Origin of the sequence: Shewanella carassii, from assembly GCF_002777975.1 — a bacterium.
GTDB lineage: Bacteria > Pseudomonadota > Gammaproteobacteria > Enterobacterales > Shewanellaceae > Shewanella > Shewanella carassii.
In genome coordinates, this window is the sequence record NZ_NGVS01000028.1 from 57,087 (window position 1) to 114,757 (window position 57,671).

General features: G+C 53.1%; 49 protein-coding genes and 2 tRNA genes (2 of these 51 cut by a window edge). 44 read left to right on the top strand and 7 right to left on the bottom strand.

Annotation, left to right across the window (positions count from 1 at the left end; genetic code table 11):
• On the top strand, positions 1-642 hold the 3' end of the coding sequence (locus tag CBE72_RS13615; RefSeq protein WP_044733901.1) for an aldehyde dehydrogenase. It extends 855 nt beyond the left edge of the window; 642 of the gene's 1,497 nt are visible here — the last part of the coding sequence; the start codon falls outside the window, past its left edge; its stop codon occupies positions 640-642.
• 54 nt (positions 643-696) lie between these two features.
• On the opposite strand, the gene CBE72_RS13620 is transcribed toward CBE72_RS13615, so the two are convergent.
• Both CBE72_RS13620 and CBE72_RS13625 read right to left on the bottom strand, forming a co-directional pair.
• Complete coding sequence (locus CBE72_RS13620) at positions 697-909, bottom strand: hypothetical protein (protein ID WP_167387674.1); 213 nt, start codon at positions 907-909, stop codon at positions 697-699.
• A 97-nt stretch (positions 910-1,006) separates the two neighbouring features.
• Entirely contained in the window at positions 1,007-2,314 is a 1,308-nt protein-coding gene (locus CBE72_RS13625; protein WP_100144305.1) for an NAD(P)/FAD-dependent oxidoreductase, read from the bottom strand.
• 209 nt (positions 2,315-2,523) lie between these two features.
• Between CBE72_RS13625 and CBE72_RS13630 the strand changes: the two genes are divergently transcribed.
• From CBE72_RS13630 to CBE72_RS13685, 12 genes are all read left to right on the top strand, one after another.
• On the top strand, positions 2,524-3,072 hold the full coding sequence (locus CBE72_RS13630; protein WP_028780691.1) for a cupin domain-containing protein: 549 nt from the start codon (positions 2,524-2,526) through the stop codon (positions 3,070-3,072).
• Positions 3,073-3,441: 369 nt separating this feature from the next.
• Complete coding sequence (locus CBE72_RS13635) at positions 3,442-4,203, top strand: gamma-glutamyl-gamma-aminobutyrate hydrolase family protein (RefSeq protein WP_100144175.1); 762 nt, start codon at positions 3,442-3,444, stop codon at positions 4,201-4,203.
• Positions 4,204-4,207: 4 nt separating this feature from the next.
• Positions 4,208-5,557, top strand: coding sequence for a glutamine synthetase family protein (locus CBE72_RS13640; protein WP_028780689.1), 1,350 nt, complete (start codon positions 4,208-4,210; stop codon positions 5,555-5,557).
• 10 nt (positions 5,558-5,567) lie between these two features.
• Positions 5,568-6,941 (top strand): aspartate aminotransferase family protein, encoded by a 1,374-nt coding sequence (locus tag CBE72_RS13645; RefSeq protein ID WP_100144177.1) that lies wholly within the window; start codon positions 5,568-5,570, stop codon positions 6,939-6,941.
• A 155-nt stretch (positions 6,942-7,096) separates the two neighbouring features.
• Positions 7,097-8,194, top strand: coding sequence for a polyamine ABC transporter substrate-binding protein (locus CBE72_RS13650; protein ID WP_100144179.1), 1,098 nt, complete (start codon positions 7,097-7,099; stop codon positions 8,192-8,194).
• A gap of 118 nt (positions 8,195-8,312) precedes the next feature.
• On the top strand, positions 8,313-9,449 hold the full coding sequence (gene potA, locus CBE72_RS13655) for a polyamine ABC transporter ATP-binding protein (protein ID WP_025009894.1): 1,137 nt from the start codon (positions 8,313-8,315) through the stop codon (positions 9,447-9,449).
• Complete coding sequence (locus CBE72_RS13660; protein WP_037436682.1) at positions 9,446-10,345, top strand: ABC transporter permease subunit; 900 nt, start codon at positions 9,446-9,448, stop codon at positions 10,343-10,345. The genes potA and CBE72_RS13660 overlap by 4 nt, the downstream gene beginning before the upstream one ends.
• Positions 10,342-11,157, top strand: coding sequence for an ABC transporter permease subunit (locus tag CBE72_RS13665; protein ID WP_100144181.1), 816 nt, complete (start codon positions 10,342-10,344; stop codon positions 11,155-11,157). The genes CBE72_RS13660 and CBE72_RS13665 overlap by 4 nt, the downstream gene beginning before the upstream one ends.
• Positions 11,158-11,321: 164 nt before the next feature.
• Positions 11,322-12,608, top strand: a complete 1,287-nt coding sequence (locus CBE72_RS13670; RefSeq protein ID WP_100144183.1) for an NAD(P)/FAD-dependent oxidoreductase — start codon at positions 11,322-11,324, stop codon at positions 12,606-12,608.
• 46 nt (positions 12,609-12,654) lie between these two features.
• Positions 12,655-14,097 carry an NADP-dependent succinate-semialdehyde dehydrogenase gene (gene gabD, locus CBE72_RS13675; protein ID WP_100144185.1) on the top strand — a complete coding sequence of 481 codons (1,443 nt, stop codon included), beginning with the start codon at positions 12,655-12,657 and terminating at the stop codon, positions 14,095-14,097.
• A 47-nt stretch (positions 14,098-14,144) separates the two neighbouring features.
• Complete coding sequence (gene gabT / locus CBE72_RS13680) at positions 14,145-15,416, top strand: 4-aminobutyrate--2-oxoglutarate transaminase (protein ID WP_100144187.1); 1,272 nt, start codon at positions 14,145-14,147, stop codon at positions 15,414-15,416.
• A gap of 305 nt (positions 15,417-15,721) precedes the next feature.
• Positions 15,722-16,216 carry a Dps family protein gene (locus tag CBE72_RS13685; RefSeq protein WP_100144189.1) on the top strand — a complete coding sequence of 165 codons (495 nt, stop codon included), beginning with the start codon at positions 15,722-15,724 and terminating at the stop codon, positions 16,214-16,216.
• Between the two features lie 229 nt (positions 16,217-16,445).
• On the opposite strand, the gene CBE72_RS13690 is transcribed toward CBE72_RS13685, so the two are convergent.
• Entirely contained in the window at positions 16,446-17,906 is a 1,461-nt protein-coding gene (locus CBE72_RS13690) for an aminoacyl-histidine dipeptidase (RefSeq protein WP_100144191.1), read from the bottom strand.
• A gap of 211 nt (positions 17,907-18,117) precedes the next feature.
• Here CBE72_RS13690 and CBE72_RS13695 point away from each other — a divergent pair, with 211 nt between their 5' ends.
• From CBE72_RS13695 to CBE72_RS13715, 4 genes are all read left to right on the top strand, one after another.
• Positions 18,118-19,644 carry a M17 family metallopeptidase gene (locus CBE72_RS13695; RefSeq protein WP_100144193.1) on the top strand — a complete coding sequence of 509 codons (1,527 nt, stop codon included), beginning with the start codon at positions 18,118-18,120 and terminating at the stop codon, positions 19,642-19,644.
• 1,213 nt (positions 19,645-20,857) lie between these two features.
• On the top strand, positions 20,858-22,150 hold the full coding sequence (locus CBE72_RS13705; protein ID WP_100144197.1) for an NCS2 family permease: 1,293 nt from the start codon (positions 20,858-20,860) through the stop codon (positions 22,148-22,150).
• A gap of 188 nt (positions 22,151-22,338) precedes the next feature.
• Complete coding sequence (gene proB / locus CBE72_RS13710; protein WP_100144199.1) at positions 22,339-23,457, top strand: glutamate 5-kinase; 1,119 nt, start codon at positions 22,339-22,341, stop codon at positions 23,455-23,457.
• Complete coding sequence (locus CBE72_RS13715; RefSeq protein ID WP_100144201.1) at positions 23,454-24,713, top strand: glutamate-5-semialdehyde dehydrogenase; 1,260 nt, start codon at positions 23,454-23,456, stop codon at positions 24,711-24,713. The genes proB and CBE72_RS13715 overlap by 4 nt, the downstream gene beginning before the upstream one ends.
• 83 nt (positions 24,714-24,796) lie before the next feature.
• Here the strand turns inward: CBE72_RS13715 and ybaK are convergent, their stop codons facing one another.
• On the bottom strand, positions 24,797-25,270 hold the full coding sequence (ybaK, locus tag CBE72_RS13720; protein WP_100144203.1) for a Cys-tRNA(Pro) deacylase: 474 nt from the start codon (positions 25,268-25,270) through the stop codon (positions 24,797-24,799).
• A gap of 357 nt (positions 25,271-25,627) precedes the next feature.
• Positions 25,628-25,921: a DUF3144 domain-containing protein gene (locus tag CBE72_RS13725; protein ID WP_025009906.1), complete on the bottom strand. Its 294-nt coding sequence runs from the start codon at positions 25,919-25,921 to the stop codon at positions 25,628-25,630.
• A gap of 794 nt (positions 25,922-26,715) precedes the next feature.
• Between CBE72_RS13725 and CBE72_RS20140 the strand changes: the two genes are divergently transcribed.
• From CBE72_RS20140 to CBE72_RS13745, 5 genes are all read left to right on the top strand, one after another.
• Positions 26,716-26,880 carry a hypothetical protein gene (locus tag CBE72_RS20140; protein ID WP_157929091.1) on the top strand — a complete coding sequence of 55 codons (165 nt, stop codon included), beginning with the start codon at positions 26,716-26,718 and terminating at the stop codon, positions 26,878-26,880.
• 78 nt (positions 26,881-26,958) lie between these two features.
• The gene (locus CBE72_RS13730) at positions 26,959-27,357 is read left to right on the top strand and encodes an SMI1/KNR4 family protein (RefSeq protein WP_100144205.1); all 399 of its coding nucleotides are present in this window, start codon (positions 26,959-26,961) and stop codon (positions 27,355-27,357) included.
• 147 nt (positions 27,358-27,504) lie between these two features.
• Positions 27,505-27,879 (top strand): hypothetical protein, encoded by a 375-nt coding sequence (locus CBE72_RS13735; RefSeq protein ID WP_100144207.1) that lies wholly within the window; start codon positions 27,505-27,507, stop codon positions 27,877-27,879.
• Between the two features lie 919 nt (positions 27,880-28,798).
• Positions 28,799-29,209, top strand: a complete 411-nt coding sequence (locus CBE72_RS13740; RefSeq protein WP_100144209.1) for a hypothetical protein — start codon at positions 28,799-28,801, stop codon at positions 29,207-29,209.
• A gap of 27 nt (positions 29,210-29,236) precedes the next feature.
• Entirely contained in the window at positions 29,237-29,749 is a 513-nt protein-coding gene (locus CBE72_RS13745; RefSeq protein ID WP_045283671.1) for a lipocalin family protein, read from the top strand.
• A gap of 267 nt (positions 29,750-30,016) precedes the next feature.
• Here CBE72_RS13745 and CBE72_RS13750 read toward each other — a convergent pair whose 3' ends face one another.
• Positions 30,017-30,919, bottom strand: coding sequence for a DMT family transporter (locus tag CBE72_RS13750; RefSeq protein ID WP_100144211.1), 903 nt, complete (start codon positions 30,917-30,919; stop codon positions 30,017-30,019).
• A gap of 300 nt (positions 30,920-31,219) precedes the next feature.
• On the opposite strand from CBE72_RS13750, the gene dnaK reads away from it, so the two are divergent.
• The 12 genes from dnaK (at position 31,220) to secF (ending at position 49,098) form a co-directional block, all read left to right on the top strand.
• Complete coding sequence (gene dnaK / locus CBE72_RS13755; protein ID WP_100144213.1) at positions 31,220-33,133, top strand: molecular chaperone DnaK; 1,914 nt, start codon at positions 31,220-31,222, stop codon at positions 33,131-33,133.
• 90 nt (positions 33,134-33,223) lie between these two features.
• The gene (gene dnaJ, locus CBE72_RS13760; protein ID WP_100144215.1) at positions 33,224-34,354 is read left to right on the top strand and encodes a molecular chaperone DnaJ; all 1,131 of its coding nucleotides are present in this window, start codon (positions 33,224-33,226) and stop codon (positions 34,352-34,354) included.
• 249 nt (positions 34,355-34,603) lie between these two features.
• Positions 34,604-35,398 (top strand): M48 family metallopeptidase, encoded by a 795-nt coding sequence (locus CBE72_RS13765; RefSeq protein WP_100144218.1) that lies wholly within the window; start codon positions 34,604-34,606, stop codon positions 35,396-35,398.
• 158 nt (positions 35,399-35,556) lie between these two features.
• Positions 35,557-36,174, top strand: coding sequence for a BamJ family beta-barrel-assembly machinery protein (locus CBE72_RS13770; RefSeq protein ID WP_039033627.1), 618 nt, complete (start codon positions 35,557-35,559; stop codon positions 36,172-36,174).
• A gap of 59 nt (positions 36,175-36,233) precedes the next feature.
• Entirely contained in the window at positions 36,234-37,052 is an 819-nt protein-coding gene (gene dapB, locus CBE72_RS13775) for a 4-hydroxy-tetrahydrodipicolinate reductase (RefSeq protein ID WP_100144220.1), read from the top strand.
• A gap of 188 nt (positions 37,053-37,240) precedes the next feature.
• Positions 37,241-38,389 (top strand): glutamine-hydrolyzing carbamoyl-phosphate synthase small subunit, encoded by a 1,149-nt coding sequence (gene carA, locus CBE72_RS13780; protein WP_093982431.1) that lies wholly within the window; start codon positions 37,241-37,243, stop codon positions 38,387-38,389.
• 23 nt (positions 38,390-38,412) lie between these two features.
• The gene (carB, locus tag CBE72_RS13785; RefSeq protein WP_100144222.1) at positions 38,413-41,634 is read left to right on the top strand and encodes a carbamoyl-phosphate synthase large subunit; all 3,222 of its coding nucleotides are present in this window, start codon (positions 38,413-38,415) and stop codon (positions 41,632-41,634) included.
• Between the two features lie 267 nt (positions 41,635-41,901).
• Positions 41,902-44,847, top strand: a complete 2,946-nt coding sequence (locus CBE72_RS13790) for an alkaline phosphatase family protein (protein ID WP_229672018.1) — start codon at positions 41,902-41,904, stop codon at positions 44,845-44,847.
• A gap of 244 nt (positions 44,848-45,091) precedes the next feature.
• On the top strand, positions 45,092-45,568 hold the full coding sequence (gene greA, locus CBE72_RS13795) for a transcription elongation factor GreA (protein WP_039033631.1): 477 nt from the start codon (positions 45,092-45,094) through the stop codon (positions 45,566-45,568).
• A gap of 107 nt (positions 45,569-45,675) precedes the next feature.
• Positions 45,676-46,242: a hypothetical protein gene (locus tag CBE72_RS13800; protein ID WP_100144224.1), complete on the top strand. Its 567-nt coding sequence runs from the start codon at positions 45,676-45,678 to the stop codon at positions 46,240-46,242.
• A gap of 119 nt (positions 46,243-46,361) precedes the next feature.
• On the top strand, positions 46,362-48,197 hold the full coding sequence (gene secD, locus CBE72_RS13805; protein ID WP_100144226.1) for a protein translocase subunit SecD: 1,836 nt from the start codon (positions 46,362-46,364) through the stop codon (positions 48,195-48,197).
• 4 nt (positions 48,198-48,201) lie between these two features.
• Positions 48,202-49,098, top strand: coding sequence for a protein translocase subunit SecF (gene secF / locus CBE72_RS13810; RefSeq protein ID WP_373289276.1), 897 nt, complete (start codon positions 48,202-48,204; stop codon positions 49,096-49,098).
• A gap of 115 nt (positions 49,099-49,213) precedes the next feature.
• Here the strand turns inward: secF and yhbY are convergent, their stop codons facing one another.
• Positions 49,214-49,513 (bottom strand): ribosome assembly RNA-binding protein YhbY, encoded by a 300-nt coding sequence (yhbY, locus tag CBE72_RS13815; RefSeq protein ID WP_025009926.1) that lies wholly within the window; start codon positions 49,511-49,513, stop codon positions 49,214-49,216.
• Between the two features lie 90 nt (positions 49,514-49,603).
• On the opposite strand from yhbY, the gene rlmE reads away from it, so the two are divergent.
• From rlmE to nusA, 10 genes are all read left to right on the top strand, one after another.
• Complete coding sequence (gene rlmE, locus CBE72_RS13820) at positions 49,604-50,233, top strand: 23S rRNA (uridine(2552)-2'-O)-methyltransferase RlmE (RefSeq protein ID WP_100144228.1); 630 nt, start codon at positions 49,604-49,606, stop codon at positions 50,231-50,233.
• Positions 50,234-50,277: 44 nt separating this feature from the next.
• Entirely contained in the window at positions 50,278-52,242 is a 1,965-nt protein-coding gene (gene ftsH, locus CBE72_RS13825) for an ATP-dependent zinc metalloprotease FtsH (protein ID WP_100144230.1), read from the top strand.
• 113 nt (positions 52,243-52,355) lie between these two features.
• The gene (gene folP, locus CBE72_RS13830; RefSeq protein WP_100144232.1) at positions 52,356-53,192 is read left to right on the top strand and encodes a dihydropteroate synthase; all 837 of its coding nucleotides are present in this window, start codon (positions 52,356-52,358) and stop codon (positions 53,190-53,192) included.
• Between the two features lie 96 nt (positions 53,193-53,288).
• Positions 53,289-54,626, top strand: a complete 1,338-nt coding sequence (glmM, locus tag CBE72_RS13835; RefSeq protein WP_100144234.1) for a phosphoglucosamine mutase — start codon at positions 53,289-53,291, stop codon at positions 54,624-54,626.
• A gap of 182 nt (positions 54,627-54,808) precedes the next feature.
• Complete coding sequence (gene tpiA, locus CBE72_RS13840) at positions 54,809-55,591, top strand: triose-phosphate isomerase (protein WP_100144236.1); 783 nt, start codon at positions 54,809-54,811, stop codon at positions 55,589-55,591.
• A 1-nt stretch (position 55,592) separates the two neighbouring features.
• The gene (secG, locus tag CBE72_RS13845; RefSeq protein ID WP_100144238.1) at positions 55,593-55,898 is read left to right on the top strand and encodes a preprotein translocase subunit SecG; all 306 of its coding nucleotides are present in this window, start codon (positions 55,593-55,595) and stop codon (positions 55,896-55,898) included.
• 10 nt (positions 55,899-55,908) lie between these two features.
• A tRNA-Leu gene (locus CBE72_RS13850) sits at positions 55,909-55,995 on the top strand.
• An 82-nt stretch (positions 55,996-56,077) separates the two neighbouring features.
• Positions 56,078-56,154 (top strand) — tRNA-Met (locus tag CBE72_RS13855).
• Between the two features lie 174 nt (positions 56,155-56,328).
• Positions 56,329-56,784, top strand: coding sequence for a ribosome maturation factor RimP (gene rimP / locus CBE72_RS13860; RefSeq protein ID WP_100144240.1), 456 nt, complete (start codon positions 56,329-56,331; stop codon positions 56,782-56,784).
• Between the two features lie 27 nt (positions 56,785-56,811).
• Positions 56,812-57,671: the 5' portion of a transcription termination factor NusA gene (nusA, locus tag CBE72_RS13865; protein WP_100144242.1), read on the top strand. 640 nt of this gene lie beyond the right edge of the window; only the first 860 of its 1,500 coding nucleotides appear in the window; the start codon lies at positions 56,812-56,814; the stop codon falls past the right edge of the window.

Here is a 57,671-nt window from a genome sequence, read left to right on the forward strand (position 1 = left end):
GCGGCGGCGCAGGCGGCAGCTTCGGCCATCGCCTTCAACCAGGGCGAAGTTTGCACCGCAGGTTCGCGCCTGCTGGTGGAATCCGGGGTCAAGGAGCAGCTGATAGCGCTCATTATCGACGAGCTCAAATCCTGGCAGCCGGGGCATCCGCTGGATCCGGATACTGTCAGTGGCGCGGTGGTGGATCAGCAGCAGCTGCAGACTATTCTCGGTTATATCGAGGCGGGTAAGCAGCAAGGTGCTGTGCTGGCCTGTGGCGGCGAGCAACTCATGGCTGAAACCGGTGGCGTCTACGTGGCGCCGACTCTGTTCCGTGAAGTGAATAATCAGATGAGTATCGCCCGCGAGGAGATCTTCGGCCCTGTACTGAGTGTGATTGAATTTGAGGGAATGGAGCAGGCGATAGCCATTGGCAACGATAGCATCTATGGCTTGGCGGCCGGTGTGTGGACTGCGGATCTCAGCAAGGCCCACAGAACCGCCAAGGCGCTGAGAAGCGGTATGGTGTGGATCAATCATTATGACGGCGGCGATATGACGGCGCCTTTCGGTGGTTATAAGCAGTCGGGTAATGGCCGCGATAAGTCGCTGCATGCTTTTGATAAATACACAGAAATTAAGGCGACCTGGATAGCCATTTAATCGGTTTGCTGTCATAGACAATCCCCCTGCCTTGCGGGGGGAAAGAGGCTAAGTTCAGGGCTTGAGATGTTCACTCACAGGTTCAAACAGCGCATCGAGCAGCACTTGAGTGCGGTTATCTTCGACTTGCAGCTTCAGCCAACCGTCACTGCCGAGAATTTCAAGCTGCCTGCACACGAGTTTCGGCGGTGAGGCTTGCAGTTCCCCCTTGAGGCGAAAAATCCCCTGTGGCGTATGAATGCGGCTAATATCGAAGGGAGTATTCACGACGGCCACAACGCCTTTGCTGTACTTGTTTTCAAAATGGCTCCCTACTCAACATACACTCGTCTTCAAAACAGGGCTTTTTCAAGATAGGCCTTGTTCAGAATAGATCCTTGAATCTATGGTACAGCATGCCTGCCGCCAGAATGGGCGAGCGCAGCGCCGGGCCACCCGGGAAGGTCATATGCTCTATTGAGGCAAAGATATCGAAGCGCTCAGCCTGCTGACTGATAGCTTCTGCCAGCAGACGCCCCGCCATATGGGTGGCGTTGACGCCGTGCCCGGCATAGGCCTGGGCGAAATAGATGTTGGGGCTATCCGGCAACCTGCCTATCTGCGGCATACGGTTGGCGCCTATCCCTATCATGCCGCCCCACTGATAATCTATTTTCACGCCCTTGAGCGCCGGGAAGACTCTTTCCATATTGGGCCTGAGCGCGGCGCAAATGTCCTTGGGATCTCTGCCTGAGTAGTTGCACAGCCCGCCAAATAGCAGACGGTTGTCGGCCGACAGATGAAAATAGTCCAGTGCTATGCTCATATCGGCGAAGGCCATATTCTGCGGAATAATGTCAGCGCAAAGTGCTTGCGACAGGGGCTCGGTCGCCAGCAGATAACTGCCGGCCGGTAGCACCTTGCCGCCGATATGAGGTTCGAGTTTGGCACCTATATAGGCATTGCCGGCCAAAATCAGATAGCGGCAACGGACTTCGCCGCCCTCAGTCCTGACCCGTATCTGCTCGCCCTTAATGATTTCGGTGGCGGCGCTGTCTTCATAGATGTTAACCCCCAGGCTTCGGGCCGCACGGGCCTCGCCGAGGGCCAGATTCAAAGGGTGCAGATGGCCGCTGCCCATGTCGCTGAGCGCGCCGAGATAACGCTCAGAGCCTATGACTTCCGGCAACTGCTCCTTGGACAACAGCTTGAGCTTATGTGGGTAGCCAAGTTGCTCAAGCTCGGTAAGCTCCTGCTCAAGCTCCTGCATATGTCTTGGTTTCAGCGCCAGATCGCAGTAGCCCCAGCGCAGATCGCAATCGATTTGATATTGCGCGATCCGTTGCCGGACGATGTCGACGGCTTCAAAACCCATCCGCTTGATAGCCAGCACACCTTCTTTACCTATACTGGGCTCAAACTGTTCAATATTATGGCCAATACTACGGATCAACTCCCCGCCATTACGCCCAGAGGCGCCCCAGCCCACTTTTTTGGCTTCCAGTATGGTGACCCCAAAGCCTCGTTCAGCCAGTTCGATGGCACTGTTGAGGCCGCTGAAGCCTGCGCCTATTACGCAGACATCTGTCTCCAAGGACTCTTCCAGCCTGGGATGCTGAAACAGTTCTTTGGCGGTCGCATGGTAAAAAGAGGCGGGATAGTTGTCACTGTGAATGGGGGACTGGATTGGCATCATGGCTCCGTTCTTGTTATAAGTTTGGACTCGGCTGGTTACACCCGACGGTCGTCGCACTCTTGCCTTCAAAGTGTTCGTTTTATTTAACATGCTTTTGTCATATAATACAAAACAATTTCACCGGGACCCTGGTTGCCCTTGTGCAGAAGCCGCTGCCGACCGTGTCCTGTAACCGCCTGATAAGAGATTTTTGGGGGATTTGCGATTTGGATATAGGTGCCAGCCTCAAGGCTGTTAGAAAGATGAAAGGCCTGTCCCAGCGTGAGCTGGCTAAACGCGCCGGGGTGACCAACAGCACCATCTCTATGATAGAGAAAAACAGTGTCAGCCCTTCAGTCAGTTCACTCAAGAAAGTGCTTTCGGGGATCCCCATGTCGCTGGTGGAGTTTTTCTCCATAGGTGAAAATGGCACTACAGAGCAAAAAGTGGTGTATCGCTCCAATGAGCTTTTGGACATAGGCACTGGGCCACTGGAGTTCAAGCTTATTGGTCGGGATTACCCCAACCGTGCCATGTCTGTGATGTCAGAGACTTATCCCCCGGGAGCCGATACGGGTGAAGAGATGCTGCGCCACGAAGGGGAAGAAGCGGCGCTGGTGATCACCGGTCGCTTTGAACTGACGGTCGGTGAAGAGGTGTTTATTCTGGAGGCCGGTGACAGCTACTATTTCAATAGCGAACAACCACACAGGTTTCGCAACCCTTTTGATGAACCCTGTCATCTGGTCAGTGCCACCACTCCTGCCAACTTTTGATCTTCCATTTCCTCAGCTGACTGCGATTTGCTGCCCGTAAATTCACTTCGGGCAGCATATTTGCCTGTAAGTGTAAATAATATCGACCGTATAACCCCGTGTGCACCGAATTGGTGCCCGCTGAACCAGTGTGATGCAAAGCCAATTTTTTGCCTTGTTCAAGCTTGTTTACACCTATCTCAAACACAAGGGGTTTTTAAATATTCATTTAAAAATAAAAGCTTAAATAATTTTAGCTTGAGGCTGCGTTTAACAGGATATTAACCTCTTGCCTGTGCAAAAAAATCCGTGTAGTGTGTGAAAAAATGAACATTTGCTTTAGTGAATGTTCAAAACTGAGACCTGGATTTGAGTGTTTTGGGGTGAGATATGGCACAGGCAGCAATGGCGTTGGTGGGTGTAACCGCATGCAATGAGCAGTTGGGGCTGCATCCTTTCAATATTGTTGGCGAGAAATACCTCTTGGGCGTGGTCGAAGGTGCCGGAGCCTGGCCCCTGGTGATCCCGGCATTGGGGGCCGATACCCCGATAGCACAACTGCTCGAACGCCTGGACGGCATATTGTTTACCGGCTCCCCCTCCAATGTTGAACCTCATCACTACCAAGGCCCGGCCAGCGAACCGGGCACCCACCATGATCCCAAGCGGGATGACACTACCTTGCCTTTAATTCGCGCCGCCATAGAGGCCGGAGTGCCGGTACTCGGGATCTGCCGCGGCTTTCAGGAAATGAATGTGGCTTACGGCGGCAGTTTGCACCAGAAGCTCTATGAAGTGGGTGGTTTTATTGAACACAGAGAAGACAAGAGTGCGCCGCTGGAGGTGCAGTATGGCTTGTCCCACGAGGTCAGCATAGAACCTGGAGGGATGCTTTTCGACGCCTGGGGCCGTAGCCATGCGATGGTTAATTCCGTCCATACTCAGGGCGTGGAGCGCCTGGGTCAGGGGTTGCGGCCTGAAGCGCATGCTCCAGATGGTCTGATTGAAGCCTTCTCTGTCACCGATGCCAAGGCATTCGCCTTGGGAGTGCAGTGGCATCCCGAATGGCAGGTCAGAAATAACCCCTTCTACAGCGCAATTTTTAAGGCCTTTGGGGAGGCTTGCAGTCTTAGGGCGCAACAGCGGAATTAATAATATGAATAAGCTTGAAGCCTTCTTAAAAGAACAAAAAATAACCGAAGTTGAATGTGTTATCTGCGATATGACAGGTATCGCCCGCGGCAAAATTGCCCCGGTAGACAAGTTTATCGATGAAAAGGGCATGCGGCTGCCCGAGAGTGTGTTGCTGCAAACCGTGACCGGCGATTATGTCGATGATGAGGCCTACTATGGCCTGCTCAACAGCGCCGATATCGACTTTGTCTGCGTGCCAGATGAAAACGCGGTCTTTATGTTGCCCTGGACCCTGGAGGCCACGGCTCAGGTGATCCACGATACTTATGACAAGATGGGCAATCCGCTGGAGCTGTCGCCGCGCAACGTATTGAAAAAAGTGCTCAAGCTCTATGAAGACAAGGGCTGGGAGCCGGTGATTGCCCCCGAGATGGAGTTTTATCTCACCAGTCGCAGTGACGATCCTGATCTGCCACTCAAGCCCCCGGTTGGCCGTTCCGGCCGCGCCGAATCCGGACGTCAGTCCTTCTCCATCGATGCCGCCAATGAGTATGACCCCCTGTTTGAGGATATGTACGACTGGTGTGAGGCGCAGGAGCTGGATATCGACACCCTGATCCACGAGGAAGGCACGGCGCAGATGGAGATCAACTTCAGCCACGGTAATCCACTGGCGCTGGCGGATCAGGTGTTTGTGTTCAAACGCACCCTGAGGGAGGCCGCCCTCAAGCACGGCGTCTGTGCCACCTTTATGGCCAAGCCTGTGACCAATGAGCCAGGCAGCGCCATGCACCTGCATCAGAGCGTTATCGATAAGGAAACCGGCAAGAATATCTTCACCCGCGAAGATGGCACCATGAGCCAGAACTTCCTCAGTTATATCGGCGGGCTGCAGCGCTTTATGCCGGAATTTCTGCCGTTGATGGCGCCCAACGTCAATTCATTCCGCCGCTTCCTGCCGGGCACCTCGGCGCCGGTCAATCTGGAGTGGGGTGAGGAGAATCGCACCTGTGGCCTGAGGATCCCCGAGTCTTCACCGCAAAATCGCCGCATTGAAAACCGTATCCCGGGGGCCGATGCCAACGCCTATCTGGCCATTGCCGCCAGTTTGTTGTGCGGCTATTTGGGAATCGTTGAAGACGTGAAACCTTCGACGCCGGTGCAGGGCCGGGCCAACGAAGACCGCTCGGGTATCTCTTTGCCGCAGACGCTGGAAGAGGCGATGGCCATGATGGAAGAGAGCCAATATTGCCGTAAATATCTGGGGGAAGACTTCACCACAGGTTTTGTTGCGGTCAAACGCGCCGAGCTTGAGAATTTTCGCCGGGTGGTGAGTTCCTGGGAGCGGGAATTCCTGCTGCTGACTGTCTAAGGAGGGAGAGATGAAATCACAACAGACTCAAGGCTGGCAGGCCAAGGACCATGCCCACCACTTGCATCCCTTTACCGATCCCAAGGCGTTGAAACAGGCAGGTGGGCGGGTGATCACCCGCGCCGATGGCGTCTATATCTGGGATTCACAGGGCAATCAAATTCTCGATGGCATGGCCGGACTCTGGTGCGTCAACATGGGCTATGGCCTGCGCTCCATCGCCGATGTGGCGGCACATCAGTTGCTGGAACTGCCTTACTACAACAGCTTTTTTCAGTGCAGCCACCCGCCGGCGATTGAACTGGCCGCCGAGATAGCCACGCTGGCACCACCTCATATGAACAAGGTGTTCTTCACCGGCTCTGGCTCAGAGGCCAATGACACCAACTTGCGCCTGGTGCGTCATTACTGGGACATCCAGGGCAAGCCGGAGAAGAAAACCATTATCTCGCGCCACAATGCCTATCACGGTTCCACAGTTGCCGGTGCCAGTCTTGGTGGCATGAGTGGTATGCATGCCCAGGGCGATCTGCCCATTCCAGGCATAGTCCACATCGCCCAACCTTACTGGTATGGCGAAGGTCAGGGACTGTCTGCCGAAGAGTTTGGCATTCGCTGTGCCCGCGAGCTTGAAAGCAAGATCCTCGAGCTGGGTGAAGACAAGGTAGCGGCCTTTATTGCCGAGCCTATTCAGGGCGCCGGCGGCGTGATAGTCCCGCCGGACAGCTATTGGCCGGAGATCAAAAAGATCCTCGCCAAGTACGACATATTGTTTATCCTCGATGAAGTGATCACCGGCTTTGGCCGCACCGGCTGTTACTTTGCCGCCGAGTATTACGATCTCGAGCCGGATCTTATCACCATAGCTAAGGGGATGACTTCGGGCTATGCCCCCATGGGCGGGGTGATAGTGTCGGATAAAGTCGCCGATGCGTTGGATAAGGGCGGTGAATTTGCTCACGGCTACACTTATTCGGGCCATCCACTCAGTGCCGCGGTGGCACTGGAAAACTTACGCCTGATGAAGCAGGAAAACATAGTCGCCAAAGTGGCCGAGGAAACCGCGCCTTATCTGCAGCAGCGGCTGCGGCAAGTCTTGGCCCAGCATCCGCTGGTGGGCGAGGTGCGCGGCGTTGGCATGGTGGCCGCGCTGGAACTGGTCGCCGATAAGGCGAGTCATCAGCGCTTTGCTGCCGAGCTTGGGGTAGGTACTCAGTGCCGGGAGCATTCCATCGCCAGTGGCTTGGTGATGCGGGCGGTGGGAGACACTATGATCATCGCACCACCCTTGGTGATAACCCAGGCTCAAATCGATGAATTGGTAACAAAGGCGAAACAAGCGCTCGATATGACCTACGCAAGCGTACAAAAATCGAACGGTTAAGATTGCCTGCCATTGGCGGTAAGGGCATGATATACCTTGCTGCCAAGGCGCCGATGCGGGTTTTAGGGAGTAGCATTGGTGACACTAATAACAATGACAATAAGTTAACAATTGAAGGCGGGTTACAACCGCTGCTACCCGTAAAAGGAGAGAGCATGAAGCTATTGACCAAAGTAACGTCTGTGGCACTGTTGGGAGGCCTTGCGGCCGCTGCCACGGCCCAGGCCGAAGAAGTCGTCCGGGTGTATAACTGGAGTGACTATATCGCCGAAGATACCCTGGCCAACTTCCAGAAGGAAACCGGGATCCGGGTGATTTATGACGTGTTTGACAGCAACGAAGTGGTTGAAGCCAAACTGCTTTCCGGCCGCTCCGGTTATGACATTGTCGTGCCTTCGAACAACTTTCTTGCCAAGCAGATCAAGGCCGGGGCCTTTAAGCCTCTGGATAAAAGCAAGTTGAGCAACTATCAGAATCTGGATCCCCAGTTGATGAAACAGCTGGAGAAGGCCGATCCGGGCAACCAGTATGCCGTGCCTTACCTCTGGGGCACCAACGGCATAGGCTATAACGTCGCCAAGGTAAAAGAGCTGCTGGGAGACGATGCTCCCACAGATTCGCTCGAACTGATGTTCAACCCCAAGTATGCCCAGAAGCTGTCATCCTGCGGCATGTCCATGCTGGACTCGGCCGATGATATGGTGCCGCAGGCGCTGATCTATCTGGGATTGGATCCCAACAGTACCAAGGCGGCCGACTTTGAAAAGGCCGGTGAAGTGCTGGCCAAGATACGGCCTTATATCACCTATTTCCACTCATCGCGCTATATCTCGGATCTGGCCAATGGTGATATCTGTGTCGCCTTCGGTTTCTCCGGCGATATCCTCCAGGCGGCTACCCGCGCCGATGAGGCCGGTAACGGCAACAAGATTGCCTATACCATTCCCAAGGAAGGCGCCAACCTCTGGTTCGATATGTTGGCCATCCCTGCCGACGCCGGCAATGTCGACAATGCGCTGACCTTTATCAACTATCTGCTCAGGCCAGAAGTGATAGCCCCCATCTCCAACTATGTTTCCTACGCCAACCCCAATGTACCGGCGCAGAAACTGGTGGATGAGTCTATCCGCAACGATCCCGGCATCTATCCACCACAGGCAACTCTGGACAACCTGTATGTGGGGGAAATTCGTCCACTCAAGGCCCAGCGGGCCCTGACCCGGGTTTGGACCAAGGTTAAATCCGGCCAATAACAATAACTCAGGGGCTAGGTGCCCCTTCATTGTCTGATTGCGTAGTACAGGCAAACTTTACTCGTTCCACCAGCGGCGGCCGCTGAGCCGCCCATTTGGTATTTTGCGGAGAAGTATTATGGCAATCACCTCGGGCATTCCTGTCAAACCCAATAATAAAACTCAGGATGAAGTGCTGCTCAAAATCGAGCGGGTCAGCAAGCTCTTTGACGATGTTCGCGCCGTGGATGATGTGTCGCTGACCATCAACAAGGGCGAGATCTTTGCCTTGCTCGGCGGCTCAGGCTCAGGCAAGTCGACTCTTTTGAGAATGTTGGCCGGTTTTGAAAAGCCTACCGAAGGACGCATTTTTCTCGATGGTCAGGACATTACCCACCTGCCGCCCTATGAACGCCCCATCAATATGATGTTCCAATCCTACGCCCTGTTTCCCCATATGACGGTGGCGCAGAATATCGCCTTCGGTCTCAAGCAGGACAAGTTACCCAAGGCTGAAATCGAGCAGCGGGTGCAGGAGATGCTCAAGCTGGTGCATATGGAAAAATATGCCCGCCGCAAGCCGCATCAACTCTCCGGCGGTCAGCGCCAGCGGGTGGCGTTGGCCCGTTCTTTGGCCAAGCGGCCGAAACTCCTGTTGCTTGACGAACCTATGGGAGCGCTGGATAAAAAACTGCGGACCCAGATGCAGCTGGAGGTGGTGGAAATTCTCGAGCGGGTAGGGGTGACCTGCGTCATGGTTACCCATGATCAGGAAGAAGCCATGACCATGGCCGAGCGGATTGCCATCATGAGCGATGGCTGGATAGCCCAGACCGGCTCGCCTATGGATATCTATGAAAGCCCCAACAGCCGGATGATTGCCGAGTTTATCGGCACAGTGAATCTGTTTGAGGGGGAGATCACCGCCGATGAGGTGGACCATGTGATCATTCAGTCCGAGAGCCTGAACCAGGCGTTTTACGTGGGTTATGGGGTGTCTACCAGTGTCGAGGACAAGCATGTCTGGTTGGCGGTCAGGCCGGAAAAAACCCTGATAAGCCGCGAGCAGCCCGAAGAGCAATACAACTGGGCCAAGGGCATAGTCCACGATATCGCCTATCTCGGTGGTTTCTCCGTGTATTACATTCGCCTTGGCAATGGTCAGATAGTCCAGTGCAGCATGACCAACCGTGAACGCCGCGCCGATCACCCCACCTGGGATGATGAAGTCTATATCAGCTGGGAGGACACCAGTGGCGTGGTGTTAAGATCATGAAGAAGCTCAAGTTAGGATTCAAAGGCCGCCACCTGACCATAGGCTTTCCCTATCTGTGGTTGCTGCTGTTTTTCGCGCTGCCGTTTGCCATAGTATTGAAGATAAGCTTTTCCACCGCGGCGATTGCCATTCCGCCCTATGAGCCAAGTTTTCAGTATGCCGACGAAGTGCTGCAGGTATTTATCAACCTGAGTAACTATCTGTTGCTGCTCAGCGACTCCATGTACTACTCGGCCTATCTCAACTCGCTCAAGATGGCGTTGGTTTCCACCCTAGGTTGTCTGCTGCTGGGGTATCCCATGGCCTATGCCATCGCCCGGGCGCCGGCCAGGTTGCAGACAGTGCTGCTATTGTTGGTGATGTTGCCCTCCTGGACCTCATTTCTTATTCGGGTCTACGCCTGGATGGGGATTTTGAGTAATACAGGGCTTATCAATAACCTGCTGCTGGGGCTTGGGATTGTCGATGAGCCGCTGCAGATGCTCAATACCAATCTGGCGGTGTATATCGGCATCATCTATGCGTATCTGCCCTTTATGATATTGCCGCTGTACGCCACCTTGGTGAAGCTGGATGTCAGTCTCTTGGAAGCCGCGGCGGATCTCGGCTCCCGCAGTCTCAATACCTTCTGGAAGGTGACTTTGCCCCTGTCCAAGAGCGGCGTCATTGCCGGCTCCATGCTGGTGTTTATTCCGGCCGTGGGGGAGTTTGTGATCCCCGAGCTGCTCGGCGGGCCGGACTCGCTGATGATAGGTAAGGTGCTGTGGCAGGAGTTCTTCAACAACCGTGACTGGCCGGTGGCTTCATCGCTGGCGATAGTGATGCTGGTACTGCTGATTGTGCCCATCACCCTGTTCCATCGCTATCAGAGCCGCAGTCTGGAGAAAGAGATATGAAGAAGCTGAGTTTCTCGACCCTGATGTTATGGATTGGGCTGGTGTTTCTGTATGCCCCCATGTTTATTCTGATTTTCTACTCTTTCAACGCCTCCAAACTGGTAACTGTCTGGGGTGGCTTTTCCGCCAAGTGGTACGCCGAGCTGTTTGCCGATCAGCAGATACTGGATGCGGTCTGGACCAGTCTGCAAATCGCTTTTTACAGCTCGACCATGGCGGTGAACATAGGCACTATGGCGGCCTTTGTGATGACTCGTTTTCGTCGCTCCTGGGCCAAGCTGACGCTGTCGAACATGATTACGGCGCCCTTGGTTATGCCCGAGGTGATCACGGGCCTGTCGCTGATGTTGCTGTTTGTGCATATGTCGGATCTGCTCGGCTGGCCGGCTGAGCGGGGCAGGATGACAGTCTGGATTGCCCATTCCACCTTCTGCGCCGCCTATGTGGCCGTGGTGGTGTCATCGCGCCTCAGGGAGCTGGATCTCTCTATTGAAGAGGCGGCAATGGATCTGGGGGCGACACCGCTGAAGACCTTCTTTCTGATAACTGTGCCCATGATAGCCCCGGCGCTGATGGCGGGCTGGCTGTTGTCGTTCAGCCTGTCGCTGGACGATCTGGTGATTGCCAGCTTCGCCTCGGGACCTGGCGCCACTACACTGCCTATGGTGGTGTTCTCCTCGGTGCGGCTCGGGGTGTCCCCCAAGATCAACGCCCTGGCGACCCTGATCATTCTGGTGGTATCCCTGATCGCCTTCCTGTCCTGGTATCTGGCGCGCCGCGCCGAACGCCGCAGCAGACAAATAGAGGAATAACAATTCGGCGGTTGGCTGTGACAGCCACCGCCATTATTTCTCCTGTGCGTTTTAAATTTTGAACAAAGTGTATTTTATAATGCGTTTTCTACTGGTTTTAGTCGGTTTGACTGTGTAGGATGATGCAAGTGTTAAAAATAACAAACATAAAGGCTGGAATAACCATGACTGCCACTGCCCACACCTCCTCTTATTATGCCGATTCGGCCAATGACACCCGTGAACGCAACAGCTTAAGCGAGGTGCTGGAAACCGATGTCTGTGTGATTGGGGCCGGTTATACCGGGCTCAGCTCGGCGCTGCACCTGTTGGAGGCCGGTTTCAAGGTGGTGGTATTGGAAGCGGCCAGAGTGGGCTGGGGCGCCTCTGGCCGCAACGGTGGCCAGATAGTCAACAGCTACAGCCGCGATCTCGACGTGATAGAAAGCACTGTTGGTAAGACGCAGGCCAAGCTCTTTGGCGAAATGGCCTTCGAGGGCGGCCGCATCATCCGCGAACGCATCGAAAAATACCAGATCGATTGTGACCTCAAAAACGGCGGGGTATTTGCCGCCATCAACCGCAAACAGATGGGGCATCTGCAACAGCAAAAAGCCCTCTGGGAGCGATATGGCCACACAGAACAGCTACAGTTGTTGGATGATGCCGGCATTCGCCAGGTGGTCAATACAGACCGTTATATAGGCGGCTTGCTGGACAAGAGCGGCGGCCATATCCATCCGCTGAACCTGGCGCTGGGTGAGGCGAGGGCGGTGGAATCTCTCGGTGGAAAAATTTTTGAGGATTCGGCCGTAGTACGTATCGACGAAGGGGAGTACCCTATAGTACATACCGCCAATGGCCAGGTTAAGGCCAGGTTTGTGGTGGTGGCAGGAAATGCCTATCTTGGCAAACTGCTGCCCCAACTTGCTGCCAAATCCATGCCTTGCGGTACCCAGGTAATCACGACAGAACCCTTGGGTGAAGAGTTGGCCCACAGTCTGTTGCCGCAGGACTACTGCGTTGAGGACTGTAACTATCTGCTGGATTATTTCCGCCTGTCGGCCGACAAACGCCTGATCTATGGTGGCGGTGTAGTCTACGGCGCCAGAGATCCGGAGAATATCAAAGCGATTATCCTGCCCAAGCTGCTCAAGACTTTCCCCCAATTGAAAGGGGTCCGTATCGACTATACCTGGACAGGCAACTTTCTGCTGACACTCTCCCGTTTGCCTCAGGTCGGCAGGATTGGCAGCAACATCTATTACTCCCAGGGCTGTAGTGGTCATGGGGTGACTTATACCCACCTGGCGGGCAAGTTGATTGCCGAGGTGCTGACCGGACAGGCGGAGCGTTTCGATGCCTTTGCCAGCCTGCCCCATTATCCATTTCCCGGCGGACATGCCCTGCGAGTCCCCTTTTCTGCGCTCGGCGCCTGGTATTACAGCCTGAGGGACAAACTGGGTATTTGATGCCTATCCGTACAAGGGCGCCTGGCGCCCATTTAAAGGAGTCGCAATGAAACTTAATCAGAGTGAGCTGCTGCGTGAACAAGCCTATATCGAAGGCCAGTGGCTGGACGCAGACTCAGGCAAGAAGGTCAATATTTTCAACCCGGCCACCGGCGAGCGTATCGGCAGTGTGCCCGAGATGGGCGCATTTGAAACCCACAGAGCCATAGATGCCGCCGAGCGGGCACTGCCGGCCTGGCGGGCGTTGACCGCCAAAGAGCGCAGCAGCATTCTCAAACGCTGGTTCGAGCTTATCAATCAACACGCCGATGACTTGGCGTTGCTGATGACCACAGAGCAGGGTAAGCCTCTGGCAGAAGCTCGCGGTGAGGTCACCTATGCCGCTTCCTTTATCGAGTGGTTTGCCGAAGAGGGCAAGCGGGTATACGGCGATACGATCCCCGGCCATCAACAGGACAAGCGCCTGTTGGTGATCAAGCAGCCCGTGGGCGTGACTGCGGCCATTACGCCCTGGAACTTCCCGGCGGCGATGATCACCCGTAAGGCGGCACCGGCACTGGCGGCCGGTTGCACCATGATAGTCAAACCGGCGCCGCAGACCCCTTTTACTGCTTTGGCGCTGGCCTACCTGGCGATTGAAGCGGGCATTCCTCCCGGCGTCTTCAGCGTGATCACCGGCGATGCCAAGGCGATAGGCAATACCCTTTGCGACAGCGCCGTGGTGCGTAAGTTGTCTTTCACCGGCTCGACCGGCGTGGGCATCCATCTGATGCAGCAATGTGCCGCTACGCTGAAGAAACTGTCACTGGAGCTCGGCGGCAACGCGCCCTTTATCGTGTTTGACGATGCCGATCTGGACGCGGCGGTGGAAGGGGCAATGATCTCCAAATACCGCAATGCCGGCCAGACCTGCGTCTGCGCCAACCGCATCTATGTGCAGTCGTCCGTTTACGATGCCTTTAGCGAAAAGCTGGCCGCCAAAGTGGCCGAGCTCAAGGTAGGTGTCGGCACAGAGTCCGGTATTACCACAGGGCCGCTTATCGACAAGAATGCGGTGAAAAAGGTGCAGGCTCATCTCGAGGATGCCGTCTCCAAAGGCGCCAGAGTCAAGACAGGCGGCCGGGCGCTGGGCGGTAACTTCTTCGAGCCCACTATTTTGACCGAGGTGAACGGCAGCATGCGGGTTGCCAAAGAGGAAACCTTTGGCCCGCTGGCGCCGCTGTTCCGCTTCGACAGTGTCGATGAAGTGATCGCCATGGCCAACGATACCGAGTTTGGCTTGGCGGCCTATTTCTACGCCAGGGATATCTCCAGAGTCTGGAAAGTTGCCGAGGCGCTGGAATACGGCATGGTGGGGATCAATACCGGGCTTATCTCCAACGAAGTAGCGCCTTTTGGCGGCATCAAGGCCTCGGGGCTGGGACGGGAAGGCTCTAAATACGGCATAGAGGAATATCTGGAGATCAAGTATCTCTGCCTCTCGGTCTGATTAACCCATGTCCCGGCGATGCCGGGACAACAACAGAGGATAGCAGGATGATAAGCAATGACTCTCTGATGGTGCGGCGCCAGGCCGCAGTGGCACCGGGTGTGGGACAGATACACCCTGTGTTTGTGGAACGGGCGGAAAATGCCCGGGTATGGGACGTCGAGGGCCGCGAATATCTGGACTTTGCCGGAGGCATAGCCGTGCTCAATACCGGACACCTGCATCCCAGAGTCAAGCAGGCGGTTGCCCGCCAGTTGGAAGACTTCTCCCATACCTGTTTTATGGTGCTGGGCTATGAGAGTTATGTGGCCGTCTGCGAAAAACTCAACGCCCTGGTTCCCGGGGATTTCGCCAAGAAGTCGGCGCTGTTTACCAGTGGCTCGGAGGCGGTGGAAAATGCCCTCAAGGTCGCCAGGGCCTACACCAAACGCAGCGGTGTCATCGCCTTTACCTCAGGCTATCATGGCCGCACCATGGCAACGCTGGCGCTCACAGGTAAAGTGGCGCCCTACAGTAAGGGCATGGGGCTGATGCAGGCCAACGTGTTTCGCGCCCAGTATCCCTGCGCGCTGCATGGTGTGAGTGACGACGATGCGATGAAGTCTATCGAGCAGATTTTCAAGAATGATGCCGAGCCGGCGGATATTGCCGCCATTATTCTTGAGCCGGTGCAGGGCGAGGGCGGCTTCTATGCCGCATCCCCCGAGTTTATGGCGCGGCTGCGCAAGCTGTGTGACAAGGAAGGGATAGTGCTGATTGCCGATGAGGTGCAGACGGGCGCCGGCCGTACCGGCACCTTCTTTGCCATGGAGCAGATGGGCGTTGCCGCCGATATCACGACTTTTGCCAAGTCCATTGCCGGTGGTTTCCCGCTCTCCGGCATTACCGGCCGGGCCGAGATGATGGATGCCATAGGCCCCGGCGGTTTGGGAGGCACCTATGGCGGCAATCCGCTTGCCTGCGCTGCCGCCCTGGCGGTGATAGAAACCTTCGAGAAGGAACAGCTGCTGGCGCGGGCCAACCAGGTGGGTACTGTCATTAAAGAGGCGCTTGGCAAGCTGCAGCAGGAGCACGATTTTATTGCCGATGTTCGCGGCCTGGGCGCCATGGTGGCCATGGAGCTGGTTGAAGACGGTGTGCCCAAGCCCGAGTATTGCGCCCGAGTCCTTACCTTGGCGCGGGAGCGTGGTCTTATCCTGCTTTCCTGTGGCACTTATGGCAATGTGCTGCGTCTCTTGGTGCCTTTGACCGTCAGTGACAGGGATCTGCAGCAGGGGCTTGAGATTATCGCCGAGTGTTTCCGGCAACTGCGTAGTTGAGCGGATAAGGGTGATAGGGAAGCCCAGCGCTTCCCTTTTTATGCTCGCTGGATGTATCTGCCAAAGCGGGTGGTAAGCGTGACGCCTCTTCTTAAATCGGGTCGACAAGCCCCATGGGCCGGACCGCGACGTGAAGCCTATTTACCCCGTCTATGAGTCTTGAAAATGGCGTGACTCTTGGCCGCTCTCTATGGATTGTGCGCCAGTTCACAGTTTACTCTGGCACAAGCTCCCACTCTGTTATGGCTATTTTATCTTTAGTCGCCATCGAGCGCGGCTATCGCCAACAAGCAAAAGGAGTGTATATGGCAACCAAGAAAGTCAAGGCACCCACCATAGATATAGGTATCTCTGATGCGGATCGTAAAACAATCGTCGCGGGGCTTTCGGCGCTGCTGGCCGACAGTTATACCCTGTATCTGATGACCCATAATTTCCATTGGAACGTCAAAGGCCCGCAATTCAACAGCCTGCATCAGATGTTTATGGCGCAATACACAGAGCAGTGGAATGCGTTGGATGAAATCGCCGAGAGGATCCGCGCCCTGGGGTATCCGGCGCCGGGGACTTATAAAGAGTTTGTACGTCTGGCATCCATCAAGGAAGTGGAAGGCGTGCCCTCTGCCAATGAGATGATATTGCACCTGGTTGAAGCCCAGGAGGCCACGGCCCGCACCGCCAGAGCCCTGTTCCCCGTTATCGACAAGGCCAATGACCAGCCGAGTGCCGATCTGCTGACCCGCAGGCTGGAAGTCCACGAAAAGACTGCCTGGATGCTGCGTAGCTTGCTGGAGGAATAGCCTAAACGCTAGGCACTACGCATCAAAAAGCCGCCCCGGAGTGCTCCAGGGGCGGCTTTTTTTACTCTTGTTAACTTGAAGTGGCCGCTGCGTTGGCAATCTTCGTTCATCCCAATCACATAGTTTGCCCATGTTGATGGGGAGTCACTCTTGCAGCCTTTGCCGCCTTGCCGCAACGCCAAGTCGTTTGGCGCTATCAATTCAAGGCTTAAGTGCCTTTAACAAGGTATCAGGCCTTTTCGGGAATACGTTCCAGTACCGCCAACAGCAGCTGCCAATATTGGCCCACTGTAGTGATATTCACCATTTCATCCGGGCTGTGAGGGAAACGTATGGTGGGGCCGATAGACACCATATCCATGGCCGGATAGGGCTCCTTGAACAGGCCACATTCCAAACCTGCATGGATCACCATGATCACCGGCTCTTTATGGTAGATGTCCTGATAGGTGTCGCGCACAATCGCCATCACAGGAGACTGGCTGTCTGGCTTCCAGCCTGGGTAGGCGCCGGAAAGATCGATTTCGGCACCGGCCAGGTTGGCCAGGGCGATCAGCATGCCTTCAACTTGGCTGCGACCCGAGTCAATCAAGGAGCGGATCAGGCACAGGAGTTTGACATCCTGCTCGCTGGTATTGATCACCCCGAGGTTGAGTGAGGTCTCGGTCACGCCTTCAATCTCGTCACTCATCCGCATGACACCATTGGGGCAGGCATGCAGCAGATCGATAAGAGTGTTCTGACTCTGCTCGCTCATCACCTTGGCAGGCAGCGGCACTTCGGTGAGAGTCAGGCAAGCGGCCGGATCGGCAACCGCCAGCTCTTCTCTAAGCAGTGCCTGGAAAGCCGCGGCGGCTTCGCTCAACGCTGTGGCTTGTTCGGCCGGTACCAGAATAGTGGCACTGGCTTCGCGGGGAATGGCGTTACGCAGCGAGCCGCCGTTGAATTCGGCCAGTTCCAGCTGCAGGCTTTCGCTGTGTTCAAACAGAAAACGGGCCAGCAGCTTGTTAGCATTACCGCGTCCCAGGTGAATGTTCACCCCCGAGTGGCCACCCTTGAGTCCGGAGAGCGTCAGGTTGAATGCCTGGAAACCCTCGCCTGTGGCTTCCCAGACCATGGGCAGGGTGATCTCGGCATCCACGCCACCGGCGCAGCCCATATAGATTTCGCCTTCCTGCTCGGAATCTGTGTTGATCAGGATTTCACCGCGAAGCATACCGGCTTCCAGGCCAAAGGCTCCTGTCATACCCGCTTCTTCATCTATGGTCAGCAGCACTTCCAGCGGCCCGTGGGGAATATCGTCACTGCCGAGAATGGCCAGCGCCGATGCCATGCCTATGCCGTTATCGGCACCCAGAGTCGTGCCCTGGGCCTTGACCCAGTCGCCATCAATCCAGGGCTGGATCGGATCTTTGACGAAGTCATGCTCTTTATCGGCATTTTTCTGCGGCACCATATCGATATGGGCCTGGATCACCACGGGTTTGCGGTTTTCCATCCCGGGAGTGGCATCTTTGCGAATAATCAGGTTACCGACTTTATCTTCGATAACCTCAAGCTGACGGTCTTTGGCCCAGCTCTGAATATACTGGCTGAGCGCGGCTTCATGCTTGGATGGGTGAGGAATGGCACAGATTTGTTCAAACCACTGCCATAGAGGCTGAGGTTGCAATTGGCTGAGACTGGACACAGCAAACTCCTGATCTTTTCGTCTGGTTGGCGGGCTTGGACCGGGCCAAGCGCGAGTTGTCATCAGTCTACCACAGAGCGGCGTAAGGGCGCAGAACCCAGTTGGAACAATTGTTTATTTGTGACAGCGAAACTTGCCGGGTACAGATTGGTAATCCGGCGCCGGAAAGGGAATAATGCTGGACGCCAATAAAAAATAATTAGGATGGGTCATGGTTGAATTTATTGATGTTACTGACCAGGATGCAATTTTCAGTGAGGCAGACTGGGATGCATTGCTGGTGGTCAGCGCCGATGTGACGGCGTGTCCAATCGAGGAGGTGGCGATATTGGCCTCCCATGGGGCTCAAGTCGACAAAAGGGTGGGCAAGAGCCCGACGCTGTTGTTTGCTCCCGGGCTTGCCGGTGGCCGCTTGATCATCGCCCCGGTTGCGCCGCTCGGCGATTATGACGATGTGCGCGCCTTTGCCAATGCTGCCCGGGCCGGTATCGCCATCGCCCGAGACGCTGGAGCCAAAAGGCCGCTGTTGTGGGTCGATAAGCCTGCATCTTTAGGCGATGAATACGCCAAGGCCGATATGGTTGCGGCGCTGGCAACGGCGCAGGAGCTATGGCAGCCATTGGAAGCCCGTGAGGCGGGCGCCGCCCTTGACAGCATAGAAGCCATCGGGGTGATGAACGGCGCCGATGCCAACATGCTCAATGCCATTGAAGCCGGCCGCACCCTTGCCAGAGATCTCTGTGGCACCGAGCCTGAGCGCATGGGCGCCCCTGCCTTTGCCGATTACTGCCTCAACGCCTTCAAAGATTCAGGGCTGTCGCTGCAGGTCGTGGAAGACAGAGACATTCTCGAGCGGGACTATCCCTTGCTGAGCGCCGTGGCGCGGGCCTCTTTTGCCGTGGCCAGACATCAGCCCAGGGTTGTTAAATTGGAGTACCGCGGCGAAGGTGACATCCAGCACAACTATTTCTTTGCCGGTAAGGGCGTGGTGTATGACACAGGCGGCGCCGATCTGAAAGTGGGCGGTGCTATGGCCGGTATGAGCCGTGACAAGGGCGGCGCGGCTGCCGTGGCCGGTTTGATGAAGACCTTGTCATTACTCAAGCCCAAAGGCATTCGCGTGGTGGCTGAATTGGGGCTGGTACGCAACAGTATAGGCAGCGAAGCCTTTGTCACGGACGAAATCATCACAGCCCATTCGGGTGTCAGGGTCAGGATTGGCAATACCGATGCCGAAGGACGTTTGGTGCTGGCCGACTTGCTGTCCCATCTGCGTTTAAAGGCGCAGGGCAGTGCGGCGCCCGAGCTATTCTCTGTAGCAACCCTGACCGGCCATGTGGTGCGAGCCTATGGCTCTTACAGTGCGGTAGTGGCCAACGCCGTTGCCGAGCAACAGGCATTACCCAAGCGGTTGCAAGCCAGCGCCGAGCGTTACGGTGAAGGGCTGGAGCTGTCCCGTTTGCGTAAGGAAGATTTTGCCAAGGTGCGTGATGTTTCCGGTGCCTCTGAGCTACTTTCTTCCAATAATGCGCCCTCATCGGTTACCGCCAGAGGACACCAGTATCCGGCGGCCTTCCTGCTAAAGGCTTCCGGATTGGCGCAACACGGGGTAAAAGACGCTCAGCCCATGGCCTATAGTCATCTGGATATCGCCGGCAGTGCCACAGAAGGTGATCCCCTCTATGGCAAACCTACGGCGACGCCGCTGCTTGGGTTGTTTGCCTATATGACTGAGTAAGTCCTCAACGCCTCCCGGCCGATGTTGTCGGCCGGGTTATCCCTGCACTCTGTCAGTTTGCTTTTGTTCACTTGGCGACCGCTATGTTGGCATTACCTAGCCACGAGATTTGCTGGAAGTCATCTCACCTAAGTTCTCCATTGCAAACCGTTGGGTCAGCTCTGATTCGAAGGCGTTTGAATCGTCATCCTCTACGAGCACTGAAAACAACAGAAAACTTTCAGACGGATTTTTAGCCAATCCTGTAACCGGGTGATCTAATTCACCTTAACTGGTCTTACCTCTTTGAGATCACGCTTTTACCCCCGAGGGGAGACTAACATTTGGGCACTGACTGACAGTGAATTACAGTGTTAGATTTTACTTAATCTTGGTGAGTTACTTATGAAGCCTTGTTGGTAAAATCATTATTATTCAATTGGTAAGAATGCATCTCTCCCACACTTTCAATATGTTTCATCAGGTTCCAGCGGTAAAATATGTGTAACTCGCATGTAATTGCATTACAGTTTCAAGTGTTTTTTAAAATTTTTAGGCGGAGTATTGTAATAAAATTACAGATGGCTATAATAGCTCTCGTTGGTTAGGCAAGCGCCTTCCACCTCTAGTCAATCCAGGATGGATAATTATCTCCAGGGAAATGAGTGACAAGTTGTCTCCACGGATATGAGAACCTCTAGTTCCAGGGAACCGAGCCAAGCTTCACTAGAGTATTTTTTTTTACAACTTTGTTAGGAGTATCGGCTATGTCTTATTCAGGCAAAAACAACCTAGTTTATTGGAGCAACACCTGGTTTGATTGTCAGGTTTTGCGCGGCGGCATGTTCGCCATGAGTTTCAAGGGCTGACTACCCCTTTAAGTAGTTCCATCATCCATCAACCTTTGTTCATCACTCTGTGATGTATTTAGACTCAAGTTGCAATAGAGGCTTTGCTTCTGTTGCCAGGTGTTACCCGCTAGCGCGGTAAACTCTTTCCCTTTTGGGTACTTGATACATGTCTTTGCCTGCTCTTTGAGCAGGCTTTTTTTTTGTCCGCAGCAAAATGTGAACAAATTGTGAGCTGACGGGCATTTAATGGATACCACTGCCCGGCTAAGTACTATGATGCTGGTCTGATCAGCGCAAACTCCTTATAATCGGCCGCCGATGACCTCGTTAAAGAAGTGTCACATCCAAACCTCCCTACACTCTAATTCAAGGAACCTGGTTCCATGTTGGAAAAACTGTTCAAGTTAAAGCAAAACAAAACCTCTCTGAAGCAGGAAGCCGTGGCGGGTCTGACCACCTTTCTGACCATGGCATACATTATCTTCGTTAACCCCGCTATGCTGGCCGATGCCGGTATGGATCAGGGCGCTGTCTTTGTGGCGACCTGTGTCGCGGCGGCGATAGGCTGTCTGGTCATGGGACTGTTGGCCAACTATCCCATCGCCCTGGCCCCTGGAATGGGCCTCAACGCCTTTTTTACCTACACAGTTGTGGGTGAAATGGGTTACAGCTGGGAAACTGCGCTCGGCGCCGTATTTCTCTCCGGGATCTGCTTTATGATCCTCTCCCTGGTACGAATTCGGGAATGGGTGGTCAACTCTATTCCCATGTCGCTACGCCTCGGCATAGCCGCAGGTATCGGCCTGTTTTTAGCGCTCATCGGCCTCAAGAGTGCCGGTATCGTGGTTGCCAATCCGGCGACTCTGGTAAGTATGGGGGATATCACCGCATTTCCGGCACTGATGTCGGTATTAGGGTTCTTCCTGATCATCGCTTTTGTTCAGCGTGGATATAAGGCGGCGGTGATCCTCAGCATTCTGGCCATCACTCTGCTAGGGCTGGCCTTTGGAGATGTGCAATATACCGGCCTGGTATCCATGCCGCCCTCCATTGCGCCTACCTTTATGAAGATGGATCTCTCCGGCATGCTGGAGATCAGCATGATTTCCGTAGTGTTCGCCTTTTTATTTGTGGACTTGTTCGATACCTCTGGCACCTTGGTGGCCGTGGCGCAGCGTGGTGGTTTCCTGGATGACAAGGGGCGCCTGCCAAGACTCAACCGCGCCCTGACCGCCGACAGCGCCGCCACTATTGCCGGGGCCATGCTGGGTACCTCGACCACCACAAGTTATGTCGAGAGTACCTCTGGCGTCAGCGCCGGTGGCCGTACCGGCTTGACCGCCGTCGTGGTCGGACTGCTATTTTTGGCCTCACTCTTTATCTCACCGCTGGCCGGTATGGTGCCTGCCTATGCGACCGCGGGCACCCTCTTCTATGTGGCGATTCTGATGATGTCTGGCCTGGTGCATGTAGAGTGGGAAGATTTGACCGAGGCCGCCCCTGTGGTGGTGGTCTGTCTGCTGATGCCATTGACCTTCTCAATAGCCACGGGTATCGCCTTTGGCTTTATCGCCTATGCGGCGATTAAACTCCTCTGCGGCCGTTTTCGCGATCTCAATGCCGGGGTTGTGGCACTGGCGCTGCTGTTTATTCTCAAGTTTGCCTACGGTGGTTAAAAAAGCTAAAGCGCAAGCATCTGCTTTATAAACTGCATTTATTGAGGGTCATACTTTGTATGGCCCTTTTTGTATGAGATATCGCAATAAATAACGATTTTGTCCGCTTGAAAGCCGACTGCCGCTAGGAATCCGGCGGCGGATTGGGTATAAGATTTATCCCCGACTTTTTTAAGCAAATACAAGTGATGAACTTGAGTGACACACGCTACCGCCGGGTAGTGGTAAAACTGGGTACCAGTGTGCTTACCTCCGGCAGCAAGCGCCTGGACAAGGCCCATATGGTCGAGCTGGCCAGGCAGATGGCGACCCTGATGCGCGCCGGTATCGAAGTGGTTTTGTGTACTTCCGGCGCCATTGCCGCCGGGCGCGAGCATCTGATGTATCCGGAGTTGCCGGATACCATGGCCAACAAACAGTTGCTGGCGGCCGTGGGCCAGAGCCAGTTGATCCTGGCCTGGGCTCAGTTGTTCAGTATTTATGGTCTGCACGTGGGGCAGTTGCTGCTGACCCGGGCGGATCTGCACGATCGCGAGCGCTATCTCAACGCCAGAGATACCCTGAATGCGCTGCTGAAACAGAATATTATCCCCATCATCAATGAAAACGATGCCGTTGCCACCAATGAGATAAAAGTAGGGGACAACGACAACCTGTCCGCCCGGGCAGCGCTTTTGTGTGATGCCGACTTGCTGATCCTGCTGACAGACCAAAAAGGCTTGTTCGATGCCGATCCGCGCCATAATCCCAATGCTCATCTGATCAGCGAAGTGGCCAATATTGACGACAGCCTGCGGCAACTGGCCGGCGGCTCAGTTTCCGGATTGGGTACCGGCGGCATGGCAACCAAGCTGGAGGCGGCCGACATAGCTCGCCGCGCCGGTATCGAAGTGGTTATCGCCTCGGGTCATCATCCGGACGCCATCGAAAAAATCGCTGCCGGCGAGTCAGTGGGGACTCACTTCTGTGCCATCGAAACCCCGCTGGAGAGCCGTAAGCAGTGGATCCTTGCCGGACCCAAGGCCAAGGGGAAACTGACCTTGGATGAAGGCGCGGTGCGGGCGGTAACCGAAAAGGGACGCAGTCTGTTGTCCAAGGGGATTATCGCCGTCGAGGGCGAGTTTGAACGCGGCGCCACGGTGCAACTGTTGGATCCCAAGGGCCGTAAACTGGCGCGGGGGATCTGCCGCTACAGCGCCGTGGCCCTCAAACGTATCGCGGGCCAGCATTCAGATAACATTGAATCCTTGCTGGGCTATGACTATGGTGATGCAATAGTGCACCGCAACGACATGGTGGTTTTATGACAGCTGAATATCTGCAACAACTGGGGCAAAGGGCCAAGGAAGCCAGCTTTGCCCTGGCCAATCTTTCCGGCACCGCCAAGCAGCAATTGCTGCACAATATCGTTGCCGCTCTCAAGGCCGATGAAGCGGCTATTCTCGCGGCCAATGAGCAGGATGTGGCCGCGGCCAAAGAGGCTGGCCTCAACGCGGCCATGATAGACAGGCTGCTGCTGGATAAGTCGCGCCTGGCTGGAGTGATAGCCGATATTGACAATGTGATTGCCCTTGCCGACCCCATTGGCCGCGAGTATGACAGCCGGGTGTTGGATAACGGCTTGCGCCTGTGTCGCCGCGCCGTGCCACTGGGGGTGATAGGCGTTATCTATGAGGCCAGGCCCAATGTGACTGTGGATATCGCCGTGCTGGCCCTTAAAACCGGTAATGCGGTGATCCTCCGTGGCGGCAAGGAAACCCTGAAATCCAACCTGGCACTGGCCAAGGCGATTCGTCAGGGCGTTAAAGCCAGTGGCTTGCCGGAAGATGCGGTGCAGCTTATCGACAACCCGGATCGTACCCTGGTTACCGGCCTGCTCAAGCTGGATCAATATGTGGACATGATAGTGCCCCGCGGCGGCGACAAGCTGCAGCGGCTCTGCGCCGAACAGGCAACTATCCCGGTTATTCTCGGCGGTATCGGTATCTGCCATCTCTATCTGGATAAGGCGGCCGATCTGGAGAAGGCTATTCCTGTCATTCTCAACGCCAAGGTGCAGCGCCCAACCGTATGTAACGCCCTGGATACTCTGTTGGTGCACAGGCAGATAGCCAAGGAGGCATTGCCCAAGGTGGCCAAGGCCTTAGTCGATGCCGGAGTTAAGCTGGTAGGTTGCCCCGAGACCGTGGCTATTCTTGGGGCCGAGCAAGTGGCCGCCGCCAGCGAGGATAGCTTTGCTACCGAGTGGTTATCCCTCAATCTGGGGATCCGGGTAGTCGATGATATCCAGCAGGCCATAGGTCATATTCGCCGCTATTCCAGCGGTCACTCCGAGGCTATCCTAACGGATGATATCAACGCCGCCACCGAGTTTATGAACCAGGTGAATTCGGCGGCGGTTTACCTCAATGCCAGCACCCGTTTCACCGATGGTGGCCAGTTCGGCCTGGGCGCTGAGGTGGCTGTCAGTACTCAGAAACTGCATGCCAGAGGCCCCATGGGGCTGGAAGCGCTGACCACCTACAAGTGGTTGGGTGTCGGTGATTACACCGCCAGAAGTTAGTGTTTACTTCTTGTGAAAGGTATTCAGAGCAACATATAACAAAGCCCCGCAGTTGCGGGGCTTTTGCTTTGGCCGCTTACGATTCAGCTCTTAATCGCCGCAAAACTGCCGCGGCAGAGCTTGGCCAAGTTCTCTGCGGCAAGACAGATCTCCAGCCCACGGCGACCGGCGCTGACATAGATGCTGTCAAACTCCTGGGCGCTGGCGTCTATCACTGTGGGTAACTGCTTTTTCTGCCCCAGAGGGCTGATGCCGCCCACCAGATAGCCGGATGAACGCTGCGCCAACTGCGGATTGGCCATCACCAACTTCTTGGCCTTAATCGCCTTGGCAACGCATTTTAAGCTGAGCTGATGATTCACCGGCACCAGGGCCACCGCCAGTGGCGGTGACTTTTCATCGCTGCTGACTAGCAGAGTCTTGAATACCCGGTTGGGATCCAGTCCAAGTGCACTGGCGGCCTCTTCGCCGTAGGAAGGGGCATTCTTGTCGTGGTGATATTCGTGAACGGTAAAAGAGATCCCCGCCTTGGTGGCGAGATCGATTGCGGGTGTCACAAGTGTCTCCTTAGGTGATGGCGTGAGTAGTGTTTAGTATCGCGTTTTAATCCGGATATCTGTTGCGCCAAAACCTGTCTAACTATCAAAACAGGTGTCATAGCATAAGCCTCAAGCCTTTCAGGGTCGAGATAGCGGGTCACTCTTTTAAGACTTAGTTTAAGAGCAAGACCACAAAGCGGCACAAAAGCTTAAGTATTAACTCAGGCAATAGCCTAGATATCGGTGGCGATTCAATCTGATTCGAGGCTAATCTAGGCTGGCAAAATCGATAGGCTTGGGAAGGCTTTAAACATGAGTTCAGCCAAAATAAAACGCCCGGCATCTGGCCGGGCATTTTGAAAGGCTATGGCGGCTTTACTTTTGAGTTGCGCGGTAGTGGTCGAAATTCTCGATATAGTCGTCCATCGAGCCTTCAAGCATCTCCTTGTAGCGCTCCATATAGTAATCCATCATCTCTTGCTTCTTCGACTGCATCTGCTCCTTGGTGGCAAAACCGGTAGAGCCGAACCAGGCATTGTAGCGAGCCAAGGCATACATGAAAGAGGCACTGACTTCACCGGTTTGGACTTCAGTATTCTGGTTTTGTTTGTTAGCCAACTCGATGAGTTCACTGGCACGCTGAAAAAACGCCTTATCTGTATCAGACATCTGAGATTCCTGTTTAAAGTCGAGAGCTTGCCTCTCGTTGTTAGGGTTAGCTTACCCTAGAGTGTTTTGCTGCAAACTGCTGTAATCCGCTTCACATTCTTGATTGCTAAAGCTCAACAAGCATGAGTTGAATCGCAAAAGAGAGCGACTCTTTTCCGAAATAGCCAATCATTTCGGCGCCGGCAGCTAAAACAGTATTTTATCGTTTTTACCTAATTTCTCCCGATTGGCGATTGTTTCACTCATCCAATCTGGTTATTGTAGATACAATTCAACTGCTTATGTTAAGCATTTTCTAACTGCAGTGGATATGACACTCAGTGTAATAGGCCATAATAGGAAATATTGGCCTGACACAGTTCCCCGGCCGCTCTCGGCGGTTTTGAGGTATCTTCAGGGACGAAGTCAGTTTCGTATCCGTGCGGTAGCTATGCCTACAGCAAAATGCTCCGCAAAAGCAGCCTGTTTTTGATGGTTTGTGGGTTTAGCAGCAAGGGATATCAAAGCTAAACTCTATTTAACCTGTTAATACAAATAGATAGCTGTGTGTGTTCACACTCATCCTAGGACTAAAACAACGCACATGCGCACTATACAGCTGTTACGTGCACTAAATAAGTGTTCCTAATTGTGCTACACCCTGCTGAAAGCCTTATTTAGCCTGAGTTTATACGCATACACTCGGAAAGCCCTGTACTACAAGGCTCCTTGCTAAAGGATGCTAAACTAAGCACGATGATGACTAATGAGGCCAGTGACCTACATTTAGGAACAGCTATTTAGAGTCAAAAATAATGGGAGCACCATCAAAGGCTGATATCTGGCATTTGCGTTGCAAAAAAGAGGAGCTGCTAACGCTTCAGAAAGCTTTGGCAGAAAGACTCAAGCAAAATGAACAAAACTCTTCTCTAGGCTTGGTTCTGGAAGAGATTGATGAAATATGTAAAAAATACAAATAATAGGCTAATTAGTATCGCCCATTCTGGGCTGAACCTCGCTACGATTAGTTGTTTTCGGCGTTACGCATAAAGGACGATATGGAATACGTAAACAAGCCACCGGGAGTAAGTAGAGAATCGATTAGAGAGCTTGAAGAGGCTTTTGGTGTTAGCTTACCAAGTGAGTTTTATGATTGGTGGCAGAACAGTAATGGGGCGGACATCTTTTTTGGTTTTAAAGAGCTGCAATTTTTCTCAATCATAGAAATACTCGGTGAGGATATATACGAGTTAAAGAAATATATGTCTAACTCAATACCTATTTGCATGGATGGGAATGGTAATATTTGCGTGGCAAAAATTGAACAGGGGATAATTTCTGGTTACTACATCGCTAATTGTGGCGATTTAGGCTGGGATGAGGCCAAATTTGTTGCCAAGTCTCTTGTTGATCTGATAAATGATCAAGTTTCACCAGAAAGCAAGTTAAATTCATGAAAAATGACTGTGTTATTCTGTTTGGAAATCGCAGTTTTTAACTTTGCCTAATATCCTGTGCGTTAATTTATTTAAGGTGTTTTTTTTGTTCGGTACGGTACAACCGTTTGCTCGCATTGTGTAACTGTTATTTTATAGGGAGTTCTTGTGATATTACCAAGTTATTATACGGAATGGCTCAGTAGTATTGATACAGCTGAAGTGGTCTGTTACAGAGGGAATGAGTTCTATTTGTTCCCGGAGAGTGAGCTTGCTGATGAAGTCACGATAGATAAAAACACTGTCAACACCTTTAACCAGCTTTATGCCTTCATCAAAACTCAATTAGAAGTTTCCGGCAGCTCTCCTTTAACCATTGAGCAGTGCAGCTCTTGCATTACTATCGGAGCTGATAATGGTAATCCAGTTTTTATCGATCTAATGCGCGAATCAGAATTGTTCTGCTACTACCTGGATGGTGGTTATGTTGAAGCCAAAGGTGGTAACTTGCTAAGCCTGACTATTGAGGCAAAAAACATATAGAAATCGAACAAGAGGGAGCTCTTCTTTGCCAAATAACTGGAGACTCAGAAATTACTACTAAAGGCACGCCGATGTTCATTTTTTGGCTGGTCAAGGTTCACGATTAATCTCGAAATATACTGATTATATTTATTATGTTGGTTATGTTGATGGAGTGGCATGCTTTAGTGGTCTGATTCTTGATTATTAATTAGAAATTAGCATATTCCTGCTCGGGGTAGTAACCGAGTTTAACCCAGCCATACAGTAAGCTCTGATATTATGTGGATTAACAGCATAGGCAGCTACTATTGACAAGGTTATGAACTTAAGGGAATTGAAATTGTCTATTGGGAAAAGAGAGTAGACGTTAAGATAGTTTGTTATCAATTTTTACAGACATACAGGGATAGAATGTTAGTTGCCATTGCATATATCATGGTCACCTTGCTGCTGCTCATCATATTATTAAAGAAAGGGCGCTCTAAATTGATGCTTTTATACTTTATGTTGGAACTTTATTTTGGTGCGGTTGCGGTAGCTTCTTATATGGATTAGTTCGAAAAGTACCAATATTATAATCTGTTCGATTAGCGAGGTATTCAACTCTATTTTCCTGTCTAATGTAGGGCAACCTTAGAAGCGATTAAGCTGGCGTCCACTGGTTAACTGTAATGGAATTTGTGAGTTTATTGGATTTTGGGTGAGTGTTTTGGCTTTTCTGGTGTTGGTAGTTAGTAAGAGTTGTGAACTAAACAAGACGGAACAGTTTCTAAAAAAACAACATGTTGACAAAGCAGCCTTGCGCTCATGGTAAATGTATCTGTAGTGGTCAAGTCATTTTGGCTGCATCGTTGTAGCTATTTCAGTATCGCCTTTCCGATTCATTGGATGTTAAACCACCGTTGTATGAATACGGTCTCCATCGGCTGTAATAACCATGAATATAGTCACCAATCTTTTGCCTGGTTTCAGTAAAGCTCCGGTAGCCAGTTGTTGGCACTTGGCGAAATCTGCAAGGGTTATTCAGTACCAGGTTTCTTGTGATGAGCTGCATCCTGATTATGGTGAGCGGAGGTTGAATTTTGATCTCAGCAAACTGGCGCAGTTGCATGACCTAACGGAACGCTTCCCCAAGTTGGACTATTACTCCTTGTTGAAAGAGATATATGCGAATAACAATGAGCTACAAGCAGAATGTGAGTACTTCGAATCCCGGGACAACTGGGAACGGGTGAAATGGCGACTCACCGCGGATGGGGTCATCATTCAACCTTACTATGGTCATTCTATGGCACCCTGTGAAGTTGATTTCTTTCTGAGTACGCAGGAGTTGAATGATCACAGCTGACAGAACTATGAGTAAATGGGAGGCATCATGAGAAGAATTTTATTGGTTGTGTTTGCGGCTTTGCTCAGTGGTTGCCTGGGTATGCCTGACTCGGTCAAACCTGTATCAGGGTTTGAACTGAACAACTATTTGGGCAAGTGGTATGAGGTGGCTCGCCTCGACCATTCATTTGAGCGAGGCCTCACGCAGGTTACGGCCGAGTACAAGATGAGAAGTGATGGCGGCGTTTCTGTGCTCAACCGAGGCTACTCGGAGGCTGACGGCGAGTGGAAAGAGGCTGAAGGCAAGGCGTACTTTGTTAACAGTGATACCGACGCTTATCTGAAAGTTTCATTTTTCGGTCCCTTTTACGGCTCTTATGTGGTCTTTGAATTGGATAGAGAAAACTACAGTTATGCCTTCGTTTCCGGGCCAGATACCGATTACCTGTGGTTGCTGTCGCGAACGGCGGTTGTTGAACCTGAGGTAATGGACAAATTTATTCAGATGTCGGCCGAACGCGGTTTTGATACCAGTAAATTGATCTTTGTCGCGCAGTGATAGACATAGTTTAGGGCGACATAGAAATAGTTTCAGGCAGATAGCCTTGATGACAGAACTATCTTTTCTTCTTTTGCCCGTCGTTTTTGTTGGGCTTATAGCTGGATAAGGAGGAGCAGGAGTTAGATGCAAGCGACACTCCCGCATCGCCAGCCAGCAAAAAGGCCAAGGTTTTGATACCTTGGCCTTTTTGTTAAACGCTGCTTCAACAACCGCTTCAACAACTATCTCAATCAAATGCGGCTTGTTCTCAAAGTCCGTTCCCCATCAAACAATGTTCACTTTCGGCGCCTTGGGTTTCAGTACTTTTTGTATCAAGAGGGCTAACAGGATAAGTCCCATGCCGACCAGAGTCGCCAGGGTGATGGTTTCTTTCAATATCAGCGCAATAAACACCATGGACAGGAGTGGCGTCAGAAACACCAGATTGGTGATGCTGGCGGCTCGCTCTGTGGTTCTCAGTGCCATCAGCCAGAGCACAAAGGTGACTCCCATTTCAAACAGGCCAACATAGATCCCCGCCCCGAGAGCTTGCCAATGCAAAGAGGGCAGGCTTTCGGTTGCCAGCAAGGTGATGGTTATCAGTGGCAGACTCACCAAAAAACTCAGCATCAGGCTGGCAATGGCATCGCCCTTGTCTTTGGTATTAATGATCCAATATAGGCACCATAGCAGGGTGCTGGAGAGTGCCAGCAGTATGCCGAAGGGGTTTGCAAAGTCCATTGACAACAGATTACCGCCGGTGGCTATCACCAATACTCCAAAGTAGCCGGTGACGGCCGCCAGCATGTCGCTGAGTTGCAGTTTTTGCTGCAGCATGGGGGCGGCCAACAGTGGCAGCAGTACCGCCCAGGTATAGTTCAGCGACAGCGCCTGCTGCGCCGGCAAGAGATCATAGGCCTTGAACAGCACCAGATAATAAAGAAAGGGGTTCAGTATCCCTGTTTGCAAATAAAACCAAGGGCGGGCGAAAAACTGTTGCTTTAATAATGTGAGTTTTCCCTGCCAGGCAAGAATAATCCCTAGACAGATGGATGAAGTGATAACGGCAACAAACACCAGTTGCAACGGTGAGAAGAAGCCAAGGGCGATTTTAAAGGCGGTCGCCACTGTGGACCACAGGAACACGGCGGCCATTCCGTAGATCAGGGCCAGTTGGGATTTTTTCAATCTAGACGTCTCTGTTTCTATTTTTGTTCTATGACTGGATCAGCCTCTTTCAGGAACGCCGCTATTTTATTCGGCACAGGTGCACAAAAAAGCTCTCTGGCCCGGCGATGCGCAAAAAGATTGAGCAAAAGACCCATTTTTTTTTTCTTGGCCCTTGTAAAGCGATTTTGTGCCCCTATATAGGGGGTAAGGCAAGATTGGGGGCCATCCACAACGGGCTTGAAAACATCGAGTTTACCCCCATATCTGAAATCAGATAAACATATTCAGTTCGAAAGAAAAGATTTTTCGGAGGACCTCATGGGTAAAATTATTGGTATCGACTTAGGCACAACAAACTCTTGTGTAGCTGTCCTCGATGGTGACAAGGCTCGCGTATTGGAGAATGCCGAAGGCGATCGCACTACACCTTCTATCATCGCCTTCACTGAAGACGAGACTCTGGTAGGTTCACCTGCAAAACGTCAGGCTGTGACCAACCCTGCCAACACTTTCTTTGCCATCAAGCGTTTGATTGGCCGTCGCTTCACTGACGATGAAGTTCAGCGCGACGTCAGCATCATGCCTTTCAAGATCATCAAGGCCGACAACGGCGATGCTTGGATTGAAAGCCATGGCAAGAAGATGGCACCTCCTCAGGTGTCTGCTGAAGTACTGAAAAAGATGAAGAAAACTGCTGAAGATTTCCTGGGTGAGCCAGTGACTGAAGCGGTAATCACAGTACCTGCTTACTTCAACGATTCTCAGCGTCAGGCCACCAAAGATGCCGGCCGTATCGCGGGTCTGGAAGTAAAACGTATCATCAACGAGCCAACTGCAGCGGCACTGGCCTATGGTATCGACAAGAAGCAGGGCGACAATATTGTTGCTGTATATGACCTGGGTGGCGGTACTTTCGATATCTCCATCATCGAAATCGACAGCAACGACGGCGACCAGACTTTCGAAGTACTGGCAACCAACGGTGATACTCACCTGGGTGGTGAAGACTTTGACAACCGTCTGATCAACTACCTGGCTGACGAATTCAAGAAAGAGCAAGGTCTGGATCTGCGTAACGACCCTCTGGCTATGCAGCGTCTGAAAGAAGCTGCCGAGAAGGCCAAGATTGAGCTGTCCAGCACCACTCAGACCGAGGTGAACCTGCCTTACATCACTGCCGATGCGACAGGTCCCAAGCACTTGGTGGTTAAGATCACCCGTGCCAAACTGGAATCTCTGGTTGAAGACCTGATCCAGCGCTCTCTGGAGCCTCTGAAAGTGGCTCTGGCCGATGCCGACCTGTCAGTGTCTGACATCAACGAAGTGATTCTGGTGGGCGGTCAAACCCGTATGCCTAAGGTTCAGGAAGCGGTAACCAACTTCTTCGGCAAGGAACCACGTAAAGACGTGAACCCTGATGAAGCGGTAGCCGTAGGTGCTGCGATTCAAGGTGGTGTACTGGCCGGTGACGTGAAAGACGTACTGCTGTTGGACGTGACACCTCTGTCTCTGGGTATTGAAACCATGGGCAGCGTAATGACCAAGCTGATTGAGAAGAACACTACTATTCCTACCAAGGCACAGCAGACCTTCTCTACAGCAGACGACAACCAGAGCGCAGTGACCATTCACGTGCTGCAGGGTGAGCGTAAGCAAGCCAGCGCCAACAAGTCACTGGGTCAGTTCAACCTGGAAGGTATTGAGCCTGCTCCACGCGGCATGCCACAGATTGAAGTGACTTTCGACATCGACGCCGACGGTATTCTGCACGTGTCTGCCAAAGACAAGAAGACAGGCAAAGAGCAGAACATCACCATCAAGGCCTCTTCCGGTCTGTCTGATGATGAAGTCGAGAAAATGGTTCGCGACGCCGAGGCTCATGCCGAGGAAGACAAGAAGTTTGAAGAGCTGGTCAGCGCTCGCAACCAGGCTGACGGTCTGGTACACGCCACCAAGAAACAGGTGGAAGAAGCCGGTGATGCTCTGGCTGCAGACGACAAAGCCAAGATTGAAACCGCTATGGCTGCTGTAGAAACTGCCGCCAAGGGTAACGACAAAGAAGCCATCGACAAGGCGACTCAAGAGCTGATCGAAGCTTCTGCCAAGCTGATGGAAATCGCTCAGGCCAAGGCACAACAAGCCCAAGGTCAAGGCGAAGCCCAGAGCAGCAATGCCCAGGCCGATGACGTTGTCGATGCCGAGTTCGAAGAGGTTAAAGACGACAAGAAGTAATTGGGTGGTAACACTCGATTAATTCCGGCGGGCGTTACGGGGCAACCCTAACGCCCGCTTGTGTGAATCCAGCTTGGAAAGCGTGAGATTATGTCAAAGCGAGATTATTACGAAGTATTGGGCGTCGGTCGCGACGCCAGCGAGCGGGAGATCAAGAAGGCCTATAAGCGCCTGGCGATGAAGTATCACCCTGACCGCAACCCGGGCGATAAGGCGGCCGAGGCCAGCTTTAAAGAAGTCAAAGAAGCCTACGAGATCTTGACCGACGCAGACAAAAAAGCCGCCTATGATCAGTTTGGTCATGCTGGGGTTGATCCCAACCGTGGTGGCGGTGGTTTTGGTGGCGGCGCCGATTTCGGTGATATCTTTGGCGATGTGTTCGGGGATATCTTCGGCGGTGGTCGTCGTGGTGGGCATCGTCAAGCTGCCCGTGGCTCAGATCTGCGTTACAACCTGGAACTGTCGTTGGAAGAAGCGGTTCGTGGCTTGACCAAGGAACTGCGTATCCCAACCCTGGCAAGCTGTGACATGTGTGATGGCTCAGGGGCCAAGAAGGGCACCTCGGCAACCACTTGTGGAACCTGTCATGGTGCCGGTCAGGTACAGATGCGCCAGGGCTTTTTCGCCGTGCAGCAACCTTGTCCTACCTGTCATGGCCGCGGCAAGATCATCAAAGAGCCTTGCAGCAAGTGTCATGGTGATGGTCGCATAGAGAAGAGTAAGACGCTATCGGTGAAAATTCCGGCCGGTGTCGATACTGGTGACCGTATCCGTCTGGCAGGTGAAGGTGAAGCCGGTGAATTCGGAGCCCCAGCGGGGGATCTCTATGTACAGGTTACTGTGCGCGAACACCCAATTTTTGTCCGTGACGGCAACAACCTCTATTGTGAAGTGCCTATCTCCTTCGCCAAGGCCGCCCTCGGCGGTGAAGTGGAAGTGCCGACACTGGACGGCAAGGTCAACCTGAAGATCCCGGCGGAAACCCAGACCGGACGCATGTTCCGCATGCGCGGCAAAGGGGTTAAGTCGGTGCGCAGTCACGCGGTTGGCGATCTGCTTTGCAAAGTAGTGATGGAAACGCCGGTGAATCTGTCCGAGCGTCAGAAAGAACTGCTGCGGGAATTTGAAACTTCAGTCACCGGTGAATCCAAGAAGCATAGCCCCAAGGCCGAAGGCTTCTTCGATGGGGTGAAAAAGTTTTTTCAGGATTTGAATAGCTAACTTGCTATCGACTTAGATAAAAACCGATGCTCAAGGCATCGGTTTTTTTTGATTCATGCGGACCTCCGGTTATGTCGGCATTTGCATTCTGTGAATCCGTCATGGTGTTATTGGCGGAGCGACTATCGCTCGGCACTTTGGGCTGAGACTGACTCTTGTTTACTACGCGGGGAAGAACGTTCTTGGCGCTGTTCTTGGCTTTGTTACTTGAGTAACATTGGTAGACATTTTGTCATTGGAAGATAAAAGATGAATAACCGAATTTTCGGCCTATTGGCCATACTCTTTGTGGGAGCTCTTTCAGGCTGCTCCACGACCCAGTCGCCTACCGGGCGTTCACAGATGTTGCTGTTTTCGCCCGAGCAGATAAATCTGATGGGCACCGCCTCTTTTGAGCAGATAAAAGCAAAGGAGAAGCAGAGCCAGGACAAGGCCGCCAGTGCCTATGTTGCCTGCGTGGCGCAGCGTATTACCTCTTTATTGCCGCAACAACATTGGCAATGGGTACTGTTTGACTCGGATCAGGTCAACGCCTTTGCCTTGCCTGGTGGTCATATCGGTGTCTATACCGGGCTTCTTAAAGTGGCCAACAATGAAGATCAACTGGCAACGGTAATCGGCCATGAGATAGCGCATGTGTTGGCGCAGCACGGTAATGAACAGGCCTCACGGGCCCAACTCAGCAATACCGGCATGCAGTTGGCCGGAGCAGCGTTGGGGATGGGGCAGGTAGCTAATGCCGATCTCTACATGGCGGCCTTGGGGCTTGGGGTGCAGGTGGGCTATATCTTACCCTATGGCCGGGCTCAGGAATCCGAGGCCGATGTGATGGGGTTGGAGCTGATGGCCAGGGCCGGCTTCGATCCCAGAGCCGGGGTGACCTTATGGCAAAACATGGCCAAGGCGGGGGGCGGTCAGGGGCCGGAGCTCTTATCGACTCATCCATCCAATGAGAACCGCATTGCCCAGTTGCGTGATTTACAAGCGCAGATGATGCCGCTCTATCAGGCGAGCAAGGGTAAGTTTCGCTCTTGCCAAAGATGAGGTTAACAAAGTCGGCTTGCTTGGCCCTCAGCCCATTTCGACTTGATACTCGGCGAATGAACAAAGCGTAAGGATACGAATAAGCGCAACACTTGAACCCGGATAAGTGTTACACTGTGCCGCGAAAAATTCACAGATAAACTGAGAGTAAACTGATTATGTCTGATAAGTTCACCAGTGTTGAACAACAAGCCAGCTACGGCGTAGGCCGCCAGTTGGGTGAGCAACTGGCCGCAAACTCTTTCGAAGGTCTGGATATTCCAGCCGTTCAAGCCGGTCTGGCCGATGCATTTGACGGCAAAGAGAGTGTTGTTTCCATGGAAGATATGCAGGTTGCTTTCTCTGAAATCAGCCGTCGCCTGCAAAAAGCGCAGGAAGAGGCTGCCGAAGCCGCTTCTGCCGAAGGCAATGCTTTCCTGGCTGAAAACGCCAAGCGTGAAGGCGTGGTGACTACCGAATCAGGTCTGCAGTACGAAATCATCAACGAAGGCTCAGGCGAGAAGCCAAGCTATGATTCCAACGTTCGCACTCACTATCACGGTACCTTTATCGACGGTAAAGTATTCGACAGTTCAGTAACCCGTGGTCAGCCTGCCGAATTCCCGGTTTCCGGCGTGATTGCCGGTTGGACCGAAGCGCTGCAACTGATGCCGGTTGGCGCCAAGTACAAGCTGTATGTACCGCATCACCTGGCCTACGGCGAACGTGGTGCCGGGGCGGCTATCCCGCCTTATTCCACTCTGGTCTTTGAAGTGGAACTGCTGGACATCCTGTAATACCAAAATCGCTTGAGTCTGACTCAGGCGATTTTTTTAGCCTGTATGTGGAGAAAGTTATGAGTGGACATGTCAGAGTTGCGGTTGCCGGAAGCAGTGGCCGTATGGGACGCACCTTGATAGAGGCGGCCGCGCATTCCAGCCGGATCATTCTGGGCGCGGCCATCGAGCGCGCTGGCTCGACTCTGGTGGGAGTCGATGCCGGCGAGTTGGCCGGGGTCGGTTGCCTCCATGTCCGGGTCAGCGATAACCTGGATCCGGTCGCCGATGACTTCGATGTGTTGGTGGATTTCACCAGCCCGGAAGGTACCCTTAGCAATCTGGATTGGTGCGCCCGCCATCATAAGGCGATAGTGATAGGAACCACAGGTTTCAATTCGGCGCAAAAGGCGCAGATTGAGGCCTTTGCCGAGCAGATCCCTGTGGTATTGGCACCCAATATGTCGGTTGGGGTTAACCTGATGTGGAAGCTGCTGGAGTTGGCGGCGGAAGTCATGGGTGACTATACCGACATAGAGATCATCGAAGGTCATCACAGACACAAGAAGGATGCGCCTTCAGGTACCGCCTTGAAGATGGGGGAAGTGATTGCCAACACGCTGGGGCGGGATCTGGAAAAAGTCGCCGTTTATGGCCGCGAGGGGATCACCGGCGAGCGAGAGCGTGACACCATAGGTTTTGCCACTATCAGGGCGGGCGACTTGGTGGGCGAGCATACCGCCATGTTTGCCGATATGGGCGAACGCTTGGAGATCACTCACAAGGCTTCCAGCCGAATGACCTTTGCCAACGGCGCCATGCGTGCGGCACTTTGGTTGCAGGAACAGGATGCCGGGCTCTACGACATGCAACAGGTATTGGGGTTGAAACCCCTATGACATTATTTAAAAAACCGCCGATTGGCGGTTTTTTTTTGAATTTCTCCGCCAAGCTGTAGACGGAGTGGCATTTATCGTGTAGGATGCGCGGAATTTGTCAAAATTTCGTATTTTAGCGGAAATTGGTACTTTAAACAAAGATAAAAACATTACATTTCAGTGGCTTGGCTCTTTTCTCGGAGGTCGCGTTGACAAAGTCTGCCTTACTCGTACTTGAAGATGGAAGCGTATTTTCCGGCACAGCAATCGGTGCCGATGGGATCGCAGTCGGAGAAGTCGTTTTTAACACTTCGATGACCGGATATCAAGAAATCCTCACCGATCCATCTTATTCTCGCCAGATAGTAACTCTAACCTACCCACATATCGGTAATACCGGTACCAACAATGAAGACACAGAATCCGATGCAGTTCATGCCTGTGGTCTTATTATTCGTGATCTTCCCCTCCTCGCCAGTAACTTCCGTAACCAACAATCCCTCAGTGATTACCTCAAAGCCAACAAGGTAGTCGGTATCGCCGATATCGACACCCGTAAGCTGACTCGTATTCTGCGGGAGAAAGGCGCTCAGGCCGGTTGCATTCTGGTGGGTGAGCAGGACGTAGACAAGGCGCTGGCCGCCGCCAAGGCATTCCCTGGGCTGAAAGGCATGGACTTGGCCAAGGAAGTGACGACCGACAAGTCTTACACCTGGCGCAAGGGAACCTGGCGTTTGGAGAGCGGCCTGCCGGTCGATACTCCCGAGTCAGAACTCAAGTACAAGGTAGTGGCTTATGACTACGGCGTGAAGCAGAACATACTGCGAATGCTGGTAGACAGAGGCTGTGATGTGACTGTGGTTCCCGCACAAACGCCTGCCAGTGAAGTGCTGGCGATGGCACCGGATGGGGTATTCCTCTCCAACGGCCCCGGTGACCCGGAGCCATGTGACTACGCCATCAAGGCGATTCAGCAAATTCTCGAAACCGATATCCCGGTATTCGGCATCTGCCTTGGCCACCAACTGCTGGCGCTGGCCAACGGTGCCAAGACGCTGAAGATGAAGTTTGGTCACCACGGCGCTAACCACCCTGTGAGCGATATTGACAAAGGCACTGTGATGATCACCAGCCAGAACCATGGTTTTGCTGCCGATGAAGCCACATTGCCTGCCAACATCAAGGTGACTCACAAGTCGCTGTTTGATGGCTCACTGCAAGGGATCCACCTGACAGACAAGCCGGCCTTCAGCTTCCAGGGCCACCCTGAAGCGAGTCCGGGGCCGCACGATTGTGCGCCTCTGTTCGATCACTTTATCGAACTGATTGAGCAATACCGTCACCAAGTCAAGCTGTAATCGCCGGGAGAAGATAGAAGAAAATGCCAAAACGTACTGATATTCAAAGTATTCTTATCCTGGGTGCCGGCCCAATCGTTATCGGTCAGGCCTGTGAGTTTGACTATTCGGGAGCCCAGGCCTGTAAGGCGCTGAGAGAAGAGGGTTACCGGGTTATTCTGGTGAACTCCAACCCTGCAACCATTATGACAGACCCGGAAATGGCCGATGCCACATACATCGAGCCTATCCACTGGGAAGTGGTGCGCAACATTATCGCCAAAGAACGCCCCGATGCGATTCTGCCAACCATGGGCGGTCAGACGGCGCTGAACTGCGCCCTGGAACTGGAAGCCAAAGGCGTATTGAAAGAGTTTGACGTCGAGATGATCGGTGCCACTGCCGATGCCATTGATAAGGCCGAAGACCGTGCCCGTTTCGACAAGGCGATGAAGAGTATCGGTCTCGAGTGTCCTCGTGCCGGTATTGCCCACAGCATGGAAGAAGCGCACAAGGTACTGAATGAAGTGGGCTTCCCCTGCATCATTCGCCCCTCTTTCACTATGGGCGGCAGCGGTGGCGGTATCGCTTACAACGTCGAAGAGTTTGAAGAGATCTGTACCCGAGGTCTGGACTTGTCGCCGACCAATGAACTGCTGATTGACGAGTCGCTGATTGGCTGGAAAGAGTACGAGATGGAAGTGGTGCGCGATCGTAACGATAACTGCATCATAGTCTGCGCCATCGAAAACTTTGACCCCATGGGTGTACACACAGGTGACTCCATCACAGTTGCACCGGCTCAGACCCTGACCGACAAAGAATATCAACTGATGCGTAACGCCTCCATGGCGGTGCTGCGGGAAATCGGTGTTGAAACCGGTGGTTCCAACGTGCAGTTTGGTATCAACCCCAAAGATGGTCGCATGGTGATCATCGAGATGAACCCACGGGTATCGCGCTCATCTGCGCTGGCCTCCAAGGCGACCGGTTTCCCGATTGCCAAGGTTGCGGCCAAGCTGGCGGTGGGCTTTACCCTGGATGAGCTGATGAACGACATTACCGGCGGTTTGACTCCGGCTTCGTTCGAGCCTTCTATCGACTATGTGGTTACCAAAATTCCTCGCTTCAACTTCGAGAAGTTTGCCGGCTCCAACGACCGCCTGACCACTCAGATGAAGTCTGTCGGTGAAGTGATGGCCATCGGCCGTACCTTCCAGGAGTCGATGCAAAAAGCTCTGCGCGGCCTGGAAACCGGGATGACAGGTTTTGACCCTATCGTGGATATCAACGAGCCGGAAGCCCTGGCCAAGATACGTTACGAGTTGCAGGATGTGGGCCCTGAGCGTCCTTGGTATATCGCCGATGCTTTCCGCGCCGGTATGTCTATGGAAGGTATCCGTCGCATCACCAACATAGACCCTTGGTTCCTGGTGCAGATTGAAGATCTGGTGCTGCAGGAAGAGAAGGTCAAGGAAAGCGGCTGGAGCGGTCTTACCCAGGAGTTCCTGCGCAAGTTGAAGCGTAAAGGTTTCTCCGATGCGCGCCTGGCGTCACTGCTGGGGGTTTCTGAAAGTGAAGTGCGCAAACTGCGTCACAAGTATGAACTCTTCCCTGTCTACAAGCGGGTAGATACCTGCGCCGCCGAGTTCGCCACGGATACCGCCTACATGTACTCCACCTACGAGGAAGAGTGTGAGGCCAATCCGTCCGATAAAGACAAGATCATGGTGATAGGTGGCGGCCCTAACCGTATCGGTCAGGGTATCGAGTTCGACTACTGTTGTGTGCATGCGGCGCTGGCGATGCGTGAAGACGGTTATGAAACCATTATGGTTAACTGTAACCCTGAAACCGTTTCCACCGACTATGACACCTCTGACAGACTCTACTTTGAACCTGTTACCCTGGAAGACGTACTGGAAATCGTGCGGGTTGAGCAGCCCAAAGGGGTTATCGTGCAGTATGGTGGCCAAACGCCACTGAAACTGGCCCGCGCCCTGGAAGCCGCAGGTGTGCCCATCATAGGAACCAGCCCGGATGCCATCGACCGCGCCGAAGACCGTGAGCGCTTCCAACAAGCGGTTGAACGTTTGGGGCTGAAACAGCCTGAAAACAGCACAGTGACCAATCTGGAGCAGGCGGTACTGGATGCCGAGCGTATAGGTTACCCTCTGGTGGTTCGTCCCTCCTATGTATTGGGTGGCCGGGCGATGGAAATCGTCTACGATGAGCAGGATCTGCGCCGTTACTTCAACGAAGCCGTGAGCGTATCCAACGAGTCGCCGGTACTGCTGGACCGCTTCCTGGATGACGCCACCGAAGTAGACGTGGACGCCATCTGCGATGGTAAAGATGTGGTTATCGGCGGCATCATGGAGCATATCGAACAGGCCGGTGTTCACTCAGGTGACTCAGGTTGTTCACTGCCTCCTTACACTCTCTCCAAGGCGATTCAGGATGAGATGCGCGAGCAGGTACGCAAGCTGGCGCTGGAACTGGGCGTTGTTGGTCTGATGAACGTGCAGTTTGCGGTCAAGAGCGACGTGATTTACCTGATTGAGGTGAACCCGCGTGCCGCCCGCACAGTGCCTTTCGTATCCAAGGCCACAGGCGTGCCTCTGGCCAAGATTGCCGCCCGGGTAATGGCCGGTACTTCACTGGCCGAACAGCAACATACTCAGGAAGTGATCCCGCCTTACTACTCAGTGAAGGAAGTGGTTCTGCCGTTCAACAAGTTCCCGGGTGTTGACCCGCTGCTCGGCCCTGAAATGCGCTCTACCGGTGAGGTGATGGGGGTGGGTGATACCTTCGCCGAAGCCTACGCCAAGGCGCAACTGGGCTCAGTGAAGGATGTACCCAAGTCAGGCCGCGCCCTGTTGTCTGTTCGTCACAGCGACAAGAAGCGGGTTTCGGATCTGGCGGCCAAGCTGATTGAACTCGGCTATGAGCTGGATGCCACCCACGGTACGGCTGTGGTGCTGGGTGAAGCGGGTATCAATCCTCGCTTGGTGAACAAGGTGCATGAAGGTCGTCCACACATTCTTGACCGGATCAAGAACGGTGAATACACCTACATAGTGAATACCACGGAGGGTCGTCAGGCCATCGAGGATTCCAGACAGCTGCGCCGCGGCGCGCTGCAGCACAAGGTGAATTACACCACCACCATGAATGCGGCTTTTGCAACCTGTATGGCCCATGATGCCGACGACAGAAGCAATGTTGCCTCGGTGCAGGAACTGCACGCCAGAGTCAACAAGTAAACGCTGTCAGTCAGTAACTGAAACTGACCAGGCCACCCATTAGGGTGGCCTGTTTTTTTATAGGTCGGATGATTTCTTGGGAAGGTGCGGACAGGCCCCGGCATACATTCAGTCAGATGCCTTGAACGCCAATTGCTGTGCAAGCCACTCTCTACAAAAAAGAACGCCGCGAAGACTTATTCGCACCTTCCCTTGGCTTTGGGATCTTGGCGGCTCTTGCTAAACTCGCCATTATCAAGGCGTTTCATTTAAGATGCTGCAATCAAGATGTTTCAGGGAAAGGAAGTGATGATACTCGAGTCTGTCTCAAAGGAGCCCAAGGGCCGGGAAAGCGCTGTGGGGCGAGTCAAAGGGTTGTTCAACCGGCGGCGTAACACGCAGGCTCTGGCCTTAAGCCTTGGCTTGGCTTTGAGCCTCGGCAGCAACGGCGTGCGGGCCGATATCAACACCGTGCCTTTGGTGGCACCCTTGTATCACGGCGGCGAACTGCTGCAAAAGCAGCTGTTTAAAGGGTTGGAGCTCAGTGTCACCACAGGGCGCGATCTGGCGATATTTTCTGTTGCCGGTATGAGCCTGGATGCCTACATTTTAACGCTGCCGCTCGATGCGCCGACCAAGGCCAGGGTCATAGCCCGGCTGTCGGATCCTTTCTACAGCATCCCCCTTGGGCATTTTCTCTACCTTTTTTACGACAGATACAGCCGCGCCGAGAACCGGGATCAGTTCCGGGATTATCTGCTGAGCCAATACAGCAAGGAGCAAATCGCCCCCTGGCAGCATTCGCTGTTCAGCCTGGAAGAGCAGGTTAAAGACAACACCGAACCGACCGCTGAAGCCAATGACAGACGCGAGGGCATGACGCTCAATCGCCAGTTGGTTACCATGTTGGTGACTATCTATGATCGCCTGTTCAACAATGATGACTGGGCCCTTGGCAAGATACTGCCGGAGCATTACCGCTATCTTGGCAACACCCCTGAAGATTTGGCGCTGATTGCCGACATTCAGCCGCTGATCATCAATGAGATTGGCAAGTATGTCGGCAGTCTGCCTGAGGGGGATATGCGCAGCGCCCTCGAGCTGATTATTGAAGATGGCAAGGCGGAAAATGCCGCCAAGGTAAACAACAAGGCGCAGGCGATAACCGTTACTCTTATCGACTTTGTCCGTCTCAATGTGCTCAAGGCCTATCGCCAATATGCATTACCGGCGCAGCGGGCAAAAGCCTTTTCGGCCTGGATGCAGGCCAGTCTCAAGGAAGATCCCAAGGGGCTGAGTGATTTTCTGGCAAGTTGGAGTCAACGCCCAAGAGCGGTGCAGATAACGGTAGATGGCTTGAGCCAGGGACTGATGCAGGCGTTGGTTGCACCCAATTCCGGCCCTTATCTCAAAGAAGTACTTGCCAGGGACGCGGCTTTGTCGCAACTCACGCCCGCGTCAGCCAAGGGGCGGCCGCAGCACACTCCCAAACAGGACTTTTTGCGTCAGCTGGTGAAAAATGGCGCCACCGACCAGTACTATCTGCCGTTTTTCAAGTCACTCTATCGCCGGAGTGAGAATGGCATAGCCACAGGAGGCATCTCTTCCACGCCGACCATCAGTGTGCGCAATCTGCCGATTATCAAGACAGGCGCCGCAGTGTCCGGTAAGGGCGGCACAGGGATCCCCAATTTTCACTTTGTCGATCGCACCCGTGACCGGGCCTATTACTTTTTCGGCAACGACGCCCTGCAGCTCGAAAATCTGGTGGAGAGCCGCGGCATGCGTACCATGTTCGACCGGCTGAATTATCTCAAGACCTTAAACTGCAACGCCCAATATGACTGGAACGCCCAGACCAGTTTCGATGCCCTGGTCAATCTGGGGCTGGGGGAAGCGATCCGTGATTTTGGTGAGCAGCGCTGTCTCAATGAGTTGTCGCTGCGCGCCGAAGCCGAGAGGGACTTGCAACATAGCGTGGCGGCGGTTCGCAAGCAACTCGAGGCCTACGACAAGATGGGGGCCTGGCGGCTGTTTTCCCGCATGAGCTTGCGGGGTAAGCTCAATGAACAGCTCAATGAGCTGGCCTTGCTGAGTGAGCAGGCAATGCCGGACTATCTGCTTATTTATAACCCCTGGCCGGATCACTTCGCTCATTTCAAGGGGCCGTTCAGCGACGAAATCATAGCGCCGACCGGTGAGCTTAACCGCCTCGATTACTGGCTCGGCCGTCTGGACAAGGTGTATCGGGACGCGGGTATCTATCCGCAGACGCTGTGGGGCATGGCCGGCGATCATGGTTTGGCACCTGTGTATCACACCCTTAACCCTGAACTGGTGCTGCAAGATGCGCTCAAGCAGCGCGGGGTCGAGCTCAAGATAAGCAAAATCTCCTCTGATGAAGGAGAAGGTCCCAAGATAACCAACAACCTCAATCCGCCTTCACTGCATGGGGTAGATTTGGTGATAGCCTCCACTGCCGGTGGCAACTATATGCTGGACTTCTTTAACTCGGACCGAGGTTGGCAGCTGCAACCTCTGTATCAAGAGTTGACCCGTTTTAAGGTTAAAGAAGGCAAGGCGCTGGATATGGTCAGCCTGCTTGCCGATGAGTTGCAGGAATCGCTGGATTATCTGGTGGTGCGCCAAAGCGATTGTACGCTTGATAGCTGCTCTGTGCGTTTGGTGGGATACAGAAACGGGCAGCGCCGCGATGAAATGATCAGTCGTGAATCGGGCGTTATCCGTTATCAAGCGCTGGATGCTAAGGGCGCGCCTGAGCTGCTGGCACTGGCTCAGAGTAACCCTTATCTGTTGCCGCTGTCTGATGTTCAGTTATCGGCCAAACAACAACTGCTCGAATTGTGCCTGGGGAGTGCCAAGGGCTGCAGCGCCGATCAGTGGCGCAATCTGGCGGCCATGAGTCCCAGACCCGATGCCGTGGTGCAGCTGGCACATCTCTATGATGAAGATAGGGCCGGCACCATCAACCTCTTCCCCAAAGAGGGATTTGGCTATAACACCCTGGTGCCGGGGCGTCATGCGGGCGAGCATTATCTGGAAAAAGATGCCTTCATAGGTTTCTGGGGCGAGCCTAGCAAACCCGGCCAGAGATTGGGGCCGCTGGATAACGGCTCACTGGCACCGACTTTGTATCAGTACCTTACCGGTGAGCAGGTCGAGGTAGGAGACAATGGTTGGGGCTATCCCTCTGTGCTTTCGAGTCTTAACTGAGATGAATTTATTATCGTCGGTGCCACAGAAACAGAGATTTTTGTCGCCATCACTGGCAAGCCTGCCATGCCTTAGGTAAGCTTGTAGCCAAGATGAATTGAGTTTTGGCCGGTGTGTTCTCCGGTATTCCGCTATGCATCCCTGGCGCCGCAGACAAAATGGCGCCCATTCACCCGAAAAATGAGTCTCTGTTGGCCCTTGGCTGACGGAGGCTGCTTTTGTTTGACAGGAGACGAAAGAGATTATGAACAAGGTTCCCATGACCCTGGTTGGGGCAGAACAGTTGCGCAAAGAACTGGATATACTCAAGTTTGATCGCCGTCCCAAGATCACCGAGGCAATTGCCGCGGCGCGTGAACTGGGGGATTTGAAAGAAAACGCCGAATACCATGCCGCCCGTGAAGAGCAAGGCATTTGCGAAGCCCGTATCCGCGATATCGAAGGCAAACTGTCCAACGCCCAGATCATTGATGTGACCAAGATGCCCAACAATGGCCGGATCATCTTTGGTTCTACCGTGACCATACTGAACCTGGACACAGATGCCGAAGTGACTTACCGCATTGTCGGTGACGATGAGGCGAATATCAAAGAGAACCTGATCTCGGTGAACTCCCCCATTGCCCGTGGCCTTATCGGTAAAAATCTGGGGGATGAAGTCAATATTCAAACTCCCGGTGGCCTGGCAGAATATGAAGTTGTCGCCGTCGAATATATCTGATTGCGTTATCAAGCCGCCTCCGGGCGGCTTTTTTGTGCAAGATGGACAAAGTTTAATTTGCCCGTCAGGGCTTGAAAGACTAGCATCCGCCCAAATAACCATTATCAATGGACACCTTGTTGCTGAAAATCATGCGCCTCTTTACCCTGCTGATCGCCATAGGTCTGCTGGGAAATGTGTATTCCGGGATTGCCTCAGATGCAACTTGGAAGGCGTTTGAACAGGCTTTGCCCGAGCTCAGTCAGCAAGATGCTGACAAAGAGCCGTTGTCCATAGCTTCATCTACCTCAGTTGGTCAGGAGTCTCAAGTCCAAGAGGCCCGGTATCACAAGTTTGGCAAGCATGATGCTAGTGGCAGAGCTGAGGTGGATGGCAAGGTTTCCCTGTCTGACTTATCCAAGTTGCTGCGCTCCGAGCAGGGCGACCAACTCTATTCTGCCCCTGGTGCTCGTCTGCGCTGTCTCAGTATGGCCGCTCAGCAGGATGTGCCCGAGCCGCCCTATGAATTGGCGTTTGAAATCGCTATGCCACCGGCGCCAGTGCTCAGCATAGGTTTTGCCGAGCAGTTGCCTATCGAGCTGAATTGGACCTTAACGCACCCCGGGGCTGGTTTGCGCCTTGGGGGCTGGAAAGACGCCAACCTCCGCTATCGCTTCAGTCAGCAGGCCGCCTGACGCTCTCTACCGGGCTTTTCTGTCCGGATTTCACTTCATCTGTTGTCAGTCACTCCGTCATTGGATGGCTGCGACTGTGATATGTGGCTTAAGCCACGAGTCGAAAAGAGAGCATAAATATGATAACTGACTCATTATTAAAGAGTAATGGCCGTGGGCGCCAGCCTAAAAAATTGCTTAATCACTACAGCGCCTGGAAATATCTGGTGTTGGTAGTCACTCTGGTGGTGATGGCGCTGAGCGCCTTGCCAACCTGGTATGGTGAAGATGCCGCGGTGCAAATTTCTCCCAAGGCCGGACTGGACTTATCTCCGACCCAGATAGTTTCTGAACTGGCCAAGGCCGATATTCAAGTCAAGCGCCTGGACAGCAAAGATCAGCAAACCCTGGTTATTCTCAATGACGAAGGCCAACAGACGCTGGCCAAGTCATTGCTGGCCGATCATGCCCAAGATCCGGCTGAGCTCACTTTGGCCTTGAGACCGGCGGCGCCCGAGTGGCTGCTCGGCATGGGATTTGAACCCATTAAACTGGGACTGGATCTTCGTGGTGGGGTGCAGTTTCTGTTGGATGTGGATATTGCTCCTGTGTATCAGACTCAAGGCAGTTCATTGGCCGATGCCCTGCGCGTCTTTGCCAGAGAAACGGGGATCCGTGGCTTGAGTGTGCGTCAGGGCGCTGAAGAGCAACTGACAGTGGTTATGCCAGAGGCGGCTCGCGCCGAGGTGCGGCAATTTATGGCCAAGCAATACCCACTCTGGCAGGTGAGCAGCGATAACAGTCAACTCAAGCTGGTACTGACGGAGGCCGAGAAAATCAACCTGCGTAATCTGACGGTGCAGCAAAATCTGCAGATCATGCGTACCCGAATTGAGGAACTGGGGATCACCGAAGCCTTGGTGCAGCGTCAGGGCGAGAGCCGCATCCGTATCGAGCTGCCCGGTGTTCAAGACCCGGCGGCCGCCAAGAGCGTGATAGGGGCGACCGCGACTCTGGCCTTCTATGAGGTTAAGGATAGTGCCACCGGCGCCATCTTGATTAAAGACAAGTCCGGCAATCCTGTGCCCGTGGCACGTAAACCTGTGCTGACCGGCGAGCATATTGTCGATGCCCGTGCCGGAATCGGAGAAATGGGCATTGCAGAGGTGAATATTACCCTGGACAGTGAAGGCGGCCGCCGTATGACCGACTTTTCGCGAGGCCATATCGGTAAACCTATGGCCACGGCATACAGTGAGTACAGTCGCGATGCCGATGGTAAGGCGGTACAAAGCAATGAAATTATCAGTGTCGCCACCATCCAGTCTGTGCTGCCGGAGCGCTTTCGAATAACCGGCGCCGGTAGTTATCAGGATGCGCAGCAATTGGCTCTTTTGCTGCGGGCCGGTTCTATGACTGCACCTGTCACCATAGTTGAAGAGCGCACCATAGGCCCGACGCTGGGGGCAGAGAATATTCACAACGGCTTTGCCGCCCTGGCGCTCGGTCTGGGGATCACCCTGGTGTTTATGGCGCTTTGGTATCGCAGGCTGGGCTGGGTCGCCAACCTGGCACTGCTGGCTAACATGGTGTTGCTGTTTGGCTTGCTGGCCTTGATCCCCGGCGCGGTACTGACTCTCCCCGGGATTGCCGGTTTGGTGCTGACAGTGGGGATGGCGGTGGATACCAATGTGCTGATTTTCGAGCGGATCCGCGACAAGCTTCGTGAAGGGCGAGCATTGGCGCACGCCATTGACAAGGGCTTTGACAGCGCCTTCTCCACCATTTTCGATGCCAACTTCACCACTATGATCACCGCCGTAGTGCTCTACGCCATAGGTAATGGTCCTATTCAGGGGTTTGCGCTGACGCTGGGGCTGGGGTTATTGACCAGTATGTTCACCGGAATTTTTGCCTCAAGGGCGATTATCAATCTGGTTTATGGCAAGAACTTCAGCCGCGATGTAAGGGTTTAATATTATGATTAATATGAAAAATGCAACCAAGTGGCGTTATTTCAGCAGCGCGATTTCTGTGATTTTGATGATAGTGTCCATCAGTGTGATTGCCGTCAAGGGGCTCAACTGGGGGCTGGATTTTACCGGTGGTGTGGTCAGTGAAATCCGTATCGACAGCTCAATCAGCGCCAAGACGTTGCAACCTTTGTTGCAGCAGGCCTATGGTCAGGAAGTCAGCCTGATTGCTGCCGGTGAGCCGGGACGCTGGGTGCTGCGTTATGCCGCGCCAAGTGCCGGACAGAGTATGCCCGAACTGCCGGAAGTGTTGGCGGGTATGAACACTCAGGTGGAAGTGCTCAATACCAGCATAGTCGGGCCTCAGGTCGGCCAGGAGTTGGCCGAGCAGGGCGGTTTGGCTTTGCTGGTGGCTATGTTGTGTATTCTGGGCTATCTCTCTTACCGCTTTGAGTGGCGTCTGGCATCCGGCGCGGTATTTGCACTGGTGCATGATGTTATCTTTGTGCTGGCTTTTTTTGCCGCCACTCAGATGGAGTTCAACCTGACGGTGCTGGCGGCAGTGCTGGCCATTTTGGGATATTCACTCAACGATTCCATCATTATTGCCGACAGGATCCGCGAATTGCTGGCCGCCAAACCCAAGCTGGCGGTAAAAGACATCAATAACCAGGCGATTGCTGCCACGTTTGCCCGAACCATGGTGACATCCGGTACTACCTTGATGACCATTTCAGCGCTGTGGATCATGGGCGGAGGTCCCTTGGAAGGATTTTCCATCGCCATGTTTATCGGTGTGTTGACCGGTACCTTCTCCTCAATATCGGTTGGTACTTCATTGCCGGAATGGTTGGGACTGTCCAGTGAGCATTATCGGGTGACGCCTGTGACCCAGACTCCTTGATTGAAACCCGTCAATTAATACTGATTTAATCCACCGGCGCCACAATGTGCGCGCCGATGGGATACTGGCAACAAAAAAGCCACCTGTTAAGGTGGCTTTTTTGAGGGGAATGGGCTTATCTGGCCTTGGGCAGAGCGATTTTCATCTCTTCGGATTGGCGGAAAAGCACCAATACATGGCCTATCAGCTGCACCTTGGTTGCCTGGGTTTCACGGACAATGGCATCAACGATAGCGGCTTTCAGTTCTCTGTCTTCAGAGGCGACTTTAACTTTAATCAGCTCATGGTGAGAGAGCGCATTATCAATTTCAGCCAGTACCCCTTCAGTCAGGCCATTGGCACCAAGCAGCACTACCGGCTTGAGGCTGTGTGCCAGGCCCTTTAGATGCTGTTTCTGTTTGGTTGTTAAGTTCATTTCTACCAACTTTTGCTGAGTTACTGTTGAAAAGCCGCTATTCTACCCTCATATAGCCCTTGTGTAACTCTCATTTGTTGCGGATTTTGAATGTCAGGTAAGAAACGTACGGCCAGTTCCACCCGTTGGATGCAGGAACACTTTGATGATCACTATGTCAAATTGGCACAAAAACGGGGGCTGCGTTCGCGGGCCGCGTTCAAGTTGGAGGAGCTGCAACAAAAAGATCAGCTGATTAAACCCGGGATGACAGTGGTTGACCTGGGAGCCGCTCCTGGAGGTTGGTCTCAGGTAGCAGCCAAGTTGGTCGGTGATAAAGGTAAAGTGGTTGCTTGTGATATTTTACCGATGGACCCAATCGTTGGCGTCGATTTCCTTCAGGGAGACTTCCGTGAGGAAAAAGTCCTCGAGGCCTTGCTGACCCGGGTTGGGGAAGATAAGGTTGACTTGGTGCTCTCGGATATGGCGCCCAATATGAGTGGTTCAGATGGTGTGGATCAGCCCAGAGCCATGTATTTAGTGGAGTTGGCGCTGGATATGTGTCATCAGGTGTTGGCAGCCAATGGTAGTTTTGCTGTTAAAGTCTTTCAGGGGGAGGGCTTTGACGAGTATATGAAAGCAGTCAGACAAGCGTTCAAGACTGTAAAAACCCGTAAGCCGGATTCCTCCAGGCCACGTTCTCGCGAGGTCTATCTGGTAGCGACAGGGTACAAGTTGTAGTACCCTGATTGAAGTAAATCTCAAGACTTTGTGAGGTTCAGTAATTGAGTGACATGGCAAAAAATTTGATTCTCTGGGTGGTCATCGCCGTGGTGCTGATGTCCGTGTTCCAGGGTTACTCCCCCTCTTCTTCGTCAGCGCAGAAGATGGATTATTCGACTTTCCTGGACGATGTTCGTAGCGGCCAAGTCAGTAACGTTGAAGTGAAAAGCGATCAACGTACGATTGAAGGCGTCAAAAAGTCCGGTGAAAAGTTCACCACCATTATGCCCTTGTATGACCAGGATCTGATCAATGACCTGGATCGTAAAGGCATCCGCATGAAAGGGCAGGAAGCCGAAGAGTCAGGTTTCCTGACACAGATCTTTATCTCCTGGTTCCCTATGCTGCTGCTTATCGGGGTGTGGATCTTCTTTATGCGACAGATGCAGGGCGGTGGCGGTAAAGGCGCCATGTCCTTTGGCAAGAGTAAAGCCAAGCTGATGAGCGAAGATCAGATTAAGACCACCTTTGCCGATGTGGCCGGTTGTGATGAGGCCAAGGAAGAGGTGAAGGAGATGGTGGATTATCTGCGTGATCCGACTAAGTTCCAGAAACTCGGTGGCCGTATTCCTACCGGTGTCTTGATGGTTGGTCCTCCAGGTACAGGTAAAACCTTGCTCGCCAAGGCGATTGCCGGTGAAGCCAAGGTGCCTTTCTTTACCATCTCAGGTTCTGACTTTGTGGAAATGTTTGTCGGTGTCGGTGCCTCCCGGGTACGTGACATGTTCGAGCAGGCCAAAAAGTCGGCGCCATGTATCATCTTTATCGATGAAATCGACGCCGTTGGCCGTCAGCGTGGTGCCGGACTCGGTGGTGGTCACGACGAGCGTGAGCAAACATTGAACCAGATGCTGGTGGAAATGGACGGCTTTGAAGGTAATGAAGGTATTATCGTTATCGCCGCAACCAACCGTCCAGATGTGTTGGATGCTGCGCTGTTGCGTCCAGGCCGTTTCGACCGCCAGGTTGTTGTAGGGCTGCCGGATGTTCGCGGCCGTGAGCAAATTCTTAAAGTGCACATGCGTAAAGTGCCTTTGGGTGACGATGTTAAAGCTAGTGTGATTGCCCGTGGTACGCCTGGGTTCTCAGGTGCGGATCTTGCCAACCTGGTTAACGAGGCGGCACTGTTTGCTGCTCGCGGTAATCGCCGTGTGGTGACCATGGAAGAGTTTGAGAGTGCCAAAGACAAGATCATGATGGGCGCCGAGCGCCGCTCCATGGTGATGTCTGAGTCCGAGAAAGAGATGACGGCTTACCACGAAGCCGGCCACGCGATTGTGGGCTATCTGGTGCCTGAGCACGACCCTGTGCATAAGGTAACCATTATCCCTCGTGGCCGGGCCTTGGGTGTGACCTTCTTCCTGCCGGAAGCCGATGCCATCAGTGAGAGCCGCCAGAAGCTGGAGAGTAAGATCTCTGTGGCCTACGGTGGTCGACTGGCAGAAGAGATTATCTTTGGCACTGAAAAAGTCTCTACCGGTGCATCTCAGGACATTAAATATGCTACGGCCATTGCCCGTAACATGGTGACCCAGTGGGGCTTCTCTGAGAAACTAGGTCCGCTGCTATACGCAGAGGAAGAGGGTGAGGTATTCCTGGGCCGCTCCATGGCCAAGTCCAAGCATATGTCTGATGAGACTGCGGCCATCATAGACTCCGAAATCAAGGCTATCATTGACCGCAACTACCAGCGTGCCAAGCAACTGCTGGATGAGAATATGGACGTACTGCACGCGATGAAAGATGCGTTGATGAAGTATGAGACCATAGACTCGCGCCAGATAGAGGACTTGATGGAGCGCCGCGAAGTGCGTCCTCCGGTGGATTGGCATATGGATGACAACGGCTCTTCCAACGGCAATAATGGCAATAAAGGTGCCAAGCCTGAAGAGACTGAAGTTGAAGAGCATGAGCCGAGTGATACTGCTGCAGATTTGGGCAAACCCGGCGAGAGCCCGCTGAAATAAGCTCATTCTGAGGTCAAAGAAAACCCCGCAAGGGGTTTTCTTGTTTCTGCCTGAAGGCACAATAATAAATCCAAGAAAGATGTTCTCGCGCTTGACGCGTAAGGGAGTAAAGAGTGTTTGAATTGAAGTCCGGTGCTCAGCAACTACTACTCGATGAGCCTAAGGTGATGGGGATCCTCAATGTAACCCCGGATTCGTTTTCCGATGGCGGCCGTTTTTCTTCCTTTGAACTGGCTTGCCGCCACGCCGACCAGATGGTGGCCGATGGCGCCGTGTTTATTGATATCGGCGGCGAGTCCACTCGGCCCGGGGCTGCCGATGTCAGCGTCGATGAGGAGCTTTCCCGGGTTGTTCCCTTGGTGGAGTATATTGTCGCCAAGTATCCTCAGATCTGGATCTCTTTGGATACCAGCAAAGCCGAAGTGATGCGTGCCGGTATCAATGCCGGCGCTCATCTTATCAACGACGTGCGGGCCTTGCAGGAGCCCGGCGCCCTCCAAGCCGCGGCTGAGTTGCAGGTGCCTGTGTGCCTGATGCATATGCAGGGGCAACCCAGAACCATGCAGAATGCGCCCCACTATGAGGATCTGCTTGCCGAGGTGAATGACTTCTTTGCCAAGCGCATTGAGGCCTGCATTGATGCAGGGATCGCCAGAGAGGCAATATTGCTGGATCCAGGTTTTGGATTTGGCAAGACGCTGGAACACAATTATCATCTGCTGGCTCATTTGCAAGAGCTAGCAAAATTTGATCTGCCAATACTTATCGGATTGTCACGAAAGAGTATGATAGGAAATCTGCTTGAGCGCAGCGTAGACAATAGATTGGCAGGCAGCCTGGCAGGCGCTATGTTGGCAGCTCAGCGGGGCGCACATATTATTCGGGTACATGATGTCGCAGAGACTTACGATGTACTCAAGGTCATGGCTGCAACCAAACAGTTTGGATAAAGAAGCGCTGTGACTTCATCGGATTCAGGTCGGCGGGTCAGCCGACATTAGGTTTACAATATATAGAATAACCATCTGGGATGGTTCGTAAGAGGGGTGAGTGTGAGAAAGTTTTTTGGTACGGATGGGATCCGCGGCAAAGTCGGAGCGGGCAAGATGACTCCTGAGTTGGCTCTTAAGCTTGGCTGGGCTGCCGGTAGGGTCTTGTCCCGCAGTGGCACTCGTAAAGTGATCATAGGCAAGGATACCCGGATCTCAGGTTATCTGTTCGAGTCGGCGCTGGAAGCCGGCCTGTCTGCTGCCGGGCTCAATGTGATGTTGATGGGCCCAATGCCTACGCCTGCGGTAGCCTACCTGACCCGAACTTTCCGCGCCGAGGCCGGAGTGGTTATCAGTGCATCTCACAACCCCTACTATGATAACGGTATCAAGTTTTTCTCCACAGATGGCAGTAAGCTGGATGACGAGCTGGAACTTGAGATTGAAGCCGAGCTGGAAAAACCTCTGGTTTGTGTTGAGTCGCATCTGCTGGGGAAGGTTTCTCGCATTGATGATGCTGCCGGTCGTTATATCGAATACTGCAAAGGTAACTTCCCGGCGGATCAAACCCTCGCCGGGCTCAAGATAGTGGTGGACTGTGCTCACGGCGCTACCTATCACATTGCCCCCAATGTGTTCCGCGAACTGGGCGCCGAGGTGGTGACCATAGGGGATAAGCCCAATGGTATCAACATCAATGATCAAGTGGGGGCGACCTCCATGGCCAAGATCTGTGAAACCGTGGTCAGTGAAGGCGCCGATCTGGGTATCGCGCTCGATGGCGATGGCGACCGTATCATGATGGTCAATCGACAAGGTGATGTCATAGACGGCGATCAGATCCTCTATATCCTTGCCTGCGACGCCCAAAAGCGCGGCATTCTCAAAGGCGGGGTTGTTGGTACGCTGATGTCCAATCTGGGACTCGAGCTGGCGCTCAAACAGCTCAATATTCCCTTTGCCCGTTCCAAGGTTGGCGATCGCTATGTAATGGAACTGCTGAAAGAGAAAGATTGGCGCATTGGGGGAGAAAACTCAGGCCATATCCTCAACCTGGATCATGGCACTACGGGTGATGGCATAGTGGCAGGTATTCTGGTGCTGGCGGCCATGCGTCGTCATAACGCCTCGCTGGAAGAGTTGACTGAATCGATGCAGATGTTGCCTCAGGTCCTTATTAATGTTCGTTTTGAAGGCAACTCAGATCCGCTGGCATCACAATTGGTGCAAGACGCCCAGGCTCAGGTGGAGTCGCAACTGGGTGAGCGTGGACGGGTGTTGTTGCGTAAATCCGGTACTGAACCTTTGATCCGGGTGATGGTGGAAGGGGATGATGAAGCCCTGGTGCGCGCTCATGCCGAAACCATAGCCGCCGCAGTCAAACAAGCGGTTTAAATTGGCGTTTTTTAGCTTAATCAAAGTAAAATTAATGACTTAAGCTGAAATTGTGAGCGATTTACTGAGTGTGAGCGCAAAAAGTAGCCGAACACACGGTAAATCGCAAAAATTCCGTAAACAGGTATTGTAAGTTAATAAGTGGTTCGCTATTATTCACGCCGCTTTCAGAGGAGATGGTGATGGCACTCAGACGTCCAATGGTAGCAGGCAACTGGAAAATGAATGGCAGTGCGCAGTTAGCGCAAGAGTTGTTCAAGAAGTTTGCCAATAAGCTACATAATGATTCTGTTGAAGTGGTTTTATGCCCACCAGCGATTTATCTGGAAAGCGTAAGGCAACTGCTCGAAACTAACAAGGAAACCTTAAATGGTTCTCTGGTTAGAATGGGAGCTCAGAACCTGAGTCAGCACGATTTTGGTGCGTACACGGGTGAAACCTCAGGGCGGATGCTGAAAGATGCCGGTTGTCGTTATGTGATAATTGGTCACTCGGAACGCCGCCGTATGTACGGTGAAACGAGTAATATAGTGGCAGAGAAATTTGCCGCGGCTCAAAAGCACGGTCTAACTCCGATACTCTGTGTCGGTGAATCTGGCCCGGCTCGTGAAGCAAGACGTACTTTTGAGGTGCTTGCCGAAGAGTTGGATGTGGTAATCGAAAAGAACGGTACCATGGCTTTTGATAATGCGATCATCGCCTATGAGCCTCTTTGGGCTGTAGGGACAGGAAAGAGCGCAACACCAGAGCAGGCACAAGAAGTTCACGCGTTTATACGCAATCGCCTCTCTGAAGTGTCCCCTTATATTGGGGAAAATATCAGGATCTTGTACGGCGGCAGTGTCACACCGAGTAATGCTGCAGATTTATTCGCCCAACCTGATGTGGATGGTGGACTGATAGGCGGTGCTAGCTTAAACTCTACCGAATTCTTGAGTTTATGTACGATAGCAATGAGCGCTTAATATGAAAGAAGTACTGATGGTTATTTACTTGTTGGTGGCTTTGGGTCTGGTTGGACTCATCCTTATCCAGCAAGGCAAAGGGGCTGACATGGGCGCATCTTTTGGTGCCGGTGCTTCAGGAACCCTGTTCGGTTCAGCAGGTTCAGGTAACTTTCTGACTCGGACAACGGCGATTCTCGCTATCGCGTTTTTCACTCTTAGCCTGGTTATTGGCAACATGAGTGCGCATCACGTGAAGCAGGACACCAATATTATGGGTTCTGATGTAGAACAGACCCAACAGTCTGAGACCAAAATTCCAGACTAATACCGAATATGCCGAGGTGGTGAAATTGGTAGACGCGCAGCCTTGAGGTGGCTGTGACCTAACGGTCGTGCGGGTTCAAGTCCCGCTCTCGGCACCAATCTTTAACTGAGTGAATGGATATGAAATTTTTCTCAGTTATTGCAAGTGAAAGCTGAAATCAGTAAACTTGCAGCAGTTGACGCGGGGTGGAGCAGCTTGGTAGCTCGTCGGGCTCATAACCCGAAGGTCGTCGGTTCAAATCCGGCCCCCGCAACCAGCTCCCAGTGATGAATTAAGCTAATATATAATTCATCCTGTTTACAGGTTCTTGAACATAATGACCTCGTGATTACGGGGTTTTTTGTTATCTGGGACTTTTAAATTTGCTGCCTTTTACGGCAGCTCAATACTGGGGCTATTAATAGCCCTTTTTTGTTTTTCGGGGGTTACCTTGGCAACATTAGAATCCAGACTCACAGAAATGCTTACTCCGGCAGTGGAAGGCCTCGGCTACCAGCTATGGGGTATTGAATTTGTTAAGGCCGGCAAGCATTCAACCTTGCGGCTATTTATTGACAGTGAGAACGGCATTAATATTGAAGATTGTGCCAATGCCAGTCGTCAGGCGAGCGCCATTCTGGATGTCGAGGACCCAATCACTTCCGAATACACACTGGAAGTCTCCTCTCCCGGTCTCGACAGGCCGCTGTTCACCTCTGAACAATACGCTATGTACCTTGGAGAGGAAGCAAAGATTCAACTGACTATGCCGGTAGCGGGTAGTCGTAACTTAAAAGGTACCATCACTAAGGTGGAAGGGCAGATGCTCACCCTGACAGTGGATGGAAAAGACTTGATTATTGCCTTGGATAACATCCGTAAAGGCAACCTGATCGCTAAGTTTTGATGGTTTCAAGGTGAACGAGGCAAGACGATGAATAAAGATATTTTGCTGGTCGCTGAAGCGGTTTCCAACGAAAAGGCTGTACCGCGCGAAAAGATTTTCGAGGCGCTCGAAATTGCGCTGGCTACCGCAACCAAGAAAAAGTATGAAGGCGATATCGATGTTCGTGTTGCCATAGATCGCAAAACCGGCGACTACGAGACTTTCCGTCGCTGGTTGGTGGTTGATGATAACGGTGAAGCGTTGGAAAACCCTTACCGTGAAATCACCCTGGAAGCGGCTCGTTATGAGAACCCTGAGATCCAGCCTGGTGAGTTCATTGAAGATGAAATCGATTCGGTACAATTCGACCGTATCACTACTCAAACCGCCAAGCAGGTAATAGTACAGAAAGTCCGTGAAGCCGAGCGCGCCCAAATTGTCGAGCAGTTTATCGACAAAGAAGGTGAGTTGGTTACCGGTGTGGTCAAAAAGAGCAACCGCGACAGCGTAGTGGTTGATCTTGGCAACAACGCCGATGGCGTGCTGTTCAAAGAAGATCTGATCTCCCGTGAGACTTTCCGTCCGGGTGACCGGGTACGCTCCCTGCTGTATGCTGTGCGTCCCGAGGCCCGTGGTGCTCAGTTGTTCCTGACCCGCACCAAGCCAGAGATGCTGATCGAACTATTCCGTGTTGAAGTACCGGAAATTGCCGATGAGATGATCGAAGTGATGGGCGCCGCTCGCGACCCAGGTTCACGGGCCAAGATCGCCGTGAAATCAAACGATCGTCGTATCGACCCTATCGGTGCCTGCGTAGGTATGCGTGGAGCCCGGGTACAGGCCGTATCCAATGAGCTTGGCGGCGAGCGTGTTGACATAGTGCTGTGGGACGATAACCCGGCACAATT

Bases quoted from the DNA above. Each gene is read 5' to 3' on its own strand.
- CBE72_RS13625 (WP_100144305.1), bottom strand. From the start codon at position 2,314: ATGCCAATCCAGTCCCCCATTCACAGTGACAACTATCCCGCCTCTTTT.
- CBE72_RS13635 (WP_100144175.1), top strand. From the start codon at position 3,442: ATGGCACAGGCAGCAATGGCGTTGGTGGGTGTAACCGCATGCAATGAG.
- CBE72_RS13640 (WP_028780689.1), top strand. From the start codon at position 4,208: ATGAATAAGCTTGAAGCCTTCTTAAAAGAACAAAAAATAACCGAAGTT.
- CBE72_RS13645 (WP_100144177.1), top strand. From the start codon at position 5,568: ATGAAATCACAACAGACTCAAGGCTGGCAGGCCAAGGACCATGCCCAC.
- CBE72_RS13650 (WP_100144179.1), top strand. From the start codon at position 7,097: ATGAAGCTATTGACCAAAGTAACGTCTGTGGCACTGTTGGGAGGCCTT.
- potA (WP_025009894.1), top strand. From the start codon at position 8,313: ATGGCAATCACCTCGGGCATTCCTGTCAAACCCAATAATAAAACTCAG.
- CBE72_RS13660 (WP_037436682.1), top strand. From the start codon at position 9,446: ATGAAGAAGCTCAAGTTAGGATTCAAAGGCCGCCACCTGACCATAGGC.
- CBE72_RS13665 (WP_100144181.1), top strand. From the start codon at position 10,342: ATGAAGAAGCTGAGTTTCTCGACCCTGATGTTATGGATTGGGCTGGTG.
- CBE72_RS13670 (WP_100144183.1), top strand. From the start codon at position 11,322: ATGACTGCCACTGCCCACACCTCCTCTTATTATGCCGATTCGGCCAAT.
- gabD (WP_100144185.1), top strand. From the start codon at position 12,655: ATGAAACTTAATCAGAGTGAGCTGCTGCGTGAACAAGCCTATATCGAA.
- gabT (WP_100144187.1), top strand. From the start codon at position 14,145: ATGATAAGCAATGACTCTCTGATGGTGCGGCGCCAGGCCGCAGTGGCA.
- CBE72_RS13685 (WP_100144189.1), top strand. From the start codon at position 15,722: ATGGCAACCAAGAAAGTCAAGGCACCCACCATAGATATAGGTATCTCT.
- CBE72_RS13695 (WP_100144193.1), top strand. From the start codon at position 18,118: ATGGTTGAATTTATTGATGTTACTGACCAGGATGCAATTTTCAGTGAG.
- CBE72_RS13705 (WP_100144197.1), top strand. From the start codon at position 20,858: ATGTTGGAAAAACTGTTCAAGTTAAAGCAAAACAAAACCTCTCTGAAG.
- proB (WP_100144199.1), top strand. From the start codon at position 22,339: ATGAACTTGAGTGACACACGCTACCGCCGGGTAGTGGTAAAACTGGGT.
- CBE72_RS13715 (WP_100144201.1), top strand. From the start codon at position 23,454: ATGACAGCTGAATATCTGCAACAACTGGGGCAAAGGGCCAAGGAAGCC.
- CBE72_RS13725 (WP_025009906.1), bottom strand. From the start codon at position 25,921: ATGTCTGATACAGATAAGGCGTTTTTTCAGCGTGCCAGTGAACTCATC.
- CBE72_RS20140 (WP_157929091.1), top strand. From the start codon at position 26,716: ATGGGAGCACCATCAAAGGCTGATATCTGGCATTTGCGTTGCAAAAAA.
- CBE72_RS13730 (WP_100144205.1), top strand. From the start codon at position 26,959: ATGGAATACGTAAACAAGCCACCGGGAGTAAGTAGAGAATCGATTAGA.
- CBE72_RS13740 (WP_100144209.1), top strand. From the start codon at position 28,799: ATGAATATAGTCACCAATCTTTTGCCTGGTTTCAGTAAAGCTCCGGTA.
- CBE72_RS13745 (WP_045283671.1), top strand. From the start codon at position 29,237: ATGAGAAGAATTTTATTGGTTGTGTTTGCGGCTTTGCTCAGTGGTTGC.
- dnaK (WP_100144213.1), top strand. From the start codon at position 31,220: ATGGGTAAAATTATTGGTATCGACTTAGGCACAACAAACTCTTGTGTA.
- dnaJ (WP_100144215.1), top strand. From the start codon at position 33,224: ATGTCAAAGCGAGATTATTACGAAGTATTGGGCGTCGGTCGCGACGCC.
- CBE72_RS13765 (WP_100144218.1), top strand. From the start codon at position 34,604: ATGAATAACCGAATTTTCGGCCTATTGGCCATACTCTTTGTGGGAGCT.
- CBE72_RS13770 (WP_039033627.1), top strand. From the start codon at position 35,557: ATGTCTGATAAGTTCACCAGTGTTGAACAACAAGCCAGCTACGGCGTA.
- dapB (WP_100144220.1), top strand. From the start codon at position 36,234: ATGAGTGGACATGTCAGAGTTGCGGTTGCCGGAAGCAGTGGCCGTATG.
- carB (WP_100144222.1), top strand. From the start codon at position 38,413: ATGCCAAAACGTACTGATATTCAAAGTATTCTTATCCTGGGTGCCGGC.
- CBE72_RS13790 (WP_229672018.1), top strand. From the start codon at position 41,902: ATGTTTCAGGGAAAGGAAGTGATGATACTCGAGTCTGTCTCAAAGGAG.
- greA (WP_039033631.1), top strand. From the start codon at position 45,092: ATGAACAAGGTTCCCATGACCCTGGTTGGGGCAGAACAGTTGCGCAAA.
- CBE72_RS13800 (WP_100144224.1), top strand. From the start codon at position 45,676: ATGGACACCTTGTTGCTGAAAATCATGCGCCTCTTTACCCTGCTGATC.
- secD (WP_100144226.1), top strand. From the start codon at position 46,362: ATGATAACTGACTCATTATTAAAGAGTAATGGCCGTGGGCGCCAGCCT.
- secF (WP_373289276.1), top strand. From the start codon at position 48,202: ATGATTAATATGAAAAATGCAACCAAGTGGCGTTATTTCAGCAGCGCG.
- yhbY (WP_025009926.1), bottom strand. From the start codon at position 49,513: ATGAACTTAACAACCAAACAGAAACAGCATCTAAAGGGCCTGGCACAC.
- rlmE (WP_100144228.1), top strand. From the start codon at position 49,604: ATGTCAGGTAAGAAACGTACGGCCAGTTCCACCCGTTGGATGCAGGAA.
- tpiA (WP_100144236.1), top strand. From the start codon at position 54,809: ATGGCACTCAGACGTCCAATGGTAGCAGGCAACTGGAAAATGAATGGC.
- secG (WP_100144238.1), top strand. From the start codon at position 55,593: ATGAAAGAAGTACTGATGGTTATTTACTTGTTGGTGGCTTTGGGTCTG.